Below are 57171 nucleotides of genomic sequence, written 5' to 3' on the forward strand. Positions count from 1 at the left end.
CGGGTCGTCGGCCAGGGGGACCACCCCGCCGAACATGGAGTCCGCGCCACCCCCCGCAGGGTTGAAGGTCGTGTACGTCCCGCCCGGGAAGGACACCGCCTCGGTCTCCAGGCCCAGCGTCTCGTGGTAGAACCACGCGGCCGCCGCGATGTCCGGGGTGTAGAGCTCGACCCAGGACAGCGAACCGGGCTCGTTCGCCACGTCGACACCCTTGGTGCGGCCCGGCTGCCAGATGCCGAACGGCACGCTCGCCTTGTCCGCGAGGATCGCCATGTGGCCCTCGCCCATCACGTCCATCGGCTGCATGAGCACACTGCCGTGCGCCTGCTCGGCCGCCTTGGCGGTGGCCTCGGCGTCCGCGGTCTGGAAATAGACGGTCCAGGAGGGCGGGCCCTGCTCGGGCGTGGTCTGCATGCCGCCGGCCGCGGTCTTCCCGCCCAGCTGGAAGAAGCCGTAACCGCCGGCATCCGGTCCCGCCGACTGGAACTCCCAGCCGAAGAGACCGCCGTAGAAGGAAATGGCGCCGTCGATGTCGGATGTGCCGACATCGATCCAGTTCGGAGCGCCGTTGACGAAACGGGTGGTGAGCATCATCGCCCTCCTCGGAAGGGTCCCGTTCTCTGCACTGCCGAGTCTTGCACCGCCCACTGACAATCGCCGCCGGAGTGTTCCGCGCGCCGCCGTGCGCGCCGGGGTGCGGGCACGTCACCATCGGGTGGCCGGGGGCCGCGCACGGCGCCGTTGAGCGCGCGTTGATCGAACGTTTTTCGGCGCCCGGCACGATCCCGTCCATGCACATCGACACGATCCCACCGGCCGACCTCGCCTGGCAGGCCCAGGCGCTGTGCGCGCAGACCGGGGCGGACTTCTTCTTTCCCGAGCCGGGCAGCTCGGTACGTGAGGCGAAGCGCATCTGCGGCATGTGCGAGATGCGGCCGGCCTGCCTGGAGTACGCGATCAGCAACGACGAACGCTTCGGCGTGTGGGGCGGGCTGTCGGAGAAGGAACGGCTGGAGCTCCGGCGCCTGCAGAATCGGTGAGCCGAACGTCCCCGGCTGCGGCTAGGATCCGGGGGCGCACCCGGGCGTAGCGCAGAGGCAGGCGCACTCGCCTTGCTCAGGCGGAAGACATCGGTTCGAATCCGGTCCCCGGGTGCGTCCGGGGCCCTGTAGAGCAGAGGCAGACTCGCCGCCCTCTCAAGGCGGATACGCCGGTTCGAATCCGGCCGGGGCCCCTCCACAGGGGGCGGTAGCGCAGAGGCAGGCGCACCTGCATGGCATGCAGGACACGTCGGTTCGAATCCGGCCCGGCCCATGGCAGGACAGGGCACGGACGGGGCGGGGACACATGGACGACGTGATCGGCGCGGTCGGCGCCATCGGCGAGGAGGAGCTGGCCGCCTTCCACCGCACGGTCGGCAGGCTGCGCGAGCTGCCCGTCGACGACCCCGTACGGCTGAGGGCCGAGCAGGTCGCCGCGTCGTTCGCCCGGGACGGCCGGCTGCGGCGGCGCAAGGCGCGCGGCGCCGAGCAGTCCGCGGAGGACGCCGACGTCATGGCCGCCACCGCGACCGGCGCACGGGACCGGCGCGAGGACGCGCCGCTGGCCGTCCCCGGCAGCGCGGGCGTCTTCCGCAAGGCGCGCAGCTGTTACGTCTGCAAGTCGCCCTATCGACAGGTCGACGCCTTCTACCACCGGCTCTGCCCGGACTGCGCCGCCGACAACACCGCCCGGCGCGCTCTGAGCACCGATTTGAGCGGGCGCCGCGCGCTGCTCACCGGCGGCAGGGTGAAGATCGGCTTCCAGCTCGCCCTGATGATGCTGCGGGACGGCGCCGAAGTGCTCGTCACCTCGCGCTTCCCGCACGACACCGTGCGCCGCTTCCGGGCCGAGCCGGGCAGCGGGAAATGGCTCGACCGGCTGACCGTGCTCGCCGTCGACCTGCGCGATCCACGCCAAGTGCTCGGCTTGTGCGAGGAGTTGCGCCAGGAGGGCGAGCCGCTCGACATCCTTGTCAACAATGCCGCGCAGACCGTGCGCCGGCCGCCCGAGTCGTACGCGCTGCTCGCCGCCGGCGAGTACGAGGCGCTGCCCGAGGGCGCGCGCCGGGCGCCCGGCTTCTCGTCCCTGCGGATGCTGGAGAGCGGCGCCGCGTCCCTGCCGGTGGCCCTCCGGGAGGCAGACGAGGCGGGTCTGCTGCCCGACCCGTCCCCGGAGAACTCCTGGTCGGCGACGCTCGGCGCGCTCGACCCGGCCGAGGTCCTGGAGACCCAGCTTGTCAACGCCCTCGCGCCGGCCCTGCTGTGCGACCGCCTGCTGCCGCTGCTGCTCGCATCACCGCACCCGCGCCGCTACATCGTCAACGTCACCGCCGTCGAGGGCCGCTTCACCGTCCGCAACAAGATGCCGGGCCATCCCCACACCAACATGGCCAAGGCCGCCCTCAACATGCTCACCCGCACCAGCGCCGCCGAACTCGCCCAACAGGGCGTCCACATGTGCGCGGTCGACACGGGCTGGATCACCGACGAGAACCCGGCCCCGAAGAAGGAACGCATGGCGCACGCGGGCTTCCGCACCCCCCTGGACATCGTGGACGGAGCGGCCCGCGTGTACGACCCGATCGTGCGGGGCGAGGCGGGCGCCCCGGTGTCCGGGGTGTTCCTGAAGGACTACCGGGAGGCGGAGTGGTGAGGGGGGAGAGGGAACGGCCGGAGGACGGGGCGCAGAGCACGGGAGGTATGCCCGCGTCCTCTCCGGGCGGCTTCGCCGGCGTGCCCCTTGTCGTGCCGCGGCCGCTTGCCGAACTCGGCCCGCTGCTGGACTGGTTGCGAGCCGGGCGGGCGGTGGGGGAGCGGGTGGACTTCGCCGCGGGGACCGCGTTGCCCGACGGGCGGCTCGATCTGTGCAAGCAGGGGCTGGGCGCGGAGGGCGCCTCTCTCGTGGCCGAGGCGTTGGCCCAAGGGCCTTCTCCGGTACGGCATCTGCTGCTCGGGACCGACGGGCTCGGCGACGAGGGGGCCGCGGCCGTGGCCGGGACGGGTGCCGGCGTCGAGACGCTCTACCTCGGTTGCAACGGGATCACCGAGGGCGGCGCCTGCCGGATCGCCGACCAGCTGCGCGCCTCGCCCCAGGTGGTCACCGGGGTGTGGCTCAAGCGCAATCCGCTGGGCAGTGGGGGAGGACGCGCGGCGGCCGAACTCATCGAGTCCACACGCACGTTGCGGACCCTCGACCTCGTACAGACCGGGCTGGACGCAGCGGGCTTCACCGTGCTCGTCGACGCGCTGCTGGCAGCTGCAGCCAACGGACGGCGGATCGAGCGGCTCTTCGTCGGCGGCAATCCGCTGGGCGAGGCGGGCGCGCAGGCATCGGCCGAGGTCGTGGCCGCCGGCGCGGTCGACGAACTGTACGTGTCCGCCGCCCGGTTGGGAGACGCGGGTGCGCTCCGCCTCGCCGACGCCCTGGACCGGGCGCCGCACGGCCGGCTCACCCGCCTCTCCGTCGCCAGCAACGGCATCGGTCCGTCGGCCACCGCCCGGCTCGTGTCGGCCGCCACCACGTCCGGCGTCACCCTGCTCGACCTGGGCCGGGTACGAGCGGCCGCCGTGCTCCGGGCGGCGGACAACCGCGTCGACCTCGCGGCCGCCGAGACGATGGCGGACGTCCTGGCCCGCACCGAGCACCGCCTGAGCCACCTGGTCCTCACCCACACGGGGATGCGCAGCCGTGAGGCCCACCGCCTCCTGGACACCGCACCCCGCGCCACCACGGCCACCCGCTTCGTCCTCGGCCAGGGCATCGCCGCCAGCGTCAAACGCCGCCTGGAAGCCCTCAGCGCACACGTCCCCGCTCCGCGGGTCCCGGCCGACGTCGCAGCGGTTCGCAGCGTGCACCGGACGCCGCCGCCGTCGAGTCCCGGCCGGGACGGGTGATCAGCGCCGCAGCTCCATGAACACCTCCGTCCAGAACCGCTGTTGCCGCTCCGACGCACCCACCAGATACGTCGCCCGAAGCTTCGCCGGCAGCAGCGCGACCAGCCGGGTCACCGCGGCGCGGTGCTTCTTCAGCTGGGACAGCTCCGCGTTGGCGAGGATCTGGTGGACCACGTCGCTGTCGTCGCCGCCCTCCGTGGAGTGCTCGGCGGCGCGGCGCAGCCGGGTCTCCCAGGCCTCGACGTCACGGGCGAGCTCGCGCAGGCCCGTGACCGGGCGACCCTTGAACCGGTCCATCAGCGCGGTGAGCGGCACGGGCGCGTACTCGCCGTCGCCGAGATAGACCGTGCCCATCTCCAGCGGCAGCCCACGCCGGTGCAGCTTGATGAGCCGCTCCAGGGTGCGCTTGGTGATCCAGGCCCGCCCGTCGTCGTCGATGTCGTGCTTCCACCACTCCAGCACCGTCTCGGCGTCCGAGCCGTAGCGCGCGAGCAGCCACTCATTGGCCGGTATGTCCTCCGGCTCCACCTGCAGCGACGCCGTGAACCGGGTCGCCTGCGCGATGTTGTTCCGCGCGACCAGCATCTTGCGACCCAGGTGGTACGGCGGATTCTGCACCGCGATCTGCGCCCGCAGATGCTCGATCCGCCGCCCCGCCAGCGACCACTCCTGCGTGATCTCCATGAGCTTGGCGAACGCAGCCTTGTCCTTGGGCCGGTTGTACTCGTCCCACACGATCGCCTTCGGCTCCGGCCCCGTGAACTTCGCGGCCAGCAGGTTCTCCAGCGTCCCGTCCGCCGAGGGGATCGGCGCGCACAGGTCCTCGACGTTCGTGACCGGCAGGGAGAAGTACAGCGGCTCCCGGCCCAGCCCCTCCCGCAGCGTCTCCCGCACCAGCTCCGTCTTGCCGCAGCCTGGCGGGCCCTGCAGCAGCACCGTCCAGCGGCCCCGCAGCGCGGCGCGCACGACCTGCCGTACCGGATCGGAGATCGTCGGCGGGTTGGGCACACCGAGCGCCTCGGCGATGCGGTCCAGGATCTCCGCCGTACGGTTCTGCCCGGGCCCGCCGTCCGCGAGCGGCTCGGCCAGCCGCAGCCGCTCGCCGTCGACCAGGGGCAGGCCCCAGCGCAGCGGGAAGCCCTCCCTGGCGTTCGCCAGGACGTGGTCGAGCGTGCGCGGCGACAGCAGTTCCCGGAGCGCCGGGGACAGCGACGCCCACAGCGAGAACACCGGACGCAGGTCCCACGGGCGGTACCTGGCGGCCAGGTGCCGTCGCCAGGCCGTGTCGTTCGCCGTGATCCGCAGCGTCACCATGCGGTCCAGGAGCGCGAGGTCGCTGCGCCGGGCCGAGGTCTCGGCCAGCGACTCGTTGTCCGTCAGGAACACGCCGATGCAGCCCAGGGCGCGCAGATCGTGCTCGCCGAGCGTCCAGTTGCAGGCGATCTGCATCAGCTGCGACTGGATCGTCTCGCCGGCCTGCAGGGAGTCGTCGATGAGCAGCACGAACGGTCTGCCGGGCTTCAGCTGGCTCATCACCAGCTGGCGCAGTACCAGTTCACCGGTGCGCGGGTCACGCACCGGCGCGTTGACGAGCAGGTCGTCCGGCGTGAGGTTCGCCGCCGGCACGTACACCAGCGTCGCGTCCGGGTGGGCGCGGGCTATGTGGGAGAAGAACGTCGCCGTCTTGCCGATGCCGTGCTCGCCGAAGACCTGGCCGGTCTGCCCCATGTCGATCATCGCGTCGATGAAGGCCTCCAGGCGCGAGACCTCGGCGGACCCGCGCGAACCCTCCGTGCGGCTCAACTGCCCCTGCTGCGTGGTCATGTGTCCCTCACCTCGATCCTGTCGTGACGCGATGGCAGTCCATCGCCGGTGTGTGCGTTTCGGGCCACTCGCTGCCGCCCTCGGTGATCAGCCAGATCCACTTGTCCGGCTCGGCGGGCGTGATCGGCGGGGCGTAGCCGTCGGTGAGCATCACCACGGCGTCCGGGGTCACGTCGAAACGCCGTCCGCCCACCTCCGTACGCCCCTCCACGTAGTCCGCGACCGCCTGGAAGCTCGTGCCGCCCCCGCCGAACACCCGCTCGCCCGGCTTGAAGGGCATCACCACGGCGTCGAAGGACAGCCAGTGTGCCTCCACCCCGTCGATCCGCCCCACGAGCCGGGTCAGCCACGTGATCACGTGGTCCGGCATCGAACCCGAGGTGTCGTACGCGACGACGAGCACCTTGTCGCGCACCGGGCCGCGCCGCGAGAGCATCGGGTCCTGGCCGAGCGCGGCGAGCAGCGCGCCCCGCTTCTTCGGGTAGACGAGGCGCTCGCCCTCGCGCAGCTTCGAGCCGAGCACGTCGACCAGCCAGCGCTGCCACCAGTCGACCGTACGCGTGCGCGTGGTCTCGCCGCGCAGCGCGCCCGCGCCGAGGCTGCCCCAGATCTTCGCCGCTCGTGCGTTGCCGTCCTCGGTGCGGCCCATCAGGTCCAGCAACTCGCCCTCGGCGCCCGCGTGTCCACGCCGTGCGGCCAGCAGGGAGTTGAGCAGCGCCGAGGAGGCCACGGCGTCGACGGTCTCCTGGTCGGCGGGGACGGTCCCGTCCAGCAGGTGCACGCACGACCGCCGCTGCACGACGGGCGGTCGGTGCATCCGCTTCAGCTCGCCGTACACCCGCATGTCCGTCTCGGTGAACGTCCCGTACGGCACCGGCTCCAGACCGTGCGCCGTCAGGTCCGCGACGTAACCCTCGTACACCTGCCGCGGATTGACGCCCGTCGGCCGGCCGTCCAGGAGCGGGAGTTCCTTGCGGGTGAGCCGGACGAGTGCCACGTGGTTGATGGACACCTCGGCGGCCAGCTCGAAGACCGGGTCCTCGCGCAGCTCGGGGTCGGCGAACAGATGCCGCTGGAGCAGGTGCCGTGCCTCGTGGAACAGCACGAACTTCACGCCGTCCAGGCCGAGTCGGACGAAGAAGTCCGGGTTGTAGAGCAGCAGGCACGAGCCGTCGCCGGAGGCCACCACGGCCGCCGTGTCCACCGCCGTCGTCGGGATCTGGTGGTGGCACTTCGCGTACAGCCACGAGGCCACCGCCGACTCGGTCAGCCCGAAGTCCAGCAGCGCGGCCTCCTTCAGCCGCCGCGCCTCCTCGACCACCGCCGCGTCCGCCGGCCGGTACCGCTCCAGCGCCCGGCGGTCGGCCAGGTCGACCACCGGGGCACGCCGCCCCCGCTCTCCGTACGCCATCCCCGTGCCCCCCCGTGCAGAACTTCCCCCGTGCCTCATTGGTAGCAGCGCCCACTGACAACGGGCCAACGCATTACGCTCTGGCGCCAAGGGCGGGGTCGTAGCGCAGAGGCAGGCGCACCGGTCTCCAAAACCAGAACACGCTGGTTCGAATCCAGCCGCCCCGCCCCCCTACCCGCGGGTGCTCACGCGATGGCGCCCGCGGTCACCACGAGCTCCGGCACGGAGCCGTGAAACGTGCCGAGCAACTGGGCCAGCACCGCCCAGGCCTCCTCGCGGCCGCCCAAATGCTCGCGCACGAGCGGCCGTAGCGCGTCCTCGGCCTCCCGCACGCGCGCGGGGAACATCACCGGGCCCGCGGAGAGCGTCCCGAGGGTCTGCGCGGCGGGAGCGTGCGTGGTCGCGTACTCCGCGGGGCCGTCCAGGACTCCGGCCTGGCGGACGCGGTTGGTGAACTTGCGGTGGCTGCCGAACCGGGCGCGCAGGGCGGGCGGGCAGTCCGGGCGGATGGACAGGGCCCAGCGGGCGTAGCCGGGCAGCGGCCGCTCGCCGTGGGCCTCCGCGACCGTCCGCCAGTCCTCGCGCGTGCAGACGGTGTCGGCAGCCTCGCGCGCGGCGCTCATGGTGGTGGCCGCGTACAGCGCGCCGGTCGTTCCGAGGCGCGTGACCCGCTCCGGGACGGGCAGTTCCAGGTGCCGCAGACTGTCGTCCACCGGGACCGGGCCCCGGGTGCCGGAGCCGAACGGCACACCGCGCAGGACGGCCCGCCGCAGCGCTGCCTGCCCGGAAAGACGCGGCCACACCACGACGTTCAGGTCGGGGTCGTCCTCCTCCAGCACCCACAGCAGCACCGACGAAAGTACGTACGTTCCCTTCCAGGGCGAGGCCGTCCGCAACCGCCGCCGGGCCGTGGCGAGGCCTGTCGGCTCGTACGAGGGAAGCCCGATCCGCGCCCGGATCCGGTCGGCGTCCGTGTCGTCGGCCAGGCCGATCAGGAGGTCGACGCCATGGCCGGAGGTGATGTCAGCACGCATGCGACGCATGATGCCGCGGGCCTCCGGCCACACGCACCGGGATATCGGTGGCGGCCGGAACTCCGGCTCGCCGTCGGCCGTCAGGCCCCCGCGCGCGCCGCCATCCGGGCCTTCCGCGCCGCCAGCTTCTCGTCGAACTTCAGGGCCTCGGCGTCCAGCCCGCCCATGAACAGGCCGAGCTCCTCCTGGGCCTGCCGGCCCTCGGGGCCCAGGCCGTCGATCTCCATGATCTTCAGGAAGCGGATGACCGGCATGAGCACGTCGTCGTGGTGGATACGGAGGTTGTAGACCTCGCCGATCGCCATCTGCGCGGCGAACCGCTCGAAGCCGGGCATGCCGTGGCCGGGCATGCGGAAGTTCACGACGACGTCGCGGACCGCCTGCATGGTGAGGTCGGGGGCGAGCTCGAACGCGGCCTTCAGGAGGTTGCGGTAGAAGACCATGTGGAGGTTCTCGTCGGTCGCGATGCGCGCCAGCATGCGGTCGCAGACCGGGTCGCCGGACTGGTGGCCGGTGTTGCGGTGCGAGATGCGGGTCGCGAGCTCCTGGAAGGCGACGTAGGCGACCGAGTGCAGCATGGAGTGGCGGTTGTCGGACTCGAAGCCCTCCGACATGTGCTGCATGCGGAACGCCTCCAGCTTGTCCGGGTCCACCGCGCGCGAGGCGAGCAGGTAGTCGCGCATCACGATGCCGTGCCGGCCCTCCTCGGCGGTCCAGCGGTGCACCCAGGTGCCCCAGGCGCCGTCGCGGCCGAAGAGCGAGGCGATCTCGTGGTGGTAGCTGGGGAGGTTGTCCTCGGTGAGGAGGTTCACCACGAGGGCGATCCGGCCGATCTCCGTGACCTTGGACTGCTCCTTGTCCCAGGCCTCGCCGTCCTCGAAGAGGCCCGGGAAGTTACGGCCGTCCGACCACGGCACGTACTCGTGCGGCATCCAGTCCTTGGCCACGTTCAGATGCCGGTTCAGCTCCTTCTCGACCACTTCCTCCAGCGCGTACAGCAGCCGGGCGTCGGTCCAGACGGCGGGGCTGCCGAGGGAAGGGGAAGTGATCGTCACGGGAACTCCATGGGGACGAGCAGCAAAAGCGGAAGAGACCGGCGAGCGGCGCCGGAACCTACGGAATCGTAGGCTACGAAACCGTAGGTTACGAGACCGTAGGTTAAGCGCGCTGTAAAGATCCCTGATCAGGCCGGTCGCCCAAGGCTTCCGAGGGCATGCCGAAAAGCCTCAGGAGCCGCAGGTCCCGGGGCTGAAGGGGTGAGGCGCTCACCCGTCAGGCGTACAGATCCCGCATCCGCACCGAGAGGCACGTCACACAGCCCTCGAGCTTCTCGAACTCGCCGATGTCGACGAGGACGGGCTCGAAGCCGAGATCGGCCAGCAGTTCCGCCGTCTTCGGCGCGCTCGCCGACATCAGCAGCTTGCCGCCGCCGAGCAGCACCACGTGCGAGCCGGATTCCTCGGGCACCGACAGGAAGCGCGGGAACAGCGAGGGCCGGTCCACCTTCGGGATGTGCCCGATGACGGTCCCGTCGGGCAGCGCGGTGACGGCCGACTTCAGGTGCAGCACCTTGCTCACCGGTACGGCGACCACCTGGGCGCCGAGCGGTTCGAAGGCGGCGCGCAGCTGCTGGATGCCGGCCGCGTTGGTGCGCCCGCCCCGGCCGACGTAGACAGTGTCGCCGATCTTCAGCACGTCGCCGCCGTCGAGGGTGCCCGGCTCCCAGATCCAGTTCACCGAGCAGCCGAGCCGCGCCACGGCCTCCTCGACCCCGATGGTCTCCTCGCGCCGCGACTCCGCGCCGGAGCGGGCGATCAGCGCCACGTTCTTGTACATGACCACGGTGTCCTCGACGAACACCGAGTCGGGGTTGTCGTCGGCGGGGTCCACCTCGATGGTCTCCCAGCCGTGCTCACGCAGGGCCTCGACGTACGCCTCCCACTGCTCCATCGCAAGACCGGCATCGACCTTCTCCCGCTCGATGTGCGTCACCAGACCTTCGGCGAGGCGCGGGCTGGGGCGGCGGACGAGGGCCTTCTTGCTGGGCACTGGGGACTCCGTAACGGCGGGACAGCGGATCGGGCGCCCATGGAGCGGGGCCCGGTCCGCCATCATGCAGCGCGGACCGTCCGGGGCAAAACCCCCGTTGCCAGGTCGTGCCCCTCCTGAGATGCGCGAGGGCCTGTCCGGCGGATCAGGCCGTCTGCAAGGTACGGCACCCCTTCGGCCGGCCCGAGCGGGGTCTGGTGCTCCCCCCGCGCGAGCGACGCCGAGCGTGGGGGAGAGCGACGACAACGCGGCTGGGGGTGCCCCCTCTGGGGGAGTGCGTGCCGGGGCCCGCGACGTCGGCATGATCCGCCGGACAGGCCCTACCCCACCTCCTCCGGCGCGGTCTCCCGCAGCTCGCCGTCGAGCAGGAGCCAGCGTGTGATGCCGATCGACTCCAGGAACGGCAGGTCGTGGGAGGCCACGATCAGCGCTCCCTCGTACGACTCCAGGGCCGTGGTGAGCTGTCGTACGCTCGCCATGTCGAGGTTGTTCGTCGGCTCGTCGAGCATCAGCAGCTGTGGGGCCGGCTCGGCCAGCATCAGCATCGCCAGGGCGGCCCGGAAGCGTTCGCCGCCGGACAGGGTCGCCGCCTTCTGGTCGGCGCGGGCGCCCCGGAACAGGAAGCGGGCCAGCCGCGCCCGGATCCGGTTGTTGGTGGCGCCCGGCGCGAACCGGGCCACGTTCTCGACGACCGACCGCTCGCCGTCGAGCACGTCCAGGCGCTGCGGCAGGAAACGCAGCGGCACGTGCGCGTGCGCCTCGCCCGAGACCGGTGCCAGCTCCCCGGCGATGGTCCGCAGCAGCGTCGTCTTGCCCGCTCCGTTGCGCCCCACCAGCGCGACCCGCTCGGGCCCGCGCAGATCGAGCCCCCCGGCCACGCGCGCGCCGTACGCGAGCTCCAGATCCAGGAGGGTGAGCACGGTACGGCCCGGCGGTACGGCGGTGTACGGCAGGTCGATACGGATCTCGTCGTCGTCCCGTACGGCCTCCACCGCCTCGTCGAGCCGCTCCTTCGCCTCGGTGAGCCGCTCCTCGTGCATGATGCGGTGCTTGCCCGCGGACACCTCGGCCGCCCGCTTGCGCGCCCCCATGACGATCTTCGGCTCGCGCTTCTGGTCCCACATCTTCTGCCCGTACCGCTTACGGCGAGCCAACTTGACCTGGGCGTCCACCAGTTCGCGCTTCTGCTTGCGGAAGTCGGCCTCCGCGACCCGCAGCATCCGCTCGGCCGCCTCCTGTTCGACGGCGAGCGCCTCCTCGTACGCGGAGAAGTTGCCCCCGAACCAGGTGACCTCGCCGGAGCGCAGATCGGCGATCTGGTCGACGAGTTCGAGGAGCTCGCGGTCGTGGCTGACCACGACCATCACTCCCGGCCAGGCCGAGACGGCCGCGTACAGCCGCCTGCGGGCGTACAGGTCGAGGTTGTTGGTCGGCTCGTCCAGGAGCAGGACGTCCGGGCGGCGCAGCAGCAGTGCGGCCAGGCGCAGCAGCACCGACTCGCCGCCGGAGACCTCGCCGATGGTGCGGTCCAACTGGATGTGGCCGAGCCCGAGTTCGCCGAGCGTGGCGAGCGCGCGCTCCTCCACGTCCCAGTCGTCGCCGACCGTCTCGAAGTGTTCCTCGGTCACGTCGCCGGACTCGATGGCGTGCAGCGCGGCCCGCTTCGCGGCGATGCCGAGCGCCTCGTCGACGCGCAGGTGCGTGTCCAGCGTGACGTTCTGCGGCAGGTAGCCCACCTCGCCTGCGACGCGCACGGCGCCCTCGGCCGGGGCGAGTTCACCGGCGATCAGCTTCAACAGGGTGGACTTCCCCGACCCGTTGACCCCGACGAGCCCGGTCCTGCCCGGGCCGAAGGCGACGTCCAGCTCCTCGAAGACGGGGGTGCCGTCGGACCAGGCGAAGCAGAGGGATGTACAGGTGATGGAAGTAGACACAAGGCGCCTCGCGGTTGCTCGATGCGATCAGGGGGCAAACGCGTATCGAGACACCTGCGACCCAGGAGACCGGAAGGAAACGGCGGGGCACAAGAAAGGGCCCTGCTCCGTCGGGACGGCTCGAACGCCGAGGTCGCACGCGGCGCACACACCTCAGGTGTGTGACGCGGTGTCTCAGGACCTCAGACGAGCAACGTCCTTCTCCAATCGACGGCAACAGAACCGCTGTACACCGTACGAACGGTGTCGGTGGCTGTCAACGCATTAACGTGAACCCCGATCTCGCCGCACCAAGGAGACCTCGTGCCCCACGGTTCCCTCTCGCTCCCGGCCCGGCTCTGTCTCCTCGCCTGGGACCCCACGGCCGAGGTCACGGGCCCCGCCCACCTGGTACGGGCCGGCGCCCTCGCCGAGTTGGCCCGCGGCGGTCTGCTCACCGACGAGGACGGCATCGCCACGCCGGCCGACATGGACTCCCTCACCGGAGACGCGGTCCTCGACGGTCTCCTGGAACTGGTCCGCGAGTCCCGGCCGCACCGGTGGCGGTCCTGGGTGCCGCTGCACGCGCGCGTGACGTCGGACGCGGTACAGGAGCAGCTGACCGCGGAGGGGTGGCTGCGGGCGGAGAAGAAGCGGGTGCTCGGGGTGTTCCCGAGCGTGGAGCACGTACTGGAGCGGGTGGAGGCGGTGGACGCGCTTCGGGATGAGACGCGGCAGCTGCTGGAGGGGGCCGTGCCGGTCGCCGAGGTCTCCGAGCGGGATGCGGCCGCCGTGGCGCTCGCCGTGGCGGCCGGGTCGCCCGCGCTGCTGCCCGACGGGGACCGTGAGCGGCACAAGGAGCGGGTCGAGGAGCTGATCGAGCACACGGGGGCGCGAGCGGTCGTACAGGAGCTGTGTGCGGCCCTCGCCACCGCGTCACATTGATGTCGGATTCCTGCCAGCCCCGGTCCCGCCGCCGCTGCTTGAGTAAGGCGCATGACCTCATCGCGTGATCGCGCCGTCGCCTTCCGTTCCCTGCATGTCCCCGGTCGCCCGCTCGTCCTGCCGAACGCCTGGGACACCTCCAGCGCACGCCTCGTCGAGGACGCGGGTGCCGCGGCCGTCGCCACCACCAGCGCGGGCCTCTCCTGGGCGCTCGGCTCCGCCGACGGCGACCGGCTGGACCGCGCCACGGCCCTCGACGCCGTCGCCCGCATCGCCGCCGCGGTCGACGTGCCCGTCAGCGCCGACGTCGAGAGCGGCTACGCCGAGGACGCGGCAGGCGTCGGCGACACCATTCGTGCGGTGATCGCGGCGGGGGCGGTCGGGGTGAACATCGAGGACGCCCTGTACGAGGACGGAACGGGACCGTTGCGTCCCGTCGCGGAGCAGGCCGAGCGCATCGCCGCCGCCAGGGAGGCCGCGGACGCTCAAGGCGTGCCGTTGTTCGTCAACGCCCGGATCGACACGTTCCTCAGGGGTGACGGGGATGTGGACCTCACCCTGGAGCGGGCGGCCGCGTTCCTCGCCGCGGGCGCCGACGGGATCTTCGTCCCCGGGGCCGTCGAGCCGGGAACGGTCAAACTCCTTGTCGACGGGATCGACGGGCCGCTCAACGTGATGGCCCATCCCGGCGCGCCGACGGTCGCCGAGCTGGCCGCACTCGGGGTGGCGCGGGTGAGCGTCGGTTCGGGCATCGCGCAGGCCGCGCACGCGCTGGTCCGCCGTGCCGCGCGGGAGCTGCTGGGCGCGGGGACGTACGACACGCTGGCCGACGGGCTCGACTACGGCGAGCTCAACGCCCTGCTGGGCCGGACGCGCTAGCAGGCGTCCCGCATCAGCTCCGCCAGGTCGTGGTCCAGGTCGAGGTGCAGGTGCTCCAGGCCCATGGGGACCAGCTGCCCCGTGGCCTCCAGGAAGCGCCGCAGATCGCCCGAGCGGACGTGCACGACGGCTGTCCCCTCGGGGGCGTGGAACTCCAGGACGGTGCGGTCGTAGCCGTACGGGCGCACTCGTACGTCGCCGTGACCCTCGGCTTGCTCCAGGCCGGCCGCGAGGAGTTCGCGCGAGAAGGTCCAGCAGACCTCCACGCCCTCCAGGGTGGCCGGGGCCGGGAAGGTCATACGGACCGCGAACGGGTCACTACGGTCGTAGTGCAGCTTGGCCGGGATGCTCGGCATCCGCGGCGCGGCGGCGACGAGGCGGGCCTCCACGGGCTGCTCGATGAGGGTGGACAACGCCTTGCTCCCTTGTGACGGCTGAACGGGCTGCCGGGCGGATCGGTCCGGGCACTGCTAGAGACGTCGGAATCGGCCAATCCGTGCACACCAGATTCGAGTGACCTGCGTCACCGCGTTCATGCACGGAAGTGACGTGGTTCATCTCCCGTGCCCCGATGGCCACTTGTGACGGTCACGGGCCTCTGGACGGCGTCCGGGCCGTCGGCTAGCTTCGCCCGCCATGAGGCGCTTGGGGAACACGCGAGGGATGAGACGGACGTTTCGCATGGTGGTCACGGGGGCGGTGTGCTCGGCGGCGCTGACCGCCCTGACCGCCGTACCGGCGCAGGCGGGGGAGCGTGGGGTGGCGCACTGGGAGCTCAAGGCCACCGGCACGCCCGATGTCCGCTTCCGCGGGCTGTCGGCCGTGGGCCGGGACACCGCGTGGGTCTCCGGAACCGGCGGCACCGTGCTGCGCACCACCGACGGCGGCGCGAGCTGGCGGAACGTATCGCCGCCGGGCGCCGCCGATCTGCAGTTCCGGGACATCGAGGCCTTCGACGCGCGGCGGGCCGTGGTGCTGGCCATCGGCGAGGGCGAGGCGTCGCGGGTCTACCGCACCGAAGACGGCGGCGCGACCTGGACCGAGTCGTTCCGCAACACCGACGCCAAGGCCTTCTACGACTGCCTCACCTTCTTCGACCCCCGCCATGGTCTGGCGATGAGCGACCCGGTGGACGGGAAGTTCCGCATCCTGTCGACCGCCGACGGGGGCCGCTCCTGGAAGGTGCTGCCGAGCAAGGGCATGCCCGCAGCGCTGGACGGCGAGGCCGGCTTCGCGGCGAGCGGCCAGTGCCTGGTCTCCTCGGGCCCCTCCGACGTCTGGCTGGCCACCGGCGGCGGGGCACGCGCGCGTGTACTGCACTCCGCCGACCGCGGCCTGACCTGGACGGCCGCCGACACGCCGATCCCGGCCGGCGACCCCGCCAAGGGCGTCTTCGCGCTCGCCTTCCGCGACCGCACCCACGGCCTCGCCGTCGGCGGCGACTACCGCGCCGACCAGGCCTCCCCGCAGGCAGCCGCCCGCACCTCCGACGCCGGCCGCGACTGGCAGCCCGCCGCCACGCCTCCGCCCGCCTACCGCTCCGGCGCCGCCTGGCTCCCGCGCAGCCGCACCACGGCCCTCGCGGTCGGCCCGACGGGCACCGACCTCACCACCGACGGCGGCCGCACCTGGCGGACCGTCGACACGGGCTCGTACGACACCGTGGACTGCGCGCCGGATCTCGGCTGCTGGGCGGCGGGGGAGCAGGGGCGGGTGGCGCGTCTGGAGCGGTGACGAAGGGGGCGTAATGCGGGTACTCGGTCGGCGACCGCGACAGTCGTCGGCCGAATTCGTCGCCGGCCGTGAGAGGAGTGAGCGACCATGCCCGCAGGTTCCAGCTCGAAGCGGGAACGCCAGTACGAGCACATCAAGAAGAGCGCGCAGGACCGGGGCGAGAGCACGAAGCGTGCCGAGGAGATCGCCGCGCGGACGGTCAACAAGGAGCGCGCCCGGTCCGGCGAGTCCAAGCAGGCGAGCCGCACCTCCACGCAGGACATGTCGTCCGGCAAGCGGGGCGGACAGCGCTCCGGCAAGGGCTCCCAGGGCCCGACCCGGGACCAGCTCTACAACGAGGCCAAGCAGCGTGGCATCGAAGGCCGCTCGAACATGAACAAGAGCGAGCTGCAACGCGCACTGGGCGGCAAGAAGAGCTGACCGGGGGCGAGTTCGAGCGGGGCCCGGCGCACGGACCCACCCTGCCCCTCGCGGCGCGCGCACGTCCACGGCTCCGGGGTGCGCGTGCGTCCCTGGACCCGCGGCGCTTGCGCGTCCACGGCCCCGCGGTTCGTGCGCGTCCACGGCCCCGGGGTGCGCGCATGTTCACGGCCTCTGCGGCGCGCACGCGCCTGCCACCCCGGCAGCGCGCGCACGCCCCTGCCCTCGCAGCGCACGCACGCCCCGGCCGCCGCTGGACGCGCACGCCCCGGCCCCGCACCGCGCCATTACGCTCGTCCGCATCATGACGACCGTGAAGATCCCGGCGGGCTGGCCCGCGACCGAGGAGCAGGCCCGCGCCGTACAGGACGCGTTGCACGCACGCGTGGTGCTCGACGAGCCCGGTCCGCCGCCTGGCACGGGTCACATCACCGGCGTGGACGTGGCCTACGACGACGAACTGGACGTGGTGGCGGCAGCGGCGGTGGTCCTCGACGCCGCCACGCTCCAGGTGGTCGCCGAGTCCACGGCCGTCGGCCGCGTGCCCTTCCCGTACGTGCCGGGCCTGCTCGCCTTCCGCGAGATCCCCACGGTCCTGGCCGCCCTCGACGCGCTGTCCGTCCCGCCCGGCCTGATCGTCTGCGACGGCTACGGCCGCGCCCACCCCCGCCGCTTCGGCCTCGCGAGCCACCTGGGCGTCCTCACCGGTCACCCGACGATCGGCGTCGCGAAGAACCCCTTCACCTTCTCGTACGACGACCCGCCCGCCCCGCGCGGCAGCAGCTCACCGCTGCTCGCGGACACCGAGGAGGTCGGCCGCGCCCTACGTACCCGGGAGGGCGTGAAGCCGGTCTTCGTCTCGGTCGGCCACCGCACCACCCTCGACAACGCCTGCGCCCATGTCCTCGCCCTGACCCCGCACTTCCGCCTCCCGGAGACGACCCGCCGAGCGGACGCGCTCTGCCGCAGGGCGTTGCGGGAGGCGTTCCTGCCGAGGAAGCCCCTCGCCGACGCCGCTGCGAACGACCCGACCCGCTCGTGGGGACGCACCCTGTTCGAGCGTCGGCGTGACCCGGTGACCTGGGCGGGCCGCGTGCTGGAGGCGGCGGCCGGTCCGGTTCGGGAACCGGCGATCCAGGCCGCGTTGGACCTGGCGGGCGACCGGGACGGGTGGGACCGCGGGCGAGAGGTCTTCGGACTGGTCCGGGGCGCGGGTGCCGAGGAGCAGGCGACCGAGTCGGAGCGGATCGTGTTCCGCCTGGCCGAGTTGGTGGGCAAGTTGGCCCACAACGCGGCCGGCCCTCCGCCTTTCTTCGACCACCACGCCGGATGGCAGATCGGCCCCCTGGCTTGGCGTCTCGCCACCATCACGGACGATCCCGAGGTGCGGAAGCGGATCACCGACACCCTGGGAGAGCAGCCGCCGGGCGATCCCCTGACCGGACGTCCGGGACAGGTCCCCCGACGGCTGATCTGAGTATCCGGTCTGAGTATCCGTACGGATGTGGCCGGATCTCTTCCGTCGGCAGGCTTGCCCGCATGACGACGCACCGTATGACGACGACGCACCGCGCGACCGCCCGGCGTTCCCCGAAGCCCCTTGTCGACCCGAACCGGCCCGTCGAGCGGGTCGTGACGGCCGTGCTCGTGCTCGCCGTGCTGGCGGGGCTCGGCTGGATCGCCGGGATGATCTACACCGTCGCCGGGTGGACGCTGTAGGACAGGTCAACCGGTCGCGGCGACGCGGAACTTGATGCCTGCCCTGTGCAGGCGGTCCGTCAGTGCGTCGCCCATCGCCACCGCCGTGGTGACCTGGCCGGACGTGGCCGGCAACTCGTCGAAGGCCAGGGACAGGGCCGACTCGGCGAACATCTTCGCCGTCTCGTCGTAGCCCGGATCGCCGCCCGACACCTCCGTGAAGACCCGCCGACCGCCGCCCTCGCCGACGAAGCGGACCGAGAACCAGCTCTTCGCGCGCTTCTTCGCGCCGGGCCCCTCACCGGGCTTGAGCCGGTCCGACAACCAGCGCCGGGCGGGCGGGAGTTGCGCCGCGGTGACCAGCGCACCCATGGCCGCCACCCCGCCCATCGCGACCGGCAGGTGCCGTACGGCCGCGTAGTGGCGGTAGCGGAAGTCGGGGCCGTAGCGGTGCAACGCCTTCGCCGACCGGGCCACGACCTGCGGGTCGATGGTCGGCAGCGGCAGCGCCCACGCGCCGACCTCCTTCGCGAACCGTGGCGCCCCCGTCGGCGCGGCGACCCGTCGGCCCACCAGACGCGGCTCGTGCCGCCTGCGGTCCCGCTCGGCGGCCAGCATCGGCCGCACCCGAGCGAACTGGTTCAGCGCCGACGCGAACGTGCCGCCCGAGAAGGTGGCGTCGACGGTCACGAACCCGTCGACCCGCAGAGGCACCCCCTCCGGCAGCTGCTGCACGGTGAAGTACGCGCCCAGATCGTGCGGGATAGAGTCGAAGCCGCACGCGTGCACCAGCCGCGCGCCCGTCTCACGCGCGCGTGCGTCGTGCCGGACATACGTCAGGTCCACGAACTCCGGCTCACCCGTGAGGTCGAGATAGTCCGCCCCGCTGTCCGCGCACGCGGCGACCAGCTCCTCGCCGTACGTCACGTACGGCCCCACGGTCGTGGCCACCACGCGCGCGTGCTCGGCGAGTTCGCGCAGCGACGCCGGCTCGGCCACGTCCGCCCGCAGCACCCCCACCTCGTCGCCGCCGGGCAGCCGCTCGCGCAGCTCCTCCAGCTTCCGCTCGCTGCGCCCCGCGACCGCCCAGCGCAGGCCCTCCGGGGCGTGTGCGGCGAGGTACTCCGCGGTGAGCGTCCCGACGAAGCCCGTGGCTCCGAAGAGCACGATGTCGTACGGACGGTCCGTCCCGTTCAGCCTGCTCATGACACCCCTTGCTCCACAGCACGCGCCGTTGTCGGTGGCCGAGGCTAGCGTGAGGAGTGCTGAGCCCGACGACGAGCCCGGAGGTGCCACGGTGCCCGTGCCGAAGAACGCCCAGAAGAAATGGGAGAAAGTACGCGAGTTCGCCCTCGGGATGCCGGGTGCCGTGGAGGAGTTCCCATGGGGCGAGAGTGTCGCCAAGGTCAACAAGAAGGTGTTCGTCTTCCTCGGCGTCGACGACGGCAGCTACCCGCTGGGCGTCACGGTGAAGCTCAAGGACGAGGAGGCGCACGCCCACGCCCTGACCTCCCCGGGCGCTGAGCCCGCCGGGTACGGGCTGGGAAAGGCCGGCTGGGTCCGCATCCCGCTGGACGAGAAGGGCGCCCCGGCCGCGGAGCTGCTGTGCGACTGGGTGGAGGAGAGCTACCGGGTGATCGCGCCGAAGCGGCTGATAGCGGAGCTCGACGCGACCCGGTAGTGGAGCTCGACGCGGACTCCACCGCCGGCGGACCTGAACCGCCGGTGGACCCGACCCGATATTTTCTAAGCGCTTGCTCGCCCGGGTCTTGTGCTCGGCCGGGCCCGTTCATAGCATCACTGGTGTTACATCAGTTGTGTCATACCCGTGGTCATGACTTCTGGGGGCTGGATGGCGACGACGCCAGGACAGGGGCCGCTCACCGGCGTGCGCGTGGTCGAGCTGGCCGGCATCGGGCCCGGCCCGTTCGCCGCGATGCTCCTCGCCGACCTCGGCGCCGACGTCGTCCGCGTGGACCGCCCCGGCGGCGTCGGACTCGCGATCAACCCGGCTTACGACGTCACCAACCGCAATAAGCGCTCGGTGATCGTCGACCTGAAGTCCGCGGACGGCCACGCGCGCGTGCTCGACCTCGTCGAACGCGCCGACGTCCTCATCGAGGGCTACCGCCCCGGCGTCGCCGAGCGCCTCGGCGTCGGCCCCGAGGCCTGCCACGCCCGCAACCCGGCGCTGGTCTACGGCCGGATGACCGGCTGGGGCCAGGACGGCCCCCTCGCCGACCGCGCCGGCCATGACATCGCCTACATCGCGCTCACCGGCACCCTCGGCATGATCGGCGAACCCGGCCGACCCCCGGCCGTCCCCGCCAACCTCCTCGGCGACTACGCGGGCGGCTCCCTCTACCTGGTCGTCGGCGTCCTCGCCGCCCTCCACCACGCGCGCGTGCACGGCACCGGCCAGGTCGTCGACGCCGCCATCGTCGACGGGACCTCCCACCTCGCCGCGATGATCCACGGCATGCTCGCCGCCGGCGGCTGGCAGGACCGGCGCGGCGCCAACCTCCTGGACGGCGGCTGCCCGTACTACGGCACCTACGAGACGTCCGACGGCAAGTACATGGCGGTCGGCTCCCTGGAGCCGCAGTTCTACGACGAGTTCGTCACCCGGCTCGGCATCCCGGAGCACGCCGACGCCCGCAAGGACTGGGCCCGCTGGGGCGAGTTGCGCGAGGCGGTCGCCGCCCGCTTCAGGTCCCGTACCCGCGACGAGTGGACGGCCGTCTTCGACGGCTCCGACGCCTGCGTGGCGCCCGTACTGACCCTGCACGAGGCACCGGACCACCCGCACCTCGCCGCCCGCGGCACCTTCACCGACCACGGCGGCATCACCCAGCCGGCCCCCGCGCCCCGGTTCTCCGCCACACCCACCGCCGTACGCACCGGCCCCGCGCAGCCCGGCGCCGACACCGCCGACGTGGCACGCGACTGGGACGTACCCGACCTTCTGAAGGACCAGGAACCCATGAAGGGCCCCGAATGAAGCGGCAGATCTTCGCCCCCGAGCACGACGCGTTCCGCGAGACGGTGCGCGCCTTCCTCGCCAGGGAGGTGCTGCCGTACTACGAGCAGTGGGAGAAGGACGGCATCGTCTCCCGCGACGCGTGGCGCGCGGCCGGCAAGCAGGGCCTGCTGGGGCTCGCCGTGCCCGAGGAGTACGGCGGGGGCGGCACGGCCGACTTCCGCTACAGCGCCGTACTGGCCGAGGAGTTCACCCGCGCGGGTGCCCCCGGGCTCGCCCTCGGCCTGCACAACGACATCATCGGCCCGTATCTGACCTCGCTCGCCACCGAGGAGCAGAAGCGGCGCTGGCTGCCCGGCTTCTGCGACGGCTCGATCATCACCGCCATCGCCATGACCGAACCCGGCGCCGGCTCCGACCTCCAGGGCATCAGGACCCATGCGGAGGACCGCGGCGACCACTGGGTGCTCAACGGCTCCAAGACGTTCATCTCCAACGGCATCCTCGCCGACCTGGTGATCGTGGTCGCGAAGACCACCCCGGAGGGCGGCGCGCGCGGGCTGTCGCTGCTCGTCGTCGAGCGCGGCACGGACGGCTTCGAGCGCGGCCGCAACCTCGACAAGATCGGCCAGAAGGCGCAGGACACGGCCGAGTTGTTCTTCACGGACGTGCGCGTGCCGAAGGAGAACCTGCTCGGCGAGCTCGACGGCGCCTTCGTCCACCTGATGACGAACCTCGCCCAGGAGCGCCTGAGCATCGCCGTCTCCGCGATCGCCGCCGCCGAGCACCTGCTGGAGATCACCACCGACTACGTCAAGGAGCGCGAGGCCTTCGGACGGCCGCTGGCGACCAAGCAGCACATCCGGTTCGAGATAGCGGAAATGGCCACCGAGTGCGCCGTCACCCGCACCTTCCTCGACCGGTGCATAGCCGACCACTCGGACGGCGCGCTCGACGCGGTGCACGCCTCCATGGCCAAGTGGTGGGCGACCGAGCTGCAGAAGCGGGTCGCCGACCGCTGCCTCCAACTGCACGGCGGCTACGGCTACATGAGCGAGTATCCCGTCGCCAGGGCCTTCACCGACGGCCGTATCCAGACCATCTACGGCGGAACCACCGAGATCATGAAGGAGATCATCGGCCGTTCGCTGCTCGGCTGAAGCCCCCCGCTCAAAGCCTCTCTGCTCGGCTGACCCTCACCCCCGAAAGGCCTTCCTGTGAGCACCGAAGCGTACGTGTACGACGCGATCCGCACCCCGCGCGGCCGCGGCAAGGCGAACGGCGCCCTGCACGGCACCAAGCCCATCGACCTGGTCGTCGGCCTCATCCACGAGCTCCGGGACCGCTTCCCGGACCTGGACCCGGCCGCGATCGACGACGTCGTGCTCGGCGTCGTCAGCCCGCTCGGCGACCAGGGCTCCGACATCGCCCGCACCGCCGCCATCGTGGCCGGGCTGCCGGACACCGTCGCCGGCGTGCAGGAGAACCGCTTCTGTGCGTCGGGCCTGGAAGCGGTCAACATGGCGGCCGCCAAGGTCCGTTCGGGTTTCGAGGACCTGGTCCTCGCGGGCGGTGTCGAGTCCATGTCCCGGGTGCCGATGGCCTCGGACGGCGGCGCCTGGTTCAACGACCCGATGACCAACCTGGCCGTCAACTTCGTGCCGCAGGGCATCGGCGCCGACCTCATCGCCACCATCGAGGGATTCTCGCGGCGCGACGTCGACGAGTACGCGGCGCTGTCGCAGGAGCGTGCGGCAACGGCCTGGAAGGAGGGCCGCTTCGACCGTTCCGTCGTCCCCGTCAAGGACCGCAGCGGCCTGACCATCCTCGACCACGACGAGCACATGCGCCCCGGCACCACCGCCGACTCCCTCGCCAAGCTCAAGGCGTCCTTCGCGGACATCGGCGACCTCGGCGGCTTCGACGCGGTGGCCCTGCAGAAGTACCACTGGGTCGAGAGGATCGACCACGTCCACCACGCGGGCAACTCCTCCGGCATCGTCGACGGCGCCTCCCTGGTCGCCATCGGCAACAAGGAGGTCGGCGAGCGCAACGGCCTGACGCCCCGCGCGCGGATCGTCTCCGCCGCCGTCTCCGGCTCCGAACCCACCATCATGCTGACCGGACCCGCCCCCGCCAGCCGCAAGGCGCTCGCCAAGGCCGGACTGACCGTCGACGACATCGACCTCGTCGAGATCAACGAGGCCTTCGCGGCGGTCGTCCTGCGGTTCGTGCGCGACATGGGCCTGTCGCTCGACAAGGTCAACGTCAACGGCGGCGCGATCGCGCTGGGCCACCCCCTCGGCGCGACCGGCGCGATGATCCTGGGCAGCCTGGTCGACGAACTGGAACGCCAGGACAAGCGGTACGGCCTCGCGACCCTGTGCGTGGGCGGCGGTATGGGCATCGCCACCATCGTCGAGCGCATCTGACCCCCGACGGATACGACGGATCACACGGAGCACCTCCACATGAGCACTCAGTCCACGACCATCCGCTGGGAACAGGACCGCACCGGCGTCGTCACCCTCGTCCTCGACGACCCCAATCAGTCCGCGAACACCATGAACCAGGCGTTCCGCGACTCCCTCGCCGTGATCACCGACCGCCTGGAGGCCGAGAAGGACTCCATCCGCGGCATCATCCTCACCTCCGCCAAGAAGACCTTCTTCGCCGGCGGCGATCTGCGCGACCTCATCCGCGTCACCCCCGAGACCGCGCAGGACCTCTTCGACGGCGGCATGGCCATCAAGCGCAACCTCCGCCGCATCGAGACCCTGGGCAAGCCGGTCGTCGCCGCGATCAACGGTGCGGCCCTGGGCGGCGGTTACGAACTCGCCCTCGCCTGCCACCACCGCATCGCCCTCGACGCGCCCGGCTCCAAGATCGGCTGCCCCGAGGTCACCCTCGGCCTGCTCCCCGGAGGCGGCGGCGTCGCCCGCACGGTCCGCCTCCTCGGCATCGCCGACGCCCTCCTGAAGGTCCTCCTCCAGGGCACCCAGTACAACCCGCAGCGCGCCCTGCAGAACGGCCTGATCGACGAAGTCGTGGCCACCCAGGACGAGTTGCTCACGCGGGCCCGCGCCTTCATCGACGCCAACCCCGAGTCCCAGCAGCCCTGGGACAAGCCCGGCTACCGCATCCCGGGCGGCACCCCCGCCAACCCCAAGTTCGCGGCCAATCTGCCCGCCTTCCCGGCCAACCTGCGCAAGCAGACGAACGGCGCCCCCTACCCGGCCCCGCGCAACATCCTCGCGGCGGCCGTCGAGGGCTCCCAGGTCGACTTCGAGACCGCGCAGGTCATCGAGGCGCGGTATTTCGTGGAGCTGGCCGCCGGCCAGACGTCCAAGAACATGATCCAGGCCTTCTTCTTCGACCTCCAGGCCGTCAACTCCGGCGCCAACCGCCCCAAGGGCGTCGAGCCCCGCCCGGTCCGCAAGGTTGCCGTCCTCGGCGCCGGGATGATGGGCGCGGGCATCGCGTACTCGTGCGCCCGCGCGGGCATCGACGTCGTCCTGAAGGACGTATCGGCAGAAGCGGCTCTCAAGGGCAAGGCCTATTCCGAGAAGCTGTGCGCCAAGGCCGTCTCCCGGGGCCGTACGACCCAGGCGAAGGCGGACGAACTCCTCGCCCGCATCACGCCCACCGCCGACCCGCAGGACGTGGCCGGCTGTGACGCGGTCATCGAGGCCGTGTTCGAGAACCCGGAACTCAAGCACAAGGTCTTCCAGGAGATCCAGCACATCGTCGAGCCGGACGCGCTGCTGTGCTCCAACACCTCGACCCTGCCGATCACCGCCCTCGCCGAAGGCGTCGAGCGCCAGGCCGACTTCATCGGACTGCACTTCTTCTCGCCCGTCGACAAGATGCCGCTCGTCGAGATCATCAAGGGCGAGCGGACCGGCGAGGAGGCCCTCGCGCGCGCCTTCGACCTGGTCCGGCAGATCAAGAAGACGCCGATCGTCGTCAACGACTCCCGCGGCTTCTTCACCTCCCGCGTGATCGGCCACTTCATCAACGAGGGCGTCGCCATGGTCGGCGAGGGCATCGAGCCCGCGTCCGTCGAGCAGGCCGCCGCGCAGGCCGGGTACCCGGCCAAGGTCCTCTCGCTGATGGACGAGTTGACGCTCACCCTCCCGCGCAAGATCCGCAACGAGTCCAAGCGGGCCGTCGAGGAAGCGGGCGGCACCTGGCCCGCGCACCCCGCCGAGGACGTCATCGACCGCATGGTCGACGAGTTCGGGCGCACGGGCCGCAGCGGGCGGGCGGGCTTCTACGACTACGACGAGGCGGGCAAGCGGGCGGGCCTGTGGCCGGGTCTGCGTGAGCACTTCACCAAGCCGGGCCACGAGATCCCGTTCGTGGACATGCAGGAGCGCATGCTCTTCTCCGAGGCGCTCGACACCGTGAAGCTCCTCGAAGAGGGCGTCCTGACGTCAGTCGCCGACGCCAACATCGGCTCCATCTTCGGCATCGGCTTCCCCGGCTGGACCGGTGGTGTCCTGCAGTACATCAATGGTTACGAGGGTGGCCTCGCGGGATTCGTGGCACGCGCGCGTGAACTCGCCGAGCGGTACGGCGCGCGCTTCGAGCCGCCCGCGCTGCTGGTCGAGAAGGCGGAGAAGGGGGAGCGCTTCACGGACGCGTGACGTGCTCAGGGGGCCGTGAGCCCCCTGGACCTCCCGGCGTCGGCTGGTGCAGTCTGCCGAGGTGCTGCTGACGCCGGGACGTCTCGTCCCCTCCGCCTACCGGCCGGTGCTCGCCCACCGGGTTCTCAGGCGGCTGATCCTCGGCTTCGCCGTCTCCTACCTCGGCGACGGCATGAGCTTCGTCGCCGTGGCATGGCTCGCCATCGAACTCGCGCCGCAGGCGAGCGCGGGACTGTGGGTCGGCGGCGCGGTGGCCGCGTACACCCTCCCCGGCGTGATCGGCGCCCTCGCCTTCGCGCGCCGGCTGCGCCGGGTGCCGGCCCGGCACCTCCTGCTGGCCGACAACGTGGTGCGCGGCGTGTTCCTGGGCGCCGTACCGCTGGCCTCCCTCGCGGGAGTGCTTACCCCCACCCTGTACGTCGTCCTGCTCGCGATCTCTTCGCTGCTGCACGCGTGGGGCAGCGCGGGCAAGTACACACTGCTGGCCGAACTGCTGCCCGAGGAGCAGCGGCTGGCCGGCAACACCCTCGTCAGCACGCTCAACTTCGCCGCCACCATCGCCGGGCCGGCGATCGCCGGGGTGCTCGTCACGTACACCGGTTCCGCGCTCGTGATCGGCCTGGACGCGCTGACGTACGTCTTCCTCGCCGTGCTGATCGCGCGGACCCGGCTGCCGGAGTCGGGGTGGGTCGAGGCCGTCGACCACGAGGCCGCGCGCGGCGGGTTCGCGCTGCTGCGCTCCCGTCCCGAACTGCTCGGGCTGCTGACGCTCACCTGGTTCTTCAACTTCCTGTACGGCCCCCTCGAAGTCGCCCTGCCGCTGCACGTCACCGACGACCTGCACGCGCCGGGCACGCTGCTCGGCCTCTACTGGGCCCTGTTCGGCGTCGGCGCGGTGACCGGCGGGCTCGCGGTCGGCGCGCTGCGGCGGCTGCCGCTGTGGCCGGTGACCGTCGCGATCGTGATCGGCTGGGGCCTGACGCTGCTGCCGTTCGGACTCGGTGCGTCGACGGCCGTGACCGTCGCGTGCTTCACGCTCGGCGGTGCGATCTACGGCCCGTTCGTCGCCCTCTCCGCGACCCTGATGCAGGCGAAGGCGCCACCGCAGCACCTGGCGGCGATGTTCGCGGCCAACAGCGCGGCCCTGCTCACCGCGTCCCCACTCGGCACGGCCCTCGGCGGCCCGCTCACGGCGGCCCTCGGCCCACGGGCGACCCTCGGCGCGTCGGCCCTGGCGACGGTGGCCCTCGGCGCCGCGGCGTCCGTCCTGCTGGCGGCCCGGCGCGGGAAGGACACTCGGCCCGGCCATCCCTGAGCCACGTACCGCTGAGCGACACGCCCCCCTTGCCCCTCGCCCCCGAGCGCCCCACGCTGACCTGCGAACGCTCCGCACGGTCGCCGTCCCCACGAGGAGCCCCCCATGGGATACCGTCCCGCCCTCGCCGTCCTGGAGATCCTGCGCGGCGAGGGCGTGGACCGCGTCTTCGGCAACCCCGGCACCACCGAACTCCCGTTCCTCGCCGCCCTCGCGGACGCGCACGGCGCCCCCGAGTACGTGCTCGGCGTCCACGAGGGCGCCGTCGTCGCCATGGCCGACGGGTACGCCCGCGGCACCGGCCGCCCCGCCTTCGTCAGCCTGCACATCGCCGCCGGCCTCGCCAACGGCCTGATCGGCCTGCTCAACGCCCGCCGCTCCCGCACCCCCCTCGTCGTCACCGCCGGCCAGCAGGACCGCCGCCACCTCCAGCAGGACCCCATGCTCTCCGGCGACCTGATCGGCCTGGCCACGCCCGCGGTGAAGGCGGCGTACGACGTCCAGCACGCCCACGACCTGCCGCTCGCCCTGCGCCGCGCCTTCGCGCTGTCCGTACGGCCGCCCGCCGGGCCCGTGTTCCTCTCCGTCCCCATGGACCTGCTCGGCGAGCCCACCGAGGTCGAGCTCCCCGCCCGCACCCCGCCGCCCCCGCCCGCCCCGGCCGCCGGACTCGAACGCGCCGCCCTGCTGCTCGGCGGCGCCGCCCGCCCGGCGATCGTCGCCGGGGACGGAGTGGGCCGCGAGGACGCCCTGCCCGCACTCGTGCGCACGGCGGAGGCGTGCGGCGCCGTGGTCCACCACCAGCCGATGGCCGACTGCCTCGACTTCCCCACCACGCACCCCCTTTACGCCGGAATGCTGCCGCCCCGGCACGACGCGATCCGCGCCGCACTCGCCGCGTACGACACCGTCCTGATCGTCGGAGCGCACGCCTTCACGCCCCACCACTACAGCCCCGGCCCCGCGCTGCCCCGCGGCCTCACCGTCGTCCAGCTCGACTCCGACGCGCACGAGATCGGCCGCAACTTCCCCGCCACGACCGGCCTGGTCGGCGCCCTCGCCCCCTCCCTGCACCGCCTCGCGGAACTCCTGCGCGACCGCGTCCCCGCCCACACCGCGAAGGCCCGCATCCTCCGCGCCGGCGACCGTCACACCGCCGAGCGCGACCGCGCCGAGTCCGCCGCCCGGGCCGCCTACTCCCCGGCCCCCCTCGCCCCCTGGGCCGCCGCCCACGCCGTGGCCCGCGGGCTCCCCGCCGACGCCGTGGTCGTCGAAGAGGCCATCACCGTGGGCCTGTTGCTCCGCCGCCTCGTCCGCCTCGAACGCCCCGGCAGCTACACCCACACCGTCGGCGGCGGCCTGGGCTGGGGCATCGGCGCCGCCGTCGGCCGCGCCCTCGCCGAACCCGGCCGCCCGGTCGTCGCCGTCCTGGGCGACGGCTGCACCCTCTTCGGCCTCCAGGGCCTGTGGTCCGCCGCCCGCCAACCCGCCCCCGTCCTCTTCGTCGTGATGAACAACGGCGCCTACCGCACCCTCCAGGACACCTACGAGTCCATGGGCAACCAGGGCACCTGCCCCGGCACCGAACTGGGCCCCCTGGACTTCACCCAGGCGGCCCGCTTCTTCGGGGTGGACGCGGTACGCGCGGAGAGCGCGGACCACTTACGTGAACTGGTCGCGGGGGCGCGCGCGTTGACCCGTCCGCTGCTGGTGGACGTAACCCTGCAGTCCTGAAGGAGTCTTGGGGCGGGATTGGATCCGGGCCGCTCGGACGTAGGCCGCTTCCGCGCCTCACCGAACGGTGCCTCCGCCGGTCGCGGCGCTGTTTCGGCATTTCCGGAGTGTCCGGGCCACGACGGCTTGTACCCTGCGCATGCGTCAGTGGGGGAGGCAGAATTTGGTCGACGTGCTGATCATTGCCGCGCTGCATGAGGAATTCGAGGCGGCCCGACTGGCCGGGGCCAGGTCAGGTTCTGGCGGTGCTGGTGTGGCCAGTTGGGGTTGGCAGGACACGGACACTCCGACTCCGTATCTGCTCGGCGAATACGTCGACCCCGAGGGCGCCAGCTTTTCGGTGGCCCTCGCCGAGTCGGTCCGTATGGGCAGCCGGACAACGGCGGCTCTGGCATCCGAACTGACCGCGCGGCTCCGGCCCCGCTGTCTGGCCATGAGCGGTGTCTGTGCGGGAAACCCTGCGTCCACCTCGCTGGGTGACGTCGTCGTCGCGAGCACGGTATACGCCCACGACGAGGGCAAAATGACAACGGAGGGATTTCGGGGCGATCACCAGCAAGTTCCGCTCAACGACCGAGTGATGAGGGCGGCACGTGATCTCGACATCAGCGGTCTGCCGAGCTTCGCCGGTCCCACGGAGGAAACTGGGGTTCTCTGGTTTCTGGAAACTCTCCTGTCAGGCCAGGAACCCTGGAGTCATCCCGCTCGCAAACGGTATTACCCCCGCGGTTCATGGTCCGAGCGGCTCGTCGCACTGGAAGGCGCGGGTCTGATCATTCGTGACGAAAATGGGTGTGTTCTCACTGAGTCGGGACGCACTCAGATCACCCGAGCACGGCAAGAGGAACCCGATGGGCCGGATGGGCTCCCGATTGCTTGTGTTGTGGGGCCGGTTGCCAGCGGCAGCCAGGTCTTCGCGAACGGAGTGGTCTGGGACAGGCTGAGCCGTATGGGCGTTCGTACCATCGCCGGCCTGGACATGGAGGCCGCGGCCATCGCCACCGTCGCCAAGCAACAGGAAATCCCTTATTGGTTCGTAGCGAAAGGCGTGATGGACCACGCCGGCCCGGACAAGAGCGACAGGTACAAGGACTTCGCCTCGAAAGCATCGGCCGAGGTGATGTACGCGTTGCTCGCCAGACTCGCCCGCACGCTCAATACCCACCGTGCCGTCGGCCCGCCACCGGCCGAGCCTGACTGGCGGGACACGATGCGCCAAAAGAGAGGGCTCACAATCTGGACCGCCGAGCTCTTCGCGGCGGGTATGGCGACCACTCGGTCTCCGGTCCGGCTTCCTCCGCCACGGAAGGACGAGAGGGTTGATGCGGTCTGGATCGCCGATGGGCGATTGCCGAACCTGCAGCGCGAGTTCTCGGGACTCGCCCGAGCGTTTGATGCATGGGTAGGGGAGGGACGACGTAAACGCGACGGGCGCGGGACTCGGGTGCTCTGGCTGGTCGGCGACGCGGGATCGCACCGAGGTAAGGCACTCCTCGCGGGGGCGGCGCGGGCCGGCAGACAGGGTCAGGAGGTCTACGACGTCGGACGCAACATAGATCTGGCGGCCGAGGTCATCGAAGAACTCGGCCTCGCGTCTCTTCCCACTGGGCCCGTGGTCGTGCTGGTGGACCTCCCCGCCCACCAGGCCAGCCCCGGCTGGATCAGACTCCTGCAGGCCCTGGACATCGCGCAGGGTGCCGAGCGTGAGCACGGGAACCCGGCCCCTGCCCTGTTCATCGGCGGCACGGCGGCACAGCAACAACTCGCCCACGACATCCTGCAGTCGTCGATCGAGATCACCCCCGTCGGCGTGTCGGGGATGCTGGGGCAGCGCGCCAACAGCCACGACGGCGCGAGAAGCCTGGCCAGTCGGTCCGTCCCGGCGGAACACGTCTTCAACCGTGGACTTCCCGAGACCACACCCCGGTTGTTCGGCCGGGAACTGCCACTGGAGCGGCTCCGGGAGGCCTGGATGTCCAGTGAGACCCGGATACTGTGCGTCGTAGCGCCCGGCGGGGTCGGAAAATCCGCCCTGGTCAACCAGTGGCTGCGCGAAATGCACGCTCGTGATTACGACGGAGCGCGGCGTGTTCTCGCCTGGTCGTTCTACAGCCAGGGGACCAAGGACAACCTCGTCTCGGGTGATGCCTTCGTGAGCTTTGCCCTGGAGTGGCTCGGTGAGACCGGGGTGCGGGAAACGAGCCCGGTCGCCCGCGGCAACCGCCTCGCGGAGCTCATCCGCGCTCACCGTGTCCTGCTCGTCCTGGACGGGCTCGAACCGCTCCAATACCCGGAGAACGCGCCGGAGGTCGGGGGCAGACTGACCGACTCGTCGATCGAGGCACTTCTGAGCGGGCTGGCGGAGCCCGGGTGGGATGGCCTGTGCCTGATCACCACGCGAGTACGTCTCAGGGGCCTGGCACCTTCCGGCGAGCTTGCCCGGCCGACGATCGACGAGCTGGAACTGGACAACCTTGGCGAAGCGGCCGGTGCCGACCTGCTGAGATATCTGCTCGACACACCCCTGGACGAGGAAACGGCCAGAGACCTCGTCAGAGGCGTCCACGGCCATGCGCTGGCGGTCAGCCTGGTGGGTCGCTATCTGCGCGAAGTGCACGGCGGTCGGTCCAGCGGAATCCTGGAACTGCGAGACCTTCGCACCGCTGTCGCCGACGGTGGCCATGCACGGCGGATCATGGAGATGTACGGCGAGTGGCTGGCGCAGAACGGGCGATCGGGCGAACTCGCCATCCTGGACATCATCGGTCTCTTCGACCGGCCGGCCCCGTACGCGGCGATGGCGACCCTCCTGGCCGAGACCGAGTTGAGCCGTTCGGCCCGCGGTCTGCAAGTCGGCGGCGCGGAGTGGGACCGATGTGTGGAGGCCCTGCGGAGGATGGGGCTCCTCAGCGGTGAGGCCGCTGGTCTGCCGGGAACGCTCGATGCTCACCCCCTGGTCAGGGAGCATTTCCGGGAGAATCTGCAGGAGAATGACGCCGCTCTTTGGAGGGAGGGTAACAGCGCGTTGTACGGGTACTACTCGCGCCGCGCGCCGGTCCTTCCGGACAACGCCGCGGACATGAACCTGCTCTACGCGGCGGCGAACCACGGCTGTGCTATCGGGCTGCATCAAGAGGTCTTCGACGAGGTCCTCCTTCCCCGGGTGTGGCGGGGATCGCGCTCCAGCTATTCCACCCGGATCCTGGGCATGACCGGCTCGGAGATCGTCGCGCTGTCCAACTACTTCGAGATGCCGCGGTGGAGTGAGTTGCGAGAACAGCCCGAACTCACCCAACGGGCGAAGCTTCTGGTGATGTGCAACGCGGGCCTGCGGCTGCGGCAGTTGGGCCGACTCGACGACGCCCGCGACAGCTGTGCCGCAGTGCTTGAACAAGCCAGGCCGTCGCCCGATGCGTCGGATGAAGAGATGGCGGACGCGGCGTTCGCCGCCTCGCTGCACAGCGAACTGCTGGTGATCGCAGGATACCTGCGAGGAAGCGAGGGATCGGTCACCGGCGAGGTGAGCGCAAAACTGGCCAGGAAATTCGCTGATCACTGCGAAGATCCCTACTTCAAGATGTATTCGCGGTCCTGCCTCGCCGATGTGTACTTCATGGCAGGTGAGTTCACGAGAGCACGACGCCATTTCACGGAAGCGAGGAAGGCTGCGGCCGAGCCCCGGAGCGATACGCCCTTCCTGTACTCGCAGGTTCTCTATCGGTACGGGTATTTCCTGCTGGAGACGGGTGGGGCCGCCGCGCTGCTCGCCGATGCGGAGGGCGATCCCCAGTGGGGTCTGAACGGCAGCAACTCATCGCAGCTATCCCGGGCCATCCGCGAACTCGTGCTCGTAGCCGCGCGGCGCACACTGATTGAGCAAGATCTCCTGGGCAGGGCAAATCTGGCGATTGCGGTGGAACAGGCGAGCGCGGTCATCCCCGAGCTGCGCGCAGTCGGCTACGTCGACTACACCGTGCGCGGGCTTCTGGAACACGCACGGCTGCTGCGAGTCAGAGGAAATCCCGAGGACTACGCGAGGGCACTTCACGACCTCGCGGAGGTATTCACCGAAACCGATCGCGGAGGTATGGGGCTATTGGCCGCCGATGCCTATCTGGAACTGCTGGCCTGTCACCTTGCCTTCTGGCCGACAATGTCCGCTGAGCAGCAGGCCGAGGCAAGGCCGCGGATAAACGAGGCCTGGTTGCAGGCCGATGGACGGGTCTCGGACATGAAGTACTGGCGCCGCGCAGCCATGCGTGACGAGTTGGCAGCGCAGATGGAGGACTACGGCATCGCGTCCGACGAGGTGGAGTGAGGCGGGGCCCTATAGGCTCGGAGCGGGAACCACCACGCGATGATGGGCGTCCGGGTTGTCGGGATCGTAAGGGCCGTCGGTCAACCCAAGCATCCTCATCGTGATCACTCCGTCGTTGCGGACGGCGTGCGACATGCCGATCGGCACGGATACGAGGACGGTTCCGGGGCCGTCGAAATGACGCTGTCGGACCGGTGTGCCAGCGCCTTCGTCCCAGTGCAGCGACCAACGGTCGGCGGCCATGATCACCAGCACCTCGCGGCGCTCGGCATGGAAGTGGTTACCGCGTACGGCGCCGGGCTCGATGGCAGCGATGTGCATGTCGGCCAGCGGAAAGTGGTTGGCGAAAATCTCCGCCGGGACGCTGTAACTGCTGCCGCGCTTGTCGCCCGTGTCCTGCAGTTCCACGACCAGGAGATTCTCGTCATCCACCAGGCGACCATCTCATACACCTTTCCCCGACTCAACCACGCTCGCCCAGGGCTGCCGTCCTCGCCATCAACGCCCACTCGCAGGTGCGTAGACCTTGTCAGCGCTGCTTGAGGGCACCACCATCGGTCCATGACGGACGGTCAGCCCCCGAAATCCGTGCTCGCGCGCGGGGCGCTGCTGCTGCGTGCCTGCGGAGAGGCCGATGTCGCGCTCAGCCTCGCCGAGCTGGCCCTGCGCACGGGGCTGCCGAAGCCGACCGCACATCGGCTGGTCGGTGAGCTGGTGCGGCTCGGGCTGGTCGAGCGGACGGCGGAGGGCGGTTACCGGATCGGGCTCGGGCTGTTCGTGCTGGGGCAGTCCGCGCCGACCGTGCGGGAACTGCGGGACGCGGCGCTGCCGTACCTCGGCGATCTGTACGAGGCGACACAGGAGAACGTGCATCTGGCCGTCCCGGACGGCACCGACACGCTGTTCCTGGAGAAGGTCACCGGCCGCCGTGCCACCCCGATCGTCTCCCGCACCGGCGGCCGCCTGCCCGCGCACTGCACGGCCACCGGCAAGGTCTTCCTCGCCGAGGACCCGTCCCCACCCCGCCGCACCCTGCCCCGGCTGACCCCACGCACCCTCGTCCTGCCCGGCCAGCTCGCCCGCGACCTCGCCCTGACCCGGGCCCGCGGCTACGGCGTCAACCTGGAGGAGGCCGAGGTCGGAGTCTCCGCCGTCGCCGCCCCGATCTACGCCCAGGACCACGGCCCCCGCCCCATCGCCGCGATCTCGGTCACGGGCGGCACGCGCCGCCTGGACGTGGACCGAGTGGGCGCGAGGGTGTGCGCGGCGGCGAGAGCACTGACGCGCAAACTGTCGGCCTGAACGGTCACCCGGATTCCGGCACCGACTGCTGCATCGCCACCGCCAGCTCATGCTCCGTGAGCCGCTCCCCGTGCACCTCCCCGGTGATCCGCCCCCGCACGAACACCAGCACCCGGTCGCACACCTCCGTGAGCTCCGCGAGGTCCGTCGACGCGAGCAGCACCGCCGCGCCGCCCGCCGCCAACTCGCCCACGATCCGGTGCATTTCGGCCCGTACGCCGACGTCGACGCCCCGCGTCGGATCGTCCAGCACCACGATCTTCGGCTGCGTCGCCAGCCACTTGGCGAAGACGACCTTCTGCTGGTTGCCGCCGGACAGGCGGCCCACGATGTCGTACGGGCCACCCCGCAGCCGTAGCCGCTCGGTCAAGTCGGCCGTACGGCGCACCAGTTCGGAGCGGGAGGGCAGCACGCCGCCGCGGCCCAGCGCCAGCCAGCTCACCGTCGTCGTGTTCTCCCAGACCGCGCGGTCCACCATCAGCCCGTACCGCTTCCGGTCACTCGGCACGAAGGCGACCCCCGCCCGCACCGCCTCCCGGAGCGAGCGGGGAAGACCGTGGCCCGCGATGTCCACCCGCCCCGCCGAGATCGCCGTACGCCCGCACACCACCTTCAACGCGCTGAGATGGCCGGCCCCTTGGAGCCCGGCGACCCCGACCACCTCGCCCGCGCGCACCGTGAAGGTCACGTCGGTCAGCTCCCCGGGCACGCTCACCTGGGACAGCACCACGGGCGGCGGCAGGTCCACCACCGTCCGCGTCCGGCGCGCCTTCTGCGGGGGCCGCCTGCCCAGCATCGCCGTGACCAGCTCCGGCACGTCGACCTCGGCCCGGCGCACGCCGGCCAGCGCGACCTGCCCGTCCCTGAGGACGGTGACGCGTTGCGCGAAGCGCATCACCTCGTCCAGGAAGTGGGTGACGTACAGGACGGCGATACCCCGCCCGGTGAGGGTGCGCAGGACGCGTTCGAGGCGGTCGACGGCGGCGGCCGGGAGCGCGGAGGTCGGCTCGTCGAGGATGAGGAGTCCGGGATCGCGGAGCAGGGCCCGCGCGATCTCCGTCAACTGCTGGTCCGCCAGAGGGAGTTCGCCCAGCTCTGTGCGCGGGTCGACGTCCAGGCCGAGTTCCGCCAGGACCGGGCGCGCGGCGCGGTCCATGGCGGCCCGGTCGAGCAGGCCGAAGCGGCGCGGTGGACCCAGCGGGAAGAGGTTCTCGCGCACGGTCAGGTCCGGGAACAGGCTCAACTCCTGGGAGACGACCGCGATCCGGGCGTCCTTCCCGATCCGGACCGCGCCCGCGTCCGGCGACAGCGCCCCCGACAGGATCCGCACCAGCGTCGACTTGCCCGCGCCGTTCTCCCCGACCAGCGCGTGCACCTCACCGCCCCGCAGCCGGATGTCCACTCCGTCCAACGCCCGTACACCGCCATAGGACTTGATCAGTCCCCCCGCCACGAGGATGTCGCCGTACGTCATCTCAGCGGGCGTCCTTCAGGGGCTTGATGTTCGCGTCCTGGTCGGCGAGGAGCTTGTCGATCGTCGGCTTGTACCAGTCGTAGGCCGCCGTCGAGGACTTCTGGCGGGCGATGATGTCGTCGATGTTGGAGGAATCCACGACCCCGCCGGGGGAGAGGAACCAGCCCTCGGGCAGCTTGCCGTCCTTGTTGCGGACCGAGTCGATCAGGATCGCCGTGGAGAGATAGCCCTTGAGGAAGTGCTGCGGGTCGATGGTGACGAAGTTCGAGCCGTCCTTGACCGCTTCGAGCGTCTTCGGGTCGACGTCGAACCCGGCCGTCAGCCACTTCCCGTTCTGCGCCTTCTTGATCTTGGCGAGGTTGTAGCTGTCGGCGTCCCCGACACCGAGGAAGGCCAGCGCCCGCGGATGCGCGTTCACCTGCGCCGACCAGGAACTGTAGTTCTGCCCGGGATCGCTGTACGTCTGGAAGGGCCCGAGCACCTTCACGTCCGGCGCCTCCTTCTTGAACGTGTCGGAGATGCCCTTCGCCCGGTTGTCCAGCACCGGCGTCCCCGGGTTCGGCACGCCGATCACGATCTCCCCCTTCGGGTCGGAGCCGAGCCGCTTCAGCGCCTCCTTCGCCATCAGCTCGCCGAGCGCGTAATTGTCGTTGCCCACGTAGAAGTTCACCTTGCTGCCCTCGGTGGGGGAGGTGTCCAGGGCGACGATCGGAATGCCCTTGTCGACGGCCTGCGCGGCGGGGCGGGTGAAGATCGGCGGGTCGAGGTTCTCCAGGACGATGCCGTCCCTCGCGGTCGCGGTGAGGTTCTGGAAGAGCTGCGCCTCGGCCGGGCCGTCGGTGTTGGGCGGGCCCACCGCCTTGAAGTCGACCTTCCCCGCGTGGCTCGCCGCGCTCTCGGCGCCGAGCACCATCTCGTGGGCGAAGTTGAGCGAGATGTTGGCGACCGCGATGCCCATCTTCAGCTTGCCGCCCTTGCCGCCCTTGCCGCCGGGGCTGTTGTCCCCGCAGCCGGCGGCGCCGAGCAGCACCAGGGCGCCGAGCACGGCGGCGGTCGTACGGAGTCGGGCACGCATCACGGCCTCCAAGAGCCTTGCGCAGGCTGGGTGTTCACTTGCGTCGGCGTCCGGTGCGCCGCAGCGCGCTGTCGGCCGCGACGGCGACGAGGATGACCGCGCCGGTCGCGAACGACGTCCAGTTGATGGGTACTTCGAAGAACACCAGCCCCGAGGCCACGACCGACAGGATCATCGCGCCCGCCACCGCGCCGACGACCGAGCCGCGGCCGCCGGCCAGCGGGGTGCCGCCGATGATGCAGGCGGCGATGGCCTGGAGTTCGTACCCCTGGCCGAGGGTCGGGTCGCCGGCGCCGTAGAAGGCGAGGGCGAGGGAGGCGGCGCAGGCGGTGGTCAGGCCGGACAGGGCGAGGGCCTCGACTCGCGTGCGCACGACGGGGATTCCGCTGAAGGCGGCGGCGTCCGGATTGGAACCGATCGCCCGCACCCGCGCCCCGAAGCGGGAGCGGGTGAGCACCACGGCGAGCACGACGACCACCGCGAGCAGCACCCACAGCGCGAACGGCACCCCGCCCGGATCGCCGCCCGCGAAGGTGAAGAACGAGTTCCCGAGCGGCAGATCGGTGATCTGCTTGCCGTCGGCGAGCGCGAGCCCGACACCCCGGTACAGCATCAGCGTGCCCAGCGTGACGATGAACGACGGCAGCGCGAGCAGCGTCGTCACCAGCGCGTTGAAGACGCCGAGCACGATCCCGGTCACCAGCATCACCGGCACCGCCAGCCACGGATTCAGCCCGTCCCGCACCAGCAGCGCGCCCACGACCAGGCACATCGCGTACGTGCCGCCCACCGACAGATCGACCTCGCGCATGGCCAGCGCGAAGACCATCCCGCACGCCATCAGCGAGATGTAGACCGAGTTGTGGGCCGTGGAGAGCAGATTGCCGGTGTCGAGGAAGTCCGGGTACGGGATGCCGATGCCCGCGATCAGCAGCGCCAGCACCACCAGCACACCCAGCTCGTCCCGCACCAGCCGCCGGGGCAGCGGCCGGCGCCGGCGCGGCCCGCCACCCTGATCGCGGGCGCGCTCGGCGTCGTCCACGGCACGCTCGGTCTCGGTCATCGGGCACGGCTCCCGTACGGCTGGCGCTGGCGTCGCAGGCAGCGTCGATCCCCCGGCCGCGACCGGCAACCAGGTCGTTTCAGCGAGTGGAATGCGCCCTTGCCCAGCGGCTGACGGGTCATCACACTCGGCGCATGGAGACGCGTACCGCCCTGGTGACCGGTGCGGCACAGGGCCTCGGGCAGGAGTTCGTCGTCGCGCTCGCCGGGCGCGGGTACCGGGTGGCCGGACTGGATCTGTTTCCGCAGCCGGAGACCGCGGGGAAGGTGCTCGACTACCTGGAGCTGGTCGGCGACGTCACCGACGAGGAGCAGGTACGGGCGGGGCTGGAGCGGGTGATCGACCAGTTCGGCACCCTGCACGTCGTCGTCAACAACGCTGGCGTCTACCCCGCGAAACCCTTCGAGGAGACGACCGCCGAGGACTGGCGCCGGGTCATGCGCGTCAACCTGGAGGCCCCGTTCCTGGTCACCAAGTCCGCGCTGCCGTATCTGAAGGCCGCCGGCTGGGGCCGGATCGTCAACATCGTCTCCGCCGCCGTCTTCACCGCGCCGCCCACGATGGTTCCGTACGTCGCCTCGAAGGCCGGCCTGATCGGCTTCACCCGGGCCCTCGCGTCCGCCCTCGGCCCGTACGACATCACCGTCAACGCGATCGCGCCCACCATGGTCCGCACCGCCACCGCCGAGCGCACGGTCGGCGCCGCCGGCGGCTTCGACGAGGTCCGCTCGGGCCAGGTCGTCAAGCGCACCCAGCACCCGTCCGACCTGGTCTCCACCCTCCTCTACGTGGTCGACGAGGGCAGCGGCTTCCTCACCGGCCAGACCCTCAACGTGTCAGGAGGATCCGCCTTCCTCTGACATGGCGAGCCACTGGTGCACCTCGTCCCTGAGCGACCGCTGGAAGGTCGTCAGCAGCGCCTGTACGACGATGGGCTGCATGTGCGCCGACAGCGACTTCACGTCCTCCTCGGCCCGCTCGGCCACCTCGCCCCGGAACAGCTGCGACAACTCGTGCGCGGCGGCCCGCGAGTGCGCGACGAGCACCTTCCGCGCCGCCAGGATCGCGTCCTGCGAGAGCGGTACGTCGAGCAGCTGCACGGCGAGCCGGAGCAGCCCCGCGTCGACGCGGTACCCGTCCCCGTCCGGCCGCACCACGCCCATCGCGGTGAGCCGCTCCACGTCGTCCGCGCCCAGCGGCCGCCCCGCCCGCCGCTGGAGCTCCTCCGCGGACACCGTCTCCACCGTCTCCGGCGCCCAGGAGGCCACCACGGCCCGGTGGATGGCCAGGTCGTGATGGCTGAGGTCCGGCGGCAGCTGCTCCATGTACCGCTCGATCGCGGCCAGCGTCATGCCCTGGTGCTGGAGCTCCTCGATCAGCGCGAGCCGGGCCACGTGCTGCTGCCCGTAGTGCCCCACCCGCCGCGGCCCGATCACCGGCGGCGGGAGCAGCCCCTTGGTGCCGTAGAACCGGACCGTGCGGACCGTGATGCCGGCCCGCGCGGCCAGTTCGTCGATCGTGAGCGTCGGCTCCCCGAGGTCGCTGCCGCTGCCGGTGTCGGTCGTCATGTGCAGCAGTATCGCTGTCACACCAGTACTGCGAAACCTCGTACGAGATGCTCGTGGGGCCTGTGAGAAGAGCCGCTGTGTGATCCGTGCCATCGCAGGCGCCCGCGGACGCGGGCGACGCCGGCTACAGCAAGGACCTCAAGGCCCGCCACGTCAACATGATCGCCATCGGCGGCGCGATCGGCACCGGCCTCTTCCTCGGCGGCGGCGGCCGCCTGCACAACGCGGGCCCGGCCCTCGCCCTCGCCTACCTGGTCTGCGGGATCTTCGCGTTCTTCGTGGTCCGCGCCCTCGGCGAGCTAGTCCTCTACCGCCCGTCCTCCGGTTCCTTCGTGTCGTACGCGCGCGAGTTCCTCGGTGAGAAGGGCGCGTACGTCGCCGGCTGGATGTACTTCCTGAACTGGTCGACCACCGGCATCGCCGACATCACCGCGATCGCGCTCTACACGCACTACTGGAGCCTGTTCACGGACATCCCCCAGTGGACGCTGGCGCTGATCGCGCTGGCCGTGGTCCTCGCCGTGAACCTCATCTCGGTGAAGATCTTCGGCGAGATGGAGTTCTGGCTCGCGATCATCAAGGTCGCCACACTCGTCGGCTTCATGCTGATCGGCATCTTCCTGCTGGCCACGCGACACGAGGTCGACGGCCGGACTCCGGGTTTGAGCGCGATATCCGACCACGGCGGGATCTTCCCGCACGGCGTCATGCCGGTGGTCCTCGTCATGCAGGGCGTGATCTTCGCGTCCGCCGCCCTCGAACTCGTCGGCGTCGCGGCGGGCGAGACCGCGGAGCCGGAGAAGGTCGTCCCGCGCGCGGTGAACTCCATCATGTGGCGCGTCGGCCTCTTCTACGTCGGCTCGGTCGTCCTGCTCGCCCTGCTCCTCCCAGGCTCGGTGTACTCGGCGGACGAGAGCCCCTTCGTCACGGTCCTGTCGAAGATCGGCGTGTCGGGTGCGGGTGACGTGATGAACCTGGTGGTCCTCACGGCGGCGATGTCCTCGTTGAACTCCGGTCTGTATTCCACGGGCCATATCCTGCGCTCCATGGCAATGGCGGGCTCGGCCCCGAAGTTCACGGCCCGCATGAACCGCAGCCAGGTCCCGTACGGCGGCATCCTGCTGACCTGCGCGGTCTGGGTGCTCGGCGTCGGCCTGAACTACCTGATGCCCAGCCAGGCCTTCGAGATCGTGCTGAACGTCGCCTCCCTCGGCATCATCAGCACGTGGGTGATCATCATGGTCTGCCACCTGGTCTTCGTCCGCCGCGCCAGGGCGGGCCTGGTCGACCGCCCCACGTTCCGTCTCCGCTTCAGCCCGTACACCGAGATCGCCACGATCGCGTTCCTGCTGGTCTGCCTGGGCACGATGGGCAACGACCCGGAGGTCGGCCGCAAGACCCTCCTGCTCATCCCGGTGATCGCCGCGTTGCTGGTGGCCGGGTGGTTCGGGGTCCGCCGCGGGGTCTCCCGGGCGGCCGACACGGAGCTGTCCCAGCTGACGAAGTAGCAGGCCGGCGCCACTGTCAGTGGCATCGCCTACGGTGGCGTCATGTCGGAGATCACTTACATCCGGGGGGACGCCACCACGCCGTCGGCGAAGGGTGTCAAGGTGATCGCCCATGTCTGCAACGACATCGGGGGATGGGGGAAGGGCTTCGTGCTGGCCATATCGCGCCGCTGGCCGCAGCCGGAGGCGGCCTACCGCGCGTGGCACCGCGACCGCGCGGCGAACGACTTCGGCCTGGGCGCGGCACAGTTCGTCCAGGTCGAGAAGTACGTGTGGGTGGCCAACATGATCGGCCAGCGCGGGACGAAGACCGGCAGCAAGGGCGTCCCGGTCCGCTACGAGGCGATCGACACGGCCCTCGCCAAGCTCGCCGACAAGGCCCTGGAGCTGGGTGCCTCGGTCCACATGCCCCGGATAGGGTGCGGTCTGGCCGGTGGCAAGTGGTCCCGCGTCGAGCCGCTGATCGTGGAGCGGCTGGTGCGGCGGGGCGTCGACGTCACGGTCTACGACCATGGGGAGGGCCTGAGTTGAGCCGCGAGATCGACGTCCTCGTGCTGGGCGGCGCCGGCGTGGACACCATCGTGCACGTGCCGCGGCTGCCGCTCCCGTACGCCGACAGCTACATGATCGAGCAGGGCATCCGCACCCGCGCCGGCCAGACCGGCGACTTCGTGGCCCTGGGCCTCGCCGCCCTCGGCCTCCGCGTCCACCACCTCGACCTGCTCGGCGACGACCCGGAGGGCGACCTGGTCCGCGCCCTGCACGAGGAGAAGGGCATCGCGCTCACGGCGATCCCCCAGCCCGCCGGGACCAAGCGCGCCGTGAACCTCGTCGGCCCCGACGGCAGAAGGCTCTCCCTGTACGACGTGAGCCGCTCCCACCCCGACGACCGCTTCCCGGAGACCACGGTCCGCACCCTGGCCGAGGCGAGCCGGCACGTACACGTCGCCATCACCCAGCCCGCCGCCCACACCCTCCCGCTCCTGCGAGCCGCGGGCGCGACCCTCTCCACCGACCTGCACGACTGGGACGGCGAGAACCCCTACCACGAACCGTTCGCGTACGAGGCGGACGTGGTCTTCCTGTCCACGACCGCGCTCCCGAACCCCGAGCGCACGATGCGCCGTATCACCGAGCGCGGCAGGGCCGAGGTCGTCGTCGCCACGGCGGGCGCGAAGGGCGCCTACCTGCTGACCGACGACGAACTGACCCACATCCCGCCCGCGGCGCCGCCCGCACCGGTGGTGGACACCAACGGCGCGGGCGACGCCTTCGCCGCGGCCTTCCTCTACGGCTGGCTGAACCGCGAGACCCCGGAGCGCGCCGCGCTCTACGGCACGATCGCGGGCGCCCACGCCTGCACGGTCCCGTCGACGGAGACGGAGTCGATATCCCGCGAGGAGCTCCTGAAGGCCGGCGCGCGTCAGGACTAGTGCACGTCGTTCGTCGCCTCGATCTTCTTCCACGACTTCGGCTGTACGGGCGCGACCGCCGCCGCCCTCTTCACCGCGCCCGCCGCAGGCTTGCTCGGCTGGAACAGCCAGGCGTCGAACAGCGCCGACAGCGACTTCCCGGACACCTTCTCGGCGTACGCCTCGAAGTCCGCCACCGAGGCGTTCCCGTACGCGTGCTCCTGCGGCCACCCCTTCAGGATGGCGAAGAAGGCGTCGTCCCCGACCGCGTTCCGCAGGGCCTGTACGGCCAAGGCCCCCCGGTCGTACACCGCGATGTCGAACTGGTCGTCCGGCCCCGGATCCCCGGGCTTCACGGTCCAGAACGCGTCGTCGGCCGGATGCGAGGCGTACACGTAGTCGGCGAGTTCCTGCGCCGTCCCCTCACCCTCGTGCTCGGACCACAGCCACTGCGCGTACCGGGCGAACCCCTCGTTGATCCAGATGTCCTTCCAGCCCTTGAGCGACACCGAGTCCCCGTACCACTGGTGCGCCAACTCGTGCACGACCACTGAGGTGTTGGACCCGCTCGCGAACTGCCGCGGGCTGTAGTACACCCGCGTCTGCGTCTCCAGCGCGTACCCGGTGGTCGTGTTCGGCACGTACCCGCCCGCCGAGCTGAACGGATACGGCCCGAAGTAGCCGCTCAGCCAGTCGACCAGCTCGCCGGTCCGCTCCACGCTCGCCCGCGCCGCCCCGTCGTTGTCCCCGAGGTCCTTGCTGTAGGCGTTGACGACCGGTACCCCGCCCTCGGAGGTACTGGTCGTGACGTCGAACTTCCCGACCGCCAAAGTGGCCAGATACGTCGCCTGCGGCTTGTTCTCCCGCCAGTTGTAGCGGGTCCAGCCGAGCCGTGAACTCGTCGACTGGAGCAGCCCGTTGGAGATGACCTGCGTGCCGTCCGGCACGGCGACCGACACGTCGTACGTCGCCTTGTCCAGCGGATGGTCGTTGCTCGGGAACCACCACCACGCCGCCTCGGGCTCGTCCGCCGCGACGGCCCCGTCCGGCGTCCGGTGCCAGGTGCTGAAGCCGTACGCGCTCTTCGAGGACGGCACCCCGCTGTACCGCACGACCACGGTGACCGCCGTCCCCTTCGCCAGCGGTGTCTTCGGTGTCACCACCAGCTCGTGCCGGCCCGAGCTCGCGAAGGAGGCCTTGGCGCCGTTCACCCGCACTTCGCTGACGTCCAGCAGGAAGTCCAGGTCGAAGCTCGACAGGTCCTCGGTGGTCTTCGCCAGGATCGTCGCCGTACCCGCCAACTCGTCGGTCGCGGGCTGGTACTGAAGACGCAGGTCGTAGTGGGAGACGTCGTATCCGCCGTTGCCGTAGGCCGGGTAGTAGGGGTCGCCGATGCCCGGCGCGCCGGGGGAGAAGCTCGCGGCCGACGCCGGGATCGCCAGCAGCAGGGAGGCCGCGGCGAGTGCGCCCGGCGCGATGAGTCTGCGATGCACGAAAGGCTCCAAGTGGTGGGGGCACGAGGTCTGTTCGGAGCCTATTCATTCCCTGTGTGCGCAGACCTGTCCACGGCCCCACGTGTCACACGATCGCCATTCGGCCGTATCACTCCTCCCGGCCCTCCTACTACCCCTTTCTGTACGGGAGTTGACCGTTGTAACGTCCGCGCATGCCGATACGCATGCGCTTCACGACCTGGAGACCGCTCGCGACGGCGGCGATCGCCGTCCTCATGGCAGCCTTCATCGCCCCGGCGGCGGCCCACGCGACCGCGCGCGAGAGCCAGCCCGTCTACTCCTATGCCAACGCCATCCGCGAGGCCGTGTGGGTGGACACCGGACTCGACGGGGACGGCGACGGAAAGACCGACCGCGTCGCCGCCGACATCGTCCGCCCGCGCGAACCCGCCCAGCAGGGCCGCAAGGTGCCCGTCATCATGGACGCCAGCCCCTACTACTCCTGCTGCGGCCGCGGCAACGAGAGCCAGAAGAAGACGTACGACGCCAATGGCAACGTCGTGCAGATGCCGCTCTTCTACGACAACTACTTCGTGCCCCGCGGCTACGCCTTCGTCGGCGTCGACCTCGCCGGCACCGACCGCTCCGACGGCTGCGTGGACGTCGGCGGCCGCAGCGACATCCAGTCCGCGAAGGCAGTCGTCGACTGGCTGAACGGCCGCGCCAAGGCGTACACCACCCGCACCGGCACGACGACCGCCAAGGCCGGCTGGACCAACGGCAGAACCGGCATGATCGGCAAGAGCTGGGACGCCACCATCGCCAACGGCGTCGCCGCCACCGGCGTAAAGGGTCTCAGAACCATCGTCCCGATCAGCGGCATCTCCTCCTGGTACGACTACTACTTCGCCAAGGGCGCCCCGCTCTACGACTCCGGCCCGGACTGGCTCTCCGACTACGTCGACAGCCCCGACGCGCGGGCCAAGTGCGCCGCCGTACAGCAGAAGATCGTCGACGGCGCCCCGCGCACCGGCGACTGGACGCCGTTCTGGACCGAGCGCGACTACGTCAAGGACGCGAGCAAGGTGAAGGCGAGCGTCTTCCTGATCCACGGCATGCAGGACCTCAACGTCCGCACCAAGCACTTCGGCCAGTGGTGGGACGCCCTCGCCAAGAACGGCGTCGAGCGCAAGATCTGGCTCTCCCAGACCGGCCACGTCGACCCCTTCGACTTCCGCCGCGCCACCTGGGTGGACACGCTTCACCGCTGGTTCGACCACGAACTCCTCGGCTACGACAACGGCATCGACCGCGAGCCGATGGCCGACATCGAGCGCCACCCCGACCAGTGGGTCACCTCCAAGACCTGGCCGCCGGCCGGCACGACCACCACGACCCTGCGCCCGGCCACCGGCACCCAGGCGGGCGTCGGCACCCTCGGCCTCACCAAGGGCAAGGGCACCGAGACCTTCACCGACGACCCGACGCAGAGCGAGACCGACTGGGCGGCCCAGATCGACACGTCGACCCCCGACAAGGCCGGCTTCGTGACGCGACCCCTCACCCACGACCTGCGCCTGTCCGGCTCCTCCAAGGTGACGATCACCGCGACCCCGACCACCCCGACGGCCCACCTCTCCGCCGTCCTGGTCGACCTCGGCCCCGACACCATCCGGGACTACGCCGACGCAGCCGAGGGCATCACCACCCTCACCGACCGCAGCTGCTGGGGCGCGAGCACCGCGGGCGACAGCGCCTGCTTCAAGAACACGCAGGCCAAGAAGGCGGACGTCGACTACACGGTGTTCAGCCGCGGCTGGGCCGACCTCGGCAACTACGCCTCCGACGTCAAGGGCGTCCCGCTCACCCCGGGCAAGGCCTACACCATCACCCTCGACCTCGCGGCCACCGACCACGTCGTCCCGGCCGGCCACCGCCTCGCCCTGATCGTCGCGGGCACCGACAGGGACCTCATCGACCCGCCGACCGACAAACCGACCCTCACCCTGGACCTGACCCACACCACGGCCCACGTCCCACTGGTCGGCGGCGCGACGGCGTTCACCCGGGCCACATCAGGCAAGTCGGCCACGGCACCCACGGCCGCGACCCTGAAGGGGGTACGCGACCCGAGCACCGCACACCGCATCCCGCTCGGCTAAGAAACAGGGCGCACGACAGCGCCCCTTTTAGGGGCGCGGGGAACTGCGCGACCAGCCACAACGGCGCCGCAGACGCCAAACGACCCATCGCGGCACCCTGCGGAGCGCTAGGCGGCCGGACAAACCAGCCCGGCCGCCTCCTCCGCACACCCCCACGCCACGGTCACACCCGCCCCACCATGCCCATAGTTGTGCACCAACACCCGCCCACCAGGCAGAACTTCACGCTCCAGCCGCACAGCATCCCGCGCCGGCCGCAGCCCCACCCGGTGCTCCAGCACCCGCGCCCCCGCGATCTCGGGCCGCAGCGCCGCACACCGCCGTACGATCGCCTCGGCCACCGCCGGATCCGGCTCCAGCGACCAGTCGTCCTCGACCGCCGTGCCGCCCAGGATCAACCGCCCCGGCTGCGGGAAGAAGTACGCCATCTCCCCGTCGGCGCCGGTGGAGGTGAGCCAGGTGCGGATGCCGGGGTTCGCCACGACCACGAGCTGCCCCCGCACGGGACGTACGGCAGAATCCGGTACGAGCTCGCGGGCGGCCAGCCCGGTGCAGTTGACCACCACCGGCCCGGCCACCCCGCCCAGGTCGGTCACCGTACGCTCCTCGACCTTCCCGCCCGCCGCCAGCAACCGCTCCCGCAGCCACGGCAGATGAGCCGCCATGTCGATCAGCGGCAGCCGCGCCCACATCCCGGACCCGGCGTACTCCTCGGCCGTCGACGCCCGCAGCCCCGGCACCCGGGCGGCCGCCCACTCCTCGGCCTGGTCCAGATCCGCCTCGCCCAATACCCCTTCGACCATGCGTACGCCGGTCACCTCGGGCCGCGCCGCCAACTCCTCGTACACGTCCAGCGACCTGAGCGCCCACGCGCGCGCCCGCGCCGCCGGCTCGATCCGGTACGGCCACCACAGCGCCCCGGCAACCGCCGAGGTGGTCCGCTCGACGGGATCCCGCGTCCACACCCGCACCCGTACGCCCCGCTCGGCGAGGACCACGGCGGTCGTGAGGCCGATGATCCCGCCGCCGACCACGATGACATCGTTGTTCGATCCGCTCTCCACGCCCGGACCGTAGCGGAATGTCCCATGCCGTGCTCAGACCGCGTCCGGTCTGGGGATACTCACAGCATGTCTGCCGAGTACGCGACCTTCGGCCTGGCACCGGCGATGCGTGCCGGTGGCGTCCTCGCCAACGGTGACTACCAGGTGCACCGGGACTTCGTGGACTTCATCGTCGACGGACGCCCGCTGCTGTTCCAGCTCTCCGACCTCGACGCCGTCTCCCCGCTCGCCTCCGACGTCCCGCCCGCGATCTTCACCGAACAGGTCCGCGGCCTCCTGCTGGAGGCGGAACCCCCGCTTCCCGACGGTCGTTACGTCATCTACGGCTGCCCCGAGTGCGCCGACCTCGCGTGCGGTGCCGTCACCGCGGTCATCGAACGGGACGGCGACGACTACATCTGGCGCGACTTCGCCTGGCAGACCGAGGAACAGGCCGACCTCGAACTCAACGGCTACCACGGCATAGGGCCGTTCCGCTTCCACGGCGCCGAGTACCGCGAGGCGCTGGCCGCGCTGCTCGACGGGGAGTCCCGGTCGCCGCGCCGCCGGGTCCTGCTCATCGGCGCGCGTGTCGCCCTGCTCGCCAAACTGGCCGCCGCGCTGCGCACGATCGGGATCGGCGCGGACATCGCCCACGACGCGGAAGGCGTTCCCGCGGACGAGCTGGCCGCCTACGGCGCGGTTGCCTTCGGCCGGGCCATCCCTCAGGAGGAACGTGCCGCCGTGCGCCGCGCCTTCGAGCAGGCCGGACTCGATGTCGCCTATGTCGAGGGGCTCGCGCCGATAGTGCCGCTTCTCGTGGCCCAGATCGAACACGCCCTGGACCGCAGCCCGGTGGAGCAGCGGCGGCTCACGCGGCTGGTGGCGGCGGACGGGGAGGCGGGGGTGGAGGTGACGTCGCCGTGCCGGGTGCGGCTGACCGCGTACCGGCTGGACCGGTTGTACCGGACCCATGCGAACGAGGTCTTCGACGGGGTGCTCGAAGCGGGGCGCCATCGGATCGCTCTCGACGCGAAGGCGGTGAAGGGGGAGTCGTTCGTGGTGGCGCGGACTTCGGGGAGTGTGCTGGTGGAGGCGATGGCTCGGTAGCGCTCCGGCCGGCCCCGCCCATTAGGATCGCCCTCTGTGAGCGCAACCCTCGTCGTCAAGAATCTCGCCGCCGGGCACGGTGATCGGTCCCTCTTCTCGGGGCTCGATCTCGTCATCGCGCCCGGGGATGTGATCGGGCTGGTCGGTGCCAACGGTGCCGGTAAGTCCACGCTGCTCAGGATGCTCGCGGGGCTGCTCGCGCCGGAGCAGGGGGAGCTCAGGCTCTCTCCGCCCACGGCGACCGTCGGGCATCTCCCGCAGGAACCCGAGCGCCGCCCCGGCGAGACCGTCCGCGAGTTCCTCGCCCGCCGCACCGGCGTCGCCGAGGCCCAGCGCGTGATGGACGAGGCGACCCAGGCGCTGGTGGACGGCGCGCCCGGCGCCGACGACGCGTACGCGACGAGCCTGGAGCGGTGGCTCGATCTGGGCGGCGCCGACCTGGAGGAACGGGCGGAGGAGGTCGCCGACTCCCTCGGCCTCGCCGTCGACCTGGACCAGCCCATGACCTCCCTGTCCGGCGGCCAGGCGGCCCGCGCCGGTCTCGCGTCCCTCCTCCTCTCCCGCTACGACGTCTTCCTCCTCGACGAGCCCACCAACGACCTCGACCTGGACGGCCTCGAACGCCTCGAACGGTTCGTGAAGAGCCTGCGCGCCGGCACCGTCGTCGTCAGCCACGACCGCGAGTTCCTCACCCGCACGGTCACCAAGGTCCTCGAACTCGACCTCGCCCAGCGGCAGATCAACCTCTACGGCGGCGGCTACGAGGCCTACCTGGAGGAGCGCGAGGTCGCCCGCCGGCACGCGCGGGATGACTACGAGGAGTACGCCGACAAGAAGGCGGCCCTCCAGGACCGCGCCCAGATGCAGCGCTCCTGGATGGACAAGGGCGTCAAGAACGCGCGGCGCAAGGCGAACAACGACAACGACAAGATCGGCCGCAAGTTCCGCAGCGAGGCCAGCGAGAAGCAGGCCGCCAAGGCCCGCCAGACCCAGCGCATGATCGAACGACTGGACGTCGTCGAGGAGCCCCGCAAGGAGTGGGAGCTGCGCATGGAGATCGCGTCGGCCCCGCGCTCGGGCGCCGTGGTCGCCACCCTGCGGGACGCCGAGGTGCGGCGCGGCGACTTCAGCTTCGGCCCGGTCTCACTCCAGATCGACTGGGCGGACCGGGTGGCGGTGACCGGCGCGAACGGCGCGGGCAAGTCCACCCTGCTCGGCGCGCTCCTGGGCCGCATCCCCCTGGACGCGGGCCACGCGGCGCTGGGCTCCGGCGTCCTGATCGGCGAGGTGGACCAGGCCCGCAAGCTTTTCCACGGCACGGAGTCCCTGCTGGACGCGTTCTCCGCGGCCGTCCCCGACACGGAACCGGTCGAAGTGCGCACCCTTCTGGCCAAGTTCGGCCTCAAGTCGGATCACCTGCTGCGCCCGGCCACCAGCCTGTCCCCGGGCGAACGCACCAGGGCGGCCCTGGCCCTCCTCCAGGGCCGGGGCGTCAACCTCCTGGTCCTCGACGAGCCGACCAACCACCTCGACCTGCCGGCCATCGAACAACTGGAGTCGGCCCTCGACGCCTACGAGGGCACCCTCCTCCTGGTCACCCACGACCGCCGCATGCTGGACGCGGTCCACGTGACCCGCCGCCTGGAGGTCTCGGCGGGCAAGGTCACCGAACGCTAGCGGCTCGACCAGGGAGAGACGATGGGCACGTCGCCGAAACGGCCGACCGTGAAGATCAAGCACGAACAGGTCGTGGTCGCGCGCATGCGCGGAACCCAGGACCGGATCGCGGACGCGATCACCGCGTTCGCCGGGACCATGACGTTCGTGTACCTCCACGCCCTGTGGTTCGCGGTGTGGATCGTGTGCAACGAGGGCGTGTTCGGCAAGGGCGCGATCTGGGACCCGTATCCCTTCGGGCTGCTCACCATGATCGTCAGCCTGGAGGCGATCTTCCTCTCCACCTTCGTCATGGTGAGCCAGAACCGCCAGGCGGCCCGCGAAAACGTCCGAGCCGACCTGGACTTCGAAACCAACGTCCGCTCGGAGGTCTGGTCGGTCCACATGGGCCGAGCGCTGGGGGTGGACCCGGTGGCGGTGGAACACCGGGTCCAGGAACTACTGAAGGAAAACCGAACCCGCATGAACGAGGGTCACTGAAGTCAGCGCCCCTTGTTCTTCTGATCCAACAACCCGGCCTTGCGCAGAGCATCGGCCATCGCACTGTTCGCCGGCGGCGGAGCCTGACGAGAACCGCCACCCTGACCGCCACGCCCGCCCTGCCGCGGCTGCTGCTGCCGCTGCTGAGGCGGACGCCCACCCCGCTGCTGTCGCCGCTCACCGCCGGAGGCCGTCGCGTCGTCGTCCAGCCGCAGCGTCAACGAGATCCGCTTCCGCGGAATGTCGACGTCCAGCACCTTCACCTTGACGATGTCGCCCGGCTTGACCACATCCCGCGGGTCCTTCACGAACGTCTTGGACAGCGCGGAGACATGCGCCAGCCCGTCCTGGTGGACACCGACGTCGATGAACGCCCCGAACGCCGCCACGTTGGTGACGACACCCTCCAGCACCATCCCCGGCGCCAGGTCGGAGATCTTCTCGACGCCCTCCTTGAAGGTCGCCGTCTTGAAGGCCGGACGCGGGTCACGGCCCGGCTTCTCCAGCTCCTTGAGGATGTCGGTGACGGTCGGCAGACCGAACGTCTCGTCCACGAAGTCCTGCGGCCGAAGCGAGCGCAGCACACCCGTGTTGCCGACCAGCGACGCGACCTCCTGCCCGGACGTCTTCACCATCCGCCGGACGACCGGGTACGCCTCCGGGTGCACGCTGGACGCGTCCAGCGGGTCGTCGCCGCCGCGGATCCGCAGGAAGCCCGCGCACTGCTCGTACGCCTTCGGACCGAGCCGCGCCACGTTCTTCAGCTGGCCGCGCGACTTGAAGGGACCGTTGGCGTCCCGGTGCGCCACGATGTTCTCGGCGAGACCCGAGGTGATGCCGGACACGCGCGCGAGGAGCGGGGCGGACGCCGTGTTGACGTCCACGCCCACGCCGTTCACACAGTCCTCCACCACCGCGTCCAGTGAACGCGACAGCTTCACCTCGGAGAGGTCGTGCTGGTACTGGCCGACGCCGATCGACTTGGGGTCGATCTTCACCAGCTCGGCCAGCGGGTCCTGGAGACGGCGGGCGATGGAGACGGCGCCGCGCAGCGACACGTCCATGTCGGGCAGCTCCTGGGAGGCGAACGCGGAGGCCGAGTACACGGACGCGCCGGCCTCCGACACCATCACCTTGGTGAGCTTCAACTCCGGGTGCTTGGTGATGAGTTCACCGGCGAGCTTGTCGGTCTCGCGGGACGCCGTGCCGTTGCCGATCGCGACCAGCTCGACCGCGTGCTCCTGGGCGAGCCGGGCCAGCTTGGCGATCGCCTCGTCCCACTTGTTCGCGGGCACGTGCGGGTAGATGACGTCGGTCGCGACGACCTTGCCGGTCGCGTCGATGACGGCGACCTTCACGCCCGTACGGAACCCGGGGTCCAGGCCCAGCGTCGCGCGCGTGCCGGCCGGGGCGGCGAGCAGCAGGTCGCGGAGGTTCTTCGCGAACACGTCGACCGCCTCGTCCTCCGCGGCCGTACGCAGCCTCAGGCGCAGGTCGATGCCGAGGTGCACCAGGATGCGGGTGCGCCAGGCCCAACGGACCGTGTCCTTCAGCCACTTGTCGGCGGGGCGCCCACGGTCGGCGATGCCGAACCTGTGGGCGACGATCCCCTCGTACGACGAAGGCCCCTCGGTCGGCTCCTCCGGCTCCAGGACGAGGTCGAGGACCTCCTCCTTCTCGCCCCGGAGCATCGCGAGGACGCGGTGCGAGGGCAGCTCCCTGAACGGCTCGGCGAAGTCGAAGTAGTCGGCGAACTTGGCGCCCGCCTCCTCCTTGCCCTCCCGCACCTTGGCCGCCAGCCGCCCGCGCACCCACATGCGCTCGCGCAGCTCGCCGATCAGGTCGGCGTCCTCGGAGAACCGCTCGGTGAGGATCGCCCGGGCTCCGTCCAGTGCGGCCTGCGGGTCGGCGACACCCTTGTCGGCGTCGACGAACGCGGCGGCCGCGGCGAGCGGGTCCACGGTCGGGTCGCCCAGCAGCCCCTCGGCGAGCGGCTCCAGGCCCGCCTCGCGCGCGATCTGCGCCTTGGTGCGCCGCTTCGGCTTGTACGGCAGGTAGATGTCCTCGAGGCGCGCCTTGGTCTCGGCGCCGCGGATCTGCGCCTCCAGCTCCTCGGTGAGCTTGCCCTGCTCGCGCACCGAGTCGAGGATCGCGGTCCGGCGCTCCTCCAGCTCCCGCAGATACCGCAGCCGCTCCTCGATCGTGCGCAGCTGCGCGTCGTCGAGCATCTCGGTCGCTTCCTTGCGGTAGCGGGCGATGAAGGGCACCGTCGAACCGCCGTCGAGCAGCTCCACGGCGGCCTTGACCTGCCGCTCCCGTACGCCGAGCTCCTCGGCGATCCTGCCTTCGATGGAGCTTACGAGGGGTGTCGTCACGATCCCGTACCGCCTTCTCACTGAGGTTGCGCCGCAATTGTGGCAGGTGGCACCGACAATCGTGGATCAGGGCGGCAACGGGCAGGCAGGGGCGGCGGAATCAGGCCCTTCGGCCGCGTGTGGAGGCCGAGGCTCCGCCGAAGAGGCGGGCCAGCGCCCGGAAGGGCAGCGTCACGACGGTGGCGATGGCGCCACCGATCTGCCGCAGCACGTCTGCTATCGCTCGGAACACGAACTTCCCCTTTCCTCTCCCGCCCAGGACGGCCGGGAGAGGCCCGGGTACCCGCAATTCCTCAGCGCTTACCGATGAGATCCACCGGGAACGCCCCGGCCGCCAGCGCGGCACCCGCGAACCCCCGCCCCAGCTCCGTCAGCCGCGTGACGCCCTCCGCGCCCAGATGCTCGTACGGCGCCCGGTCCAGCCGGTCCGTCTCCGCCTCGATCTCGGCCCGGAGGGCGACGCCCTGCTCCGTGAGTTCGCCCGCCCCGTCCAGCAGCCCGCGCTCCCGCAGCCGCCCGGCCGTCGCGTCCCACTCCTCCTGGCTCCAACCGCGGCTGCCGAACACCCACTTCGGCGCCATGCCCTTGCCGGTGGCGGTGTGCGTCACCACGGCCTCGAGACCGTCGAGCCGCGCCGACATCAGCACGGCGAGGTGCCCGTCGCCCCGGTGCTCGCGCAGCAGCGTGGCGGCGTGGAAGTACGCCAGGTGCGGCTCCTCGGGCACCGGCAGATCTGCGTGGGCGGCGTACAGCGGCCGGGCGGAGCGCGAGCAGGCCTCGGTGGCGCGCAGTGCGAGTCCGGCCGCCTCCGCCATCTCCGCGGACCCCACCACCTCGTCGCCGAGGAGCCGTCGCAGGGTCGCGTCGACGGCACGCGCGCGTGCCGCGAGCACATCCGGCGGCCCGGCGGCCGACCACACGGCCGGCACATGCCGGGCCACCAGCTCGTACTTGTAGTTGTAGAACGCCGCCGCCACCGTGCCCGGCCCCACCGGGCCCATCGCGGCCGCCCGCACGGCGAAGTTGACGGCCCTGGGGTGCGCGATGCCGATCGCCGCCATCTCCGTGCCGAGGTCGGGCGAGAAGTAGAGCGTCGCGTGCAGGGAGTTGAGCGCGTTGTGGCAGCGGCGGCCGGCGCGCGGTTCGAGGACGGCGGTAGTCATGCCCGGCAGGTTACCGACTGGTTGGTACGGCCTCCAGGCCCGTGTCGCCTGTCACGTCCACGACGCCATCCCCAGCGGAGTCCCCGATGGCAGGAAAGGTGGGCTGCTCGTCATTGCGGCCATCGACCGGCCCGCCAAGAATCGAAGGCATGGAAACCGTCCTGGTCGTCCTCTTCGACAACGTGCAGAGCCTCGACGTCACCGGCCCGGTGGAGGTCTTCAACGGCGCCGAGCGGCACCGCCCGGGGACGTACCGGATCCGCACCGCCTCCCCGGACGGCGCCCCCGTGCGCACCTCCAGCGGCCTCACCCTGGTCCCGGACCACTCCTTCGCCGACGCCCCGCCCGCCCACACCCTGCTGGTCCCGGGCGGGGCCGGCACCCGGCGGCCGGACCCGCGCGTGGTGGCCTGGCTGCGCGAGCAGGGCCCGCGCGCCGAGCGCCTGGTCTCGGTGTGCAGCGGGGCGCTGCTGCTCGCCGAGGCGGGCCTGCTCGACGGCCACCGGGCGACCAGCCACTGGTCGGTCTGCGAGAAACTCGCCCGCGAGTACCCGGACGTCGAGGTCGACCCGGACCCCATCTACATCCGCGACGGCCGCCTCGCCACCTCGGCCGGCGTCACCTCCGGCATCGACCTCGCGCTCGCCCTGGTCGAGGAGGACCTGGACCGCGAGGTCGCCCTGTCCGTCGCCCGCCACCTGGTCGTCTTCCTGCGCCGCCCGGGAAACCAGGCCCAGTTCAGCGCCCAGCTCGCCGCCCAGACGGCACAGCGTGAGCCGCTGCGCGAGGTCCAGCAGTGGATCACCGAACACCCCGGCGCGGACCTGTCGGTGGAGACCCTCGCGGCCCGCGCCCGCCTCTCGCCCCGCCACTTCGCCCGCGCCTTCCAGACCGAGACCGGCATGACCCCGGGCCGCTACGTCGACCGGGTCCGCCTCGAACACGCCCGCCGCCTCCTTGAGGACACCGCCGACGGCGTCGAGGAGATCTCCCGCGCCTGCGGCTACGGCACACCGGAGGCGATGCGCCGCTCCTTCGTCCGCACACTCGGCGCGGCACCGGCCGAGTACCGGCGCCGGTTCCGCCCGGCGACCACCCACTGAGCACCCGCCGACCCAAGGGGGAACCCATGCAGTTCGCGATCGTCCTCTACGACCGCTTCACCGCCCTCGACGCCGTGGGGCCGTACGAGACCCTCGGCCGGCTGCCCGACTCCGAGACCGTCTTCGTCGCCGAGCGCACCGGTCCGGTCCGCAACGACAACGGCAACCTCGCCCTGATCGCCGAGAGGACGCTGGCCGAGGTGCCGAACCCGGACGTCCTGGTCGTCCCCGGCGGCCCGGGCCAGACCCCGCAGATGGAGAACGCGGCCCTCCTCGACTGGATCCGCACCGCCGACGCCACCAGCACCTGGACCACGTCCGTGTGCACCGGCTCCCTGCTGCTGGCCGCCGCCGGCCTCCTCGAAGGCCGCCGCGCGACCTCCCACTGGCTGGCTCTCGAAGAGCTCAGGAAGTACGGCGCCGAGCCGACGGGGGAGCGGGTCGTGACCGACGGCAAGTACGTCACCGCGGCCGGCGTCTCCTCCGGCATCGACATGGGACTCACCCTGCTGGGCAGGATCTCCGGCGACTTCGTGGCCCAGGCCGTGCAACTGGGCATCGAGTACGACCCGCAGCCGCCCTACGACGCCGGGTCGCCGGAGAAGGCACCGGCGGACGTCATGGAGTTCATGCGATCCCGCAGCCGGTTCATCCTCGGTCAGGAACAGCCCACGTGAACCGCGGCTGACGGCGCTCCAGGAACGCGGCGACACCCTCGGCGGTGTCGCCGCTGCCGCGCGCCTGCCCGGTCCAGTACGCGTCCCGGTCGGTGCGGCCGTTCGCGAACTCCTTCGCCGCGGCCTGCGTCAGCTGCGAACGGGACACCAGGATCCGGGTGAACTCCGCGACCCGCTTGGTGAGTTCGCCCTCCGGCAGCACCTCGTCCACCAGGCCGGTGCGCAGCGCCCGCTCCGTGTCGATCAACTCCCCGGAGAACAGCAGGTACTTCGCGGCGGCCGGCCCCACCAGCGACACCAACCGCCGGGTGGAGGAGGCCGGATACACGATCCCGAGCTTCGCCGGAGTCACCCCGAACAGCGCCCCCTCCTCGGCGAACCGCAGATCGCAGGCCGCCGCCAGCTGCGACCCGCCGCCCACGCAGTGCCCCCGGACCGCGGCCAACGTCGGCTTCGGAAAGGCCGCGAGCGCCTCCTCGGCCGCCACCGCCAGCCGCTGCGCCTCCTCCGGCGACCCCCGCAGCGTGGAGATGTCGGCCCCGGCGCAGAACGTCCCGCCCTCCCCGGTCAGCACCAGCGCCCGTACGTCCGCGTCGGCGGCGAGGGTGTCGAGCAGCGGCGGCAGGGCCGCCCACATCGCGGCCGTCATGGCATTGCGCTTGGCGGGGTTGTGGACTACGACGGTTGCGACGGAGTCGGTGACGGTGTGCAGCAACTGGGGCTCCATGGGCCGGATGCTAGCCGCACCCCGCGACCGTACGATCAAGAAGGGGGCCGTAGCCCGAGGAGGCCCCGCATGGCCGCACAAACGCAGGCGACCGCCAAGCTCAGCCGCGGCTTCGGCTGGCTGGCCGCACTCGGCGTCGTCCTGGTCCTGGCCGGACTCGTCGGCCTCATCTACACCGGAGTCGCCACCCTCACCTCGATGCTCCTGTTCGGCTGGCTCCTGCTGATCGGCGGCGCCGTCGGCCTGCTGCACGCGATCCAGGCCCGCGGCACCAACTTCTTCTGGCTCGGGGTCGTGGTCGCCGCCCTGAACATCGCGGCCGGCGTCGTCGTCATCCGCCGCCCCGAGGCCGCCGCCGAGGCGCTGACCATGTTCGCCGCGCTGCTCTTCCTGACCGGCGGTGTGTTCCGGCTGGCCGGCAGCCTGGTGGTGCGCGGTCCGCAGTTCGGCTGGACCCTGGTGCAGGGCGCCTTCGACCTGCTGCTCGGCATCCTGGTGCTGGCCTCCTGGCCGAGCAGCAGCAAGTACGTCATCGGCTGCTTCTTCTCGCTCGCGCTGCTGTTCGACGGACTCGGCCTTGTCGCCACCGGGTTCGGCGGTCGCCGTATCGTCGGCATGGTCTCCGAGCGGCTCGCCCCGGCGGGCGACGGGGAGGAATCGGGCCAGGACGCTATCAAACCCGTACAACCCGAATAGTTCGCGAAGCCCGCTGAAGTGGGACAAGAGCGGTCGCATAACTGACCAGGCCATAAGACATCGGTCGCAAGTGCTCGATTACTGCTGACTTCTGTTCAGTCATCCGGAGCGGAGCGTGTCGTTACCAACACTCGACGTGTGGTGACAATCGAGCGCAAGGGTGGCGACCGGACGATGGAGAACCACGGGCGCGGGTCCGGCCCACGCCCAGAAGGGGGCCCGGACGAGCCCCTCGAGCCGAGGCCCGCGGACCCACTGCCGTAC

At 71.2% G+C, this 57171-nt stretch carries 49 protein-coding genes, 4 tRNA genes and 1 pseudogene (2 of these 54 running past the window's edge); 34 read left to right on the plus strand and 20 right to left on the minus strand.

Annotation, left to right across the window (positions count from 1 at the left end):
* Positions 1-591: the 5' portion of a VOC family protein gene (locus tag ABZ848_RS15315; RefSeq protein ID WP_360831929.1), read on the minus strand. The gene continues 195 nt to the left of window position 1, outside the view; the window shows 591 of its 786 coding nt (coding positions 1-591); its start codon is at positions 589-591; its stop codon lies beyond the left edge, outside the window.
* Between the two features lie 200 nt (positions 592-791).
* Between ABZ848_RS15315 and ABZ848_RS15320 the strand changes: the two genes are divergently transcribed.
* The 6 genes from ABZ848_RS15320 to ABZ848_RS15345 all read left to right on the plus strand — a co-directional run bounded on the left by ABZ848_RS15320 (position 792) and on the right by ABZ848_RS15345 (position 3935).
* Complete coding sequence (locus ABZ848_RS15320; protein ID WP_360831121.1) at positions 792-1040, plus strand: WhiB family transcriptional regulator; 249 nt, start codon at positions 792-794, stop codon at positions 1038-1040.
* Between the two features lie 39 nt (positions 1041-1079).
* Positions 1080-1154: transfer RNA gene (locus ABZ848_RS15325), tRNA-Ser, on the plus strand.
* A gap of 8 nt (positions 1155-1162) precedes the next feature.
* Positions 1163-1234, plus strand: a tRNA-Glu gene (locus ABZ848_RS15330).
* An 8-nt stretch (positions 1235-1242) separates the two neighbouring features.
* Positions 1243-1314: transfer RNA gene (locus ABZ848_RS15335), tRNA-Ala, on the plus strand.
* Between the two features lie 33 nt (positions 1315-1347).
* Entirely contained in the window at positions 1348-2694 is a 1347-nt protein-coding gene (locus tag ABZ848_RS15340) for an SDR family oxidoreductase (RefSeq protein WP_360831124.1), read from the plus strand.
* Between the two features lie 47 nt (positions 2695-2741).
* Positions 2742-3935, plus strand: a complete 1194-nt coding sequence (locus ABZ848_RS15345) for a ribonuclease inhibitor (RefSeq protein ID WP_360831127.1) — start codon at positions 2742-2744, stop codon at positions 3933-3935.
* On the opposite strand, the gene ABZ848_RS15350 is transcribed toward ABZ848_RS15345, so the two are convergent.
* Together ABZ848_RS15350 and ABZ848_RS15355 are read right to left on the minus strand one after the other, a co-directional pair.
* A complete protein-coding gene (locus ABZ848_RS15350) occupies positions 3936-5759 on the minus strand; it encodes an AAA family ATPase (RefSeq protein WP_360831130.1) in 1824 nt (607 codons plus the stop codon). It abuts the gene before it with no gap.
* Positions 5760-5766: 7 nt separating this feature from the next.
* Positions 5767-7170, minus strand: a complete 1404-nt coding sequence (locus tag ABZ848_RS15355; protein WP_360831133.1) for a hypothetical protein — start codon at positions 7168-7170, stop codon at positions 5767-5769.
* 92 nt (positions 7171-7262) lie between these two features.
* On the opposite strand from ABZ848_RS15355, the gene ABZ848_RS15360 reads away from it, so the two are divergent.
* Positions 7263-7338: transfer RNA gene (locus tag ABZ848_RS15360), tRNA-Trp, on the plus strand.
* A gap of 17 nt (positions 7339-7355) precedes the next feature.
* Here ABZ848_RS15360 and ABZ848_RS15365 read toward each other — a convergent pair.
* The 4 genes from ABZ848_RS15365 to ABZ848_RS15380 form a co-directional block, all read right to left on the minus strand.
* Positions 7356-8204 (minus strand): hypothetical protein, encoded by an 849-nt coding sequence (locus ABZ848_RS15365; protein WP_360831136.1) that lies wholly within the window; start codon positions 8202-8204, stop codon positions 7356-7358.
* Positions 8205-8284: 80 nt separating this feature from the next.
* The gene (locus tag ABZ848_RS15370) at positions 8285-9259 is read right to left on the minus strand and encodes an acyl-ACP desaturase (RefSeq protein WP_360831139.1); all 975 of its coding nucleotides are present in this window, start codon (positions 9257-9259) and stop codon (positions 8285-8287) included.
* Positions 9260-9476: 217 nt separating this feature from the next.
* Positions 9477-10253: a dimethylargininase gene (ddaH, locus tag ABZ848_RS15375; RefSeq protein WP_360831142.1), complete on the minus strand. Its 777-nt coding sequence runs from the start codon at positions 10251-10253 to the stop codon at positions 9477-9479.
* 320 nt (positions 10254-10573) lie between these two features.
* Positions 10574-12187 (minus strand): ABC-F family ATP-binding cassette domain-containing protein, encoded by a 1614-nt coding sequence (locus ABZ848_RS15380; protein WP_360831145.1) that lies wholly within the window; start codon positions 12185-12187, stop codon positions 10574-10576.
* Positions 12188-12490: 303 nt separating this feature from the next.
* Here ABZ848_RS15380 and ABZ848_RS15385 point away from each other — a divergent pair, with 303 nt between their 5' ends.
* Complete coding sequence (locus tag ABZ848_RS15385; protein ID WP_360831148.1) at positions 12491-13111, plus strand: GPP34 family phosphoprotein; 621 nt, start codon at positions 12491-12493, stop codon at positions 13109-13111.
* A gap of 51 nt (positions 13112-13162) precedes the next feature.
* Complete coding sequence (locus ABZ848_RS15390; RefSeq protein WP_360831151.1) at positions 13163-13990, plus strand: isocitrate lyase/phosphoenolpyruvate mutase family protein; 828 nt, start codon at positions 13163-13165, stop codon at positions 13988-13990.
* Here the strand turns inward: ABZ848_RS15390 and ABZ848_RS15395 are convergent.
* Positions 13987-14403 carry an SsgA family sporulation/cell division regulator gene (locus ABZ848_RS15395; protein WP_360831154.1) on the minus strand — a complete coding sequence of 139 codons (417 nt, stop codon included), beginning with the start codon at positions 14401-14403 and terminating at the stop codon, positions 13987-13989. The genes ABZ848_RS15390 and ABZ848_RS15395 overlap by 4 nt on opposite strands.
* A 268-nt stretch (positions 14404-14671) precedes the next feature.
* On the opposite strand from ABZ848_RS15395, the gene ABZ848_RS15400 reads away from it, so the two are divergent.
* The 4 genes and pseudogenes from ABZ848_RS15400 (at position 14672) to ABZ848_RS15415 (ending at position 17863) form a co-directional block, all read left to right on the plus strand.
* A complete protein-coding gene (locus ABZ848_RS15400; RefSeq protein WP_360831157.1) occupies positions 14672-15724 on the plus strand; it encodes an oxidoreductase in 1053 nt (350 codons plus the stop codon).
* Positions 15725-15811: 87 nt separating this feature from the next.
* Complete coding sequence (locus tag ABZ848_RS15405) at positions 15812-16144, plus strand: plasmid stabilization protein (RefSeq protein WP_360831159.1); 333 nt, start codon at positions 15812-15814, stop codon at positions 16142-16144.
* Between the two features lie 304 nt (positions 16145-16448).
* Positions 16449-17129: pseudogene (locus ABZ848_RS15410) on the plus strand (endonuclease V); the annotation flags it as partial.
* A gap of 554 nt (positions 17130-17683) precedes the next feature.
* Positions 17684-17863: a hypothetical protein gene (locus ABZ848_RS15415; protein ID WP_360831162.1), complete on the plus strand. Its 180-nt coding sequence runs from the start codon at positions 17684-17686 to the stop codon at positions 17861-17863.
* 6 nt (positions 17864-17869) lie between these two features.
* Here ABZ848_RS15415 and ABZ848_RS15420 read toward each other — a convergent pair whose 3' ends face one another.
* Positions 17870-19048, minus strand: coding sequence for a saccharopine dehydrogenase NADP-binding domain-containing protein (locus tag ABZ848_RS15420; RefSeq protein ID WP_360831165.1), 1179 nt, complete (start codon positions 19046-19048; stop codon positions 17870-17872).
* A 91-nt stretch (positions 19049-19139) separates the two neighbouring features.
* On the opposite strand from ABZ848_RS15420, the gene ABZ848_RS15425 reads away from it, so the two are divergent.
* The 8 genes from ABZ848_RS15425 to ABZ848_RS15460 all read left to right on the plus strand — a co-directional run bounded on the left by ABZ848_RS15425 (position 19140) and on the right by ABZ848_RS15460 (position 32838).
* Positions 19140-19523, plus strand: coding sequence for an MmcQ/YjbR family DNA-binding protein (locus tag ABZ848_RS15425; protein ID WP_360831168.1), 384 nt, complete (start codon positions 19140-19142; stop codon positions 19521-19523).
* Between the two features lie 171 nt (positions 19524-19694).
* Positions 19695-20843: a CaiB/BaiF CoA-transferase family protein gene (locus ABZ848_RS15430; protein WP_360831171.1), complete on the plus strand. Its 1149-nt coding sequence runs from the start codon at positions 19695-19697 to the stop codon at positions 20841-20843.
* On the plus strand, positions 20840-21982 hold the full coding sequence (locus ABZ848_RS15435; RefSeq protein WP_360831173.1) for an acyl-CoA dehydrogenase family protein: 1143 nt from the start codon (positions 20840-20842) through the stop codon (positions 21980-21982). Before ABZ848_RS15430 ends, ABZ848_RS15435 begins: the two co-directional genes overlap by 4 nt.
* A gap of 57 nt (positions 21983-22039) precedes the next feature.
* Positions 22040-23254, plus strand: a complete 1215-nt coding sequence (locus tag ABZ848_RS15440) for an acetyl-CoA C-acetyltransferase (protein ID WP_360831176.1) — start codon at positions 22040-22042, stop codon at positions 23252-23254.
* A gap of 39 nt (positions 23255-23293) precedes the next feature.
* Positions 23294-25471: a 3-hydroxyacyl-CoA dehydrogenase NAD-binding domain-containing protein gene (locus tag ABZ848_RS15445; protein WP_360831179.1), complete on the plus strand. Its 2178-nt coding sequence runs from the start codon at positions 23294-23296 to the stop codon at positions 25469-25471.
* 46 nt (positions 25472-25517) lie between these two features.
* The gene (locus ABZ848_RS15450) at positions 25518-26786 is read left to right on the plus strand and encodes an MFS transporter (RefSeq protein ID WP_360831182.1); all 1269 of its coding nucleotides are present in this window, start codon (positions 25518-25520) and stop codon (positions 26784-26786) included.
* A 105-nt stretch (positions 26787-26891) separates the two neighbouring features.
* Positions 26892-28520: a thiamine pyrophosphate-binding protein gene (locus ABZ848_RS15455; RefSeq protein ID WP_360831185.1), complete on the plus strand. Its 1629-nt coding sequence runs from the start codon at positions 26892-26894 to the stop codon at positions 28518-28520.
* Positions 28521-28683: 163 nt separating this feature from the next.
* Positions 28684-32838, plus strand: a complete 4155-nt coding sequence (locus tag ABZ848_RS15460) for a hypothetical protein (RefSeq protein ID WP_360831187.1) — start codon at positions 28684-28686, stop codon at positions 32836-32838.
* 9 nt (positions 32839-32847) lie between these two features.
* Here ABZ848_RS15460 and ABZ848_RS15465 read toward each other — a convergent pair whose 3' ends face one another.
* Positions 32848-33270 (minus strand): hypothetical protein, encoded by a 423-nt coding sequence (locus ABZ848_RS15465; protein ID WP_360831190.1) that lies wholly within the window; start codon positions 33268-33270, stop codon positions 32848-32850.
* A 129-nt stretch (positions 33271-33399) separates the two neighbouring features.
* On the opposite strand from ABZ848_RS15465, the gene ABZ848_RS15470 reads away from it, so the two are divergent.
* On the plus strand, positions 33400-34140 hold the full coding sequence (locus ABZ848_RS15470; RefSeq protein ID WP_360831193.1) for an IclR family transcriptional regulator: 741 nt from the start codon (positions 33400-33402) through the stop codon (positions 34138-34140).
* A 4-nt stretch (positions 34141-34144) separates the two neighbouring features.
* On the opposite strand, the gene ABZ848_RS15475 is transcribed toward ABZ848_RS15470, so the two are convergent.
* Genes ABZ848_RS15475 through ABZ848_RS15485 form a run of 3 tightly spaced genes read right to left on the minus strand, consistent with a single transcriptional unit; the run spans position 34145 to position 37752 of the window.
* The gene (locus ABZ848_RS15475; protein WP_360831196.1) at positions 34145-35614 is read right to left on the minus strand and encodes a sugar ABC transporter ATP-binding protein; all 1470 of its coding nucleotides are present in this window, start codon (positions 35612-35614) and stop codon (positions 34145-34147) included.
* 1 nt (position 35615) lies between these two features.
* Complete coding sequence (locus ABZ848_RS15480) at positions 35616-36689, minus strand: sugar ABC transporter substrate-binding protein (protein ID WP_360831199.1); 1074 nt, start codon at positions 36687-36689, stop codon at positions 35616-35618.
* A 34-nt stretch (positions 36690-36723) separates the two neighbouring features.
* Positions 36724-37752 carry an ABC transporter permease gene (locus ABZ848_RS15485; RefSeq protein ID WP_360831202.1) on the minus strand — a complete coding sequence of 343 codons (1029 nt, stop codon included), beginning with the start codon at positions 37750-37752 and terminating at the stop codon, positions 36724-36726.
* 134 nt (positions 37753-37886) lie between these two features.
* Between ABZ848_RS15485 and ABZ848_RS15490 the strand changes: the two genes are divergently transcribed.
* Positions 37887-38612: an SDR family NAD(P)-dependent oxidoreductase gene (locus ABZ848_RS15490; RefSeq protein WP_360831205.1), complete on the plus strand. Its 726-nt coding sequence runs from the start codon at positions 37887-37889 to the stop codon at positions 38610-38612.
* Here the strand turns inward: ABZ848_RS15490 and ABZ848_RS15495 are convergent.
* A complete protein-coding gene (locus tag ABZ848_RS15495; protein ID WP_360831208.1) occupies positions 38589-39320 on the minus strand; it encodes a MerR family transcriptional regulator in 732 nt (243 codons plus the stop codon). The genes ABZ848_RS15490 and ABZ848_RS15495 overlap by 24 nt on opposite strands.
* 86 nt (positions 39321-39406) lie before the next feature.
* Here ABZ848_RS15495 and ABZ848_RS15500 point away from each other — a divergent pair, with 86 nt between their 5' ends.
* The 3 genes from ABZ848_RS15500 to ABZ848_RS15510 are packed head-to-tail and all read left to right on the plus strand — an operon-like array spanning position 39407 to position 42261.
* On the plus strand, positions 39407-40828 hold the full coding sequence (locus ABZ848_RS15500) for an amino acid permease (protein WP_360831210.1): 1422 nt from the start codon (positions 39407-39409) through the stop codon (positions 40826-40828).
* 42 nt (positions 40829-40870) lie between these two features.
* On the plus strand, positions 40871-41359 hold the full coding sequence (locus ABZ848_RS15505) for a macro domain-containing protein (RefSeq protein WP_360831213.1): 489 nt from the start codon (positions 40871-40873) through the stop codon (positions 41357-41359).
* Complete coding sequence (locus ABZ848_RS15510; RefSeq protein ID WP_360831216.1) at positions 41356-42261, plus strand: PfkB family carbohydrate kinase; 906 nt, start codon at positions 41356-41358, stop codon at positions 42259-42261. The genes ABZ848_RS15505 and ABZ848_RS15510 overlap by 4 nt, the downstream gene beginning before the upstream one ends.
* Here the strand turns inward: ABZ848_RS15510 and ABZ848_RS15515 are convergent.
* A complete protein-coding gene (locus ABZ848_RS15515) occupies positions 42258-43733 on the minus strand; it encodes a M1 family metallopeptidase (RefSeq protein ID WP_360831218.1) in 1476 nt (491 codons plus the stop codon). The two genes, ABZ848_RS15510 and ABZ848_RS15515, sit on opposite strands and share 4 nt — an antisense overlap.
* 173 nt (positions 43734-43906) lie before the next feature.
* Between ABZ848_RS15515 and ABZ848_RS15520 the strand changes: the two genes are divergently transcribed.
* Entirely contained in the window at positions 43907-45856 is a 1950-nt protein-coding gene (locus ABZ848_RS15520) for a Xaa-Pro dipeptidyl-peptidase (protein ID WP_360831220.1), read from the plus strand.
* A gap of 107 nt (positions 45857-45963) precedes the next feature.
* Here ABZ848_RS15520 and ABZ848_RS15525 read toward each other — a convergent pair whose 3' ends face one another.
* On the minus strand, positions 45964-46920 hold the full coding sequence (locus ABZ848_RS15525) for an FAD-dependent oxidoreductase (RefSeq protein ID WP_360831223.1): 957 nt from the start codon (positions 46918-46920) through the stop codon (positions 45964-45966).
* Positions 46921-46986: 66 nt separating this feature from the next.
* Here ABZ848_RS15525 and ABZ848_RS15530 point away from each other — a divergent pair, with 66 nt between their 5' ends.
* From ABZ848_RS15530 to ABZ848_RS15540, 3 genes are read left to right on the plus strand one after another with little or no spacing between them, the layout of a single operon-like run.
* Positions 46987-48009, plus strand: a complete 1023-nt coding sequence (locus ABZ848_RS15530; RefSeq protein ID WP_360831226.1) for an oxidoreductase — start codon at positions 46987-46989, stop codon at positions 48007-48009.
* Between the two features lie 36 nt (positions 48010-48045).
* Positions 48046-49686: a ribosomal protection-like ABC-F family protein gene (gene abc-f, locus ABZ848_RS15535; RefSeq protein ID WP_360831229.1), complete on the plus strand. Its 1641-nt coding sequence runs from the start codon at positions 48046-48048 to the stop codon at positions 49684-49686.
* Between the two features lie 21 nt (positions 49687-49707).
* On the plus strand, positions 49708-50166 hold the full coding sequence (locus tag ABZ848_RS15540; protein ID WP_360831232.1) for a DUF1003 domain-containing protein: 459 nt from the start codon (positions 49708-49710) through the stop codon (positions 50164-50166).
* A gap of 2 nt (positions 50167-50168) precedes the next feature.
* Here ABZ848_RS15540 and ABZ848_RS15545 read toward each other — a convergent pair whose 3' ends face one another.
* The 3 genes from ABZ848_RS15545 to ABZ848_RS15555 form a co-directional block, all read right to left on the minus strand.
* Positions 50169-52541 carry a Tex family protein gene (locus tag ABZ848_RS15545; RefSeq protein WP_360831235.1) on the minus strand — a complete coding sequence of 791 codons (2373 nt, stop codon included), beginning with the start codon at positions 52539-52541 and terminating at the stop codon, positions 50169-50171.
* Between the two features lie 100 nt (positions 52542-52641).
* Complete coding sequence (locus ABZ848_RS15550) at positions 52642-52773, minus strand: LPFR motif small protein (RefSeq protein ID WP_308289913.1); 132 nt, start codon at positions 52771-52773, stop codon at positions 52642-52644.
* Between the two features lie 61 nt (positions 52774-52834).
* A complete protein-coding gene (locus ABZ848_RS15555) occupies positions 52835-53704 on the minus strand; it encodes a hypothetical protein (protein WP_360831238.1) in 870 nt (289 codons plus the stop codon).
* A 149-nt stretch (positions 53705-53853) separates the two neighbouring features.
* Here ABZ848_RS15555 and ABZ848_RS15560 point away from each other — a divergent pair, with 149 nt between their 5' ends.
* Both ABZ848_RS15560 and ABZ848_RS15565 read left to right on the plus strand, forming a co-directional pair.
* On the plus strand, positions 53854-54807 hold the full coding sequence (locus tag ABZ848_RS15560) for a GlxA family transcriptional regulator (RefSeq protein WP_360831241.1): 954 nt from the start codon (positions 53854-53856) through the stop codon (positions 54805-54807).
* 26 nt (positions 54808-54833) lie between these two features.
* The gene (locus tag ABZ848_RS15565) at positions 54834-55484 is read left to right on the plus strand and encodes a DJ-1/PfpI family protein (protein ID WP_360831244.1); all 651 of its coding nucleotides are present in this window, start codon (positions 54834-54836) and stop codon (positions 55482-55484) included.
* On the opposite strand, the gene ABZ848_RS15570 is transcribed toward ABZ848_RS15565, so the two are convergent.
* On the minus strand, positions 55456-56211 hold the full coding sequence (locus tag ABZ848_RS15570) for an enoyl-CoA hydratase/isomerase family protein (RefSeq protein ID WP_360831247.1): 756 nt from the start codon (positions 56209-56211) through the stop codon (positions 55456-55458). The two genes, ABZ848_RS15565 and ABZ848_RS15570, sit on opposite strands and share 29 nt — an antisense overlap.
* A 69-nt stretch (positions 56212-56280) precedes the next feature.
* On the opposite strand from ABZ848_RS15570, the gene ABZ848_RS15575 reads away from it, so the two are divergent.
* A complete protein-coding gene (locus ABZ848_RS15575) occupies positions 56281-56907 on the plus strand; it encodes an HdeD family acid-resistance protein (RefSeq protein WP_360831250.1) in 627 nt (208 codons plus the stop codon).
* 174 nt (positions 56908-57081) lie between these two features.
* Positions 57082-57171: the 5' portion of an ATP-binding protein gene (locus ABZ848_RS15580; RefSeq protein ID WP_242763595.1), read on the plus strand. The gene runs 420 nt beyond the window's last position; only the first 90 of its 510 coding nucleotides appear in the window; it begins with the start codon at positions 57082-57084; its stop codon lies beyond the right edge, outside the window.

This window comes from Streptomyces sp. NPDC047081 (assembly GCF_040643775.1).
Classification (GTDB): Bacteria; Actinomycetota; Actinomycetes; order Streptomycetales; family Streptomycetaceae; genus Streptomyces.

Bases quoted from the DNA above. Each gene is read 5' to 3' on its own strand.
- ABZ848_RS15320 (WP_360831121.1), top strand. From the start codon at position 792: ATGCACATCGACACGATCCCACCGGCCGACCTCGCCTGGCAGGCCCAG.
- ABZ848_RS15340 (WP_360831124.1), top strand. From the start codon at position 1,348: ATGGACGACGTGATCGGCGCGGTCGGCGCCATCGGCGAGGAGGAGCTG.
- ABZ848_RS15345 (WP_360831127.1), top strand. From the start codon at position 2,742: ATGCCCGCGTCCTCTCCGGGCGGCTTCGCCGGCGTGCCCCTTGTCGTG.
- ABZ848_RS15350 (WP_360831130.1), bottom strand. From the start codon at position 5,759: ATGACCACGCAGCAGGGGCAGTTGAGCCGCACGGAGGGTTCGCGCGGG.
- ABZ848_RS15355 (WP_360831133.1), bottom strand. From the start codon at position 7,170: ATGGCGTACGGAGAGCGGGGGCGGCGTGCCCCGGTGGTCGACCTGGCC.
- ABZ848_RS15365 (WP_360831136.1), bottom strand. From the start codon at position 8,204: ATGCGTGCTGACATCACCTCCGGCCATGGCGTCGACCTCCTGATCGGC.
- ABZ848_RS15390 (WP_360831151.1), top strand. From the start codon at position 13,163: ATGACCTCATCGCGTGATCGCGCCGTCGCCTTCCGTTCCCTGCATGTC.
- ABZ848_RS15400 (WP_360831157.1), top strand. From the start codon at position 14,672: ATGGTGGTCACGGGGGCGGTGTGCTCGGCGGCGCTGACCGCCCTGACC.
- ABZ848_RS15405 (WP_360831159.1), top strand. From the start codon at position 15,812: ATGCCCGCAGGTTCCAGCTCGAAGCGGGAACGCCAGTACGAGCACATC.
- ABZ848_RS15415 (WP_360831162.1), top strand. From the start codon at position 17,684: ATGACGACGCACCGTATGACGACGACGCACCGCGCGACCGCCCGGCGT.
- ABZ848_RS15420 (WP_360831165.1), bottom strand. From the start codon at position 19,048: ATGAGCAGGCTGAACGGGACGGACCGTCCGTACGACATCGTGCTCTTC.
- ABZ848_RS15430 (WP_360831171.1), top strand. From the start codon at position 19,695: ATGGCGACGACGCCAGGACAGGGGCCGCTCACCGGCGTGCGCGTGGTC.
- ABZ848_RS15435 (WP_360831173.1), top strand. From the start codon at position 20,840: ATGAAGCGGCAGATCTTCGCCCCCGAGCACGACGCGTTCCGCGAGACG.
- ABZ848_RS15445 (WP_360831179.1), top strand. From the start codon at position 23,294: ATGAGCACTCAGTCCACGACCATCCGCTGGGAACAGGACCGCACCGGC.
- ABZ848_RS15455 (WP_360831185.1), top strand. From the start codon at position 26,892: ATGGGATACCGTCCCGCCCTCGCCGTCCTGGAGATCCTGCGCGGCGAG.
- ABZ848_RS15470 (WP_360831193.1), top strand. From the start codon at position 33,400: ATGACGGACGGTCAGCCCCCGAAATCCGTGCTCGCGCGCGGGGCGCTG.
- ABZ848_RS15475 (WP_360831196.1), bottom strand. From the start codon at position 35,614: ATGACGTACGGCGACATCCTCGTGGCGGGGGGACTGATCAAGTCCTAT.
- ABZ848_RS15480 (WP_360831199.1), bottom strand. From the start codon at position 36,689: ATGCGTGCCCGACTCCGTACGACCGCCGCCGTGCTCGGCGCCCTGGTG.
- ABZ848_RS15485 (WP_360831202.1), bottom strand. From the start codon at position 37,752: ATGACCGAGACCGAGCGTGCCGTGGACGACGCCGAGCGCGCCCGCGAT.
- ABZ848_RS15490 (WP_360831205.1), top strand. From the start codon at position 37,887: ATGGAGACGCGTACCGCCCTGGTGACCGGTGCGGCACAGGGCCTCGGG.
- ABZ848_RS15495 (WP_360831208.1), bottom strand. From the start codon at position 39,320: ATGACGACCGACACCGGCAGCGGCAGCGACCTCGGGGAGCCGACGCTC.
- ABZ848_RS15505 (WP_360831213.1), top strand. From the start codon at position 40,871: ATGTCGGAGATCACTTACATCCGGGGGGACGCCACCACGCCGTCGGCG.
- ABZ848_RS15520 (WP_360831220.1), top strand. From the start codon at position 43,907: ATGCCGATACGCATGCGCTTCACGACCTGGAGACCGCTCGCGACGGCG.
- ABZ848_RS15530 (WP_360831226.1), top strand. From the start codon at position 46,987: ATGTCTGCCGAGTACGCGACCTTCGGCCTGGCACCGGCGATGCGTGCC.
- ABZ848_RS15540 (WP_360831232.1), top strand. From the start codon at position 49,708: ATGGGCACGTCGCCGAAACGGCCGACCGTGAAGATCAAGCACGAACAG.
- ABZ848_RS15555 (WP_360831238.1), bottom strand. From the start codon at position 53,704: ATGACTACCGCCGTCCTCGAACCGCGCGCCGGCCGCCGCTGCCACAAC.
- ABZ848_RS15560 (WP_360831241.1), top strand. From the start codon at position 53,854: ATGGAAACCGTCCTGGTCGTCCTCTTCGACAACGTGCAGAGCCTCGAC.
- ABZ848_RS15565 (WP_360831244.1), top strand. From the start codon at position 54,834: ATGCAGTTCGCGATCGTCCTCTACGACCGCTTCACCGCCCTCGACGCC.
- ABZ848_RS15570 (WP_360831247.1), bottom strand. From the start codon at position 56,211: ATGGAGCCCCAGTTGCTGCACACCGTCACCGACTCCGTCGCAACCGTC.
- ABZ848_RS15575 (WP_360831250.1), top strand. From the start codon at position 56,281: ATGGCCGCACAAACGCAGGCGACCGCCAAGCTCAGCCGCGGCTTCGGC.